This window comes from Streptomyces zhihengii (assembly GCF_016919245.1).
Taxonomy (GTDB): Bacteria; Actinomycetota; Actinomycetes; order Streptomycetales; family Streptomycetaceae; genus Streptomyces; species Streptomyces zhihengii.
The window spans coordinates 1,863,637-1,921,307 of sequence record NZ_JAFEJA010000002.1 but is presented as its reverse complement, the minus strand read 5'-3'; the positions used below and the strand labels follow the sequence as shown (position 1 = coordinate 1,921,307).

Genomic DNA, 57,671 nt, shown 5'->3' with positions numbered 1-57,671 from the left:
ACGGCGGCACGGGGTCCTTGTCGACGTGGGGCACGCGATGCAGCGGCGGGTGCTGGCAGCGCTGCTCGTCGACGCGGAACAAGGAGTGTCCGCCGACGCGCTGGTGGAACGGGTGTGGGGGGACACCGAGCCGGGGCACGGCCGCCCGAAACTGTACGGATACCTCTCCCGGCTGCGGCACGCGATGGCGGCCGACGGCACGGCCATCACCCGGGAGCGAGGCGGCGGCTACCGGCTCGCGGTCGAGCCCTCAGCGGTGGACGCACACCGCTTCCGTGAACTGTCGGACCGGGCGCGGAGGACGGGCGATGACGGGCAGTCGGAGGCGCTGTGGCGGGAAGCGCTGGCGCTGTGGCGGGGCAGTGCGTTCGCCGAGGCGGACACCCCATGGTTCAACGCGCAGCGCCAGCTCCTCGACAGCGAGCGGCTGGCCGCCCAGCTGGAGCTGGCCGATGTGCGGCTGCGCCTGGGGCAGCACGACGGAATGGTGAGCGAACTGGCCACCCGGGCGCGCTCGTATCCGCTCGACGAACGGGTGACCGGGCAACTGATCCTCGCCCTCAACCGGTGCGGACGCCAAGCCGAGGCGCTGGAGGTGTACGAGCGCGCTCGGCGGCGGCTCGCCCACGAACTGGGTGTCGACCCCGGCGCGGCGCTGCGCCGACTGCACGAACGGATCCTCGCCGGCGATCCCGAACCGGCCGAGCCCCGCTCCACCGCACCGACCGCCACCCCACAACCGACCGGCAAGAGCAGCACGGCGGTCAGACCGCCCATGGTGCGCCAACTGGTACCCCGGCTTCTCCCAGCGGACCCGTCACTCTTCGTCGGCCGGGAGAGCGAGGTGGACGAGGCCCGTCGGCTACTCGGCGCGGAGCAGCCCGGTCCGCCGACGCTACTGATCACGGGCGCCGCCGGAGTGGGCAAAACCGCCTTCGCCATACGGACCGGGCATCTGCTCGCCGCCCGCTTCCCAGACGGCCAACTCCACGCGGACCTGCGGGGCTTCGGCGACGAACCGGCCGAGCCGTTCACCGTGCTGGGCACCTTCCTCCGTGCGCTCGGCACCCCCGGCGGTGCCGTGCCCGCAGAGCTGACGGACCGCGTCCATCTCTACCGCACCCTGCTGGCCGGGCAGCGAACCCTGGTCGTCCTGGACAACGCCGCCGGTGTCCAGCAGCTGAGCGACCTCCTGCCCAGCGGGGTGCGCTGCGCCGCCATCGTCACCAGCCGCACGACCATTGCGGAACTGTCCTGCTCCAGGCTCCCGCTAGGCGTACTGGACTCCGGGACGGGGCTCGACCTGCTGCGCAAGATGCTCGGCCGGGACCGGACCGACGCGGAGTCCGGGCCGGCCCGCGCCATCGTGGACACCTGCGGCGGCCTTCCGCTGGCGGTATGGGTCGCCGGTGCGCGGCTGGCCGCCCGGCCGGGCTGGCCCCTGGCCAAGATGGCGCGCGCTCTCGCCGACGAGCAGCGCAAGCTCGACGAGCTGGCCGTCGGCCATATCGCCGTACGGGCCAGTCTCCAACTCACCTATCAGCAGCTGACCGCGGCGGCGCAGCACGCTTTGCGAATGATCGCCCTGCTACCCGAACCGAGCTTCTCCGCCTGGGCGCTGGCCGCGCTGCTCGACGCGGGGCTAGCCGAGGCGGAGGCCGTCCTCGACGACCTGGTAGAGGTGCATCTCATACAGATCGAGTCGGCGGACGCCTCCGGGATCCGCTATCAACTGCACGACCTAGTGAGGCTGTTCGGCAGGGAACGGGCCGAGCTGGACGTCCCCGAACAAGATCGCGAGGCCGCACTCACTCGACTGCTCAGTGCAAGCCTGCACCTCGCTGACCTGGCCGCGGACGCCCTCAAGGTCGACTTCCAGGGCATCTCACAGCTGGACCTGGCCACCTGGCAGCCGCCCGCGACCGAGTCCGCCCAGCTGCTCGCCGATCCACTGGCCTGGTTCACCGACGAACGCCGATTCCTCATCGACGTGACGGAGCAGGCGCTCGACGGAGCGCAGAATGTCGCACCCGCCGCCGGGCTGGCCACCGCCCTCACCACCCTCTTCCAGGTCGGCAGCCACTTCGACGACTGGGAGAGGCTCCAGAACCGGGCCCTCACAGCGGCCCTGAGCAGCGGCGACCGCCACAGCGCCGCGAAGGTCCACCGCTGCCTCGGCGAACTCACCACCATCCTCGACCGCTACCCGGAAGCACTGCACCACTTCAAGCAGGCCCTGCAGCATGCCGAGGGCCAGGAACCCACCTACCGGGCCAGTGCCACGGCGGGGCTCGCCTATGTGCACCGGCTCCTCGGCCAGTACTCCTCCGCCATCCACCATTTTGAGGAGGCCGCCCGGCTTGCCGAATCGGCCAGCAACGTCAACTGCCTCGTCTACGCGACAAACGGCCTCGGCGTCATCGACCTGGAGCAGGGCCGAGTCGATGCCGCCGTCGAACGGTTCACGAAGTGTCTGCGAGTCAGCCGGGCCGCAGGCTACCGGCCAGGGGAAGCCCAGGCCCTGCGATGCCTGGGCCAGAGCCATCGGGCACTCGGCTCCCACCCGGCCGCCGCCGACGCCTACCGGCGGGCCGCCGCGATCAGTGAGGACCTCGGCGACCGGCTCAGCGCCACACACGCCACCTGCTGGCTCGGAGACGTCATGGTCCGGCAGGGCGAGCACCGGACAGGGCGCCGCCTGCTGGCCCAGAGCCTGTGGACCTACCGGGAGTTCGGCAACCTCTGGGGCGAGGCCGCGACGCTGAACGCCCTCGCCGAGGCCCACCTCGCGGTGGGCCGCTCCGCCTCCGCCCGCAGACGCGCCGAGGCCGCCGTCAGGCTCTGGCGGCGGATCGGCTCCAGCAAGTGGCTGGCCGTCGGCCTCGACACCCTGGGCGCCGCACACGCCCTGGCCGGTGGCCATTCGGCCGCGGCCCGCGCCCGCGAGGAGGCGGACGAGGTACGGAGAGCTTGAGGCGGTGGCCTGGCGGCCTGACGGCCCCAAAGGGTGAGCCTGGCGTTGCCCCGGTCGGTCAGGGATGTGGGGATGAGCGGCTCCCTCTCACGCCGTGGAGCGTCTTCCGCTTCAAGGTGGTGGTCGTCCTGGTATGCGAACCGGGCCCGCGGCTGGCGTGGCGGCCACGTCGATGGTGGTCATGGTTCGTCTCTCGGGTACAGGGCCCGGCGCGAACGGAGCGGAATTGCCTCTGATGCAGCACTCCGCAGGTTCCAAGCAAGCGCGAATCAGCAGGTGATGAGCATCCGCTCAGCATCCTTCCGCACTGCGCAGGCGATCCACCAGCCACTCTTGCGCTTCACGATCAAGTCTCCGGCTACCGAAGCGGACGTTCCGCTCAGCGCCCTCGCCCAGCGCCACCTCGACCTGAAGAACGAGTTTACGCGAAGGTCAAAGAGCGGGGTCAGCCGACTGACGTCGAAGTGCGGCTGCGCAAGCAGATCGTCAAGCTGAAGGACTCCAGTCGCCCGGGCCGGGGACGGTTGCGGCGGTGGCCCCGGGTGCCCCGTAGACAGGGCGGGGCAGGCAGCGGGGCCCGCCGCGGCCTTTGACGAGCTCGTCGCCGTCAACGGCGGTCACGGCCACGCCGGCGTCCCTCAATCGGCGCAGGACGTCCGCCGCCATGCCGTAGCCGATGACTCTCCGATCACCGACGCAGAGGTAGTTGCACGCCTGCTGCAGCCACGACTCGTCCCGGCTGACCTCGACGACCGTGATGCCGCACGCGGCGAAGAGGCCGAACAGATCTACCGGACGGCTCCCGCACCGGTCATGCAGCGCAGCGGAGAGCACACAGGGCGGGTGGGCGACGACCACGTCCTCGGCGACCGGCAGCAGCCCCCCGTCCAGGTTCATGCGCCAGGGCGACGGCGATCACCTCGTCCGCCAGCGCCGGCACGAGCTGCCGCACACCCGTCTGTGTGGTGCGGCGTCCCTCCCGCGCGTACGGGATGACGTCGCCTCCCTCCACGTACACGTCCTCCGCCTCATGCCCGCCCTCGGCGGCCCATTCCACACGGGCAACCCCAGAGTCTCCAGCGCCCGTGACAGCACCGCCGTCTCCGGCCGCCGTAAAGGACGGGCCATCCGGGCAGGAAGGTAGAGACCAGGCGCCCAGGGAAGAGTGATGGCGGAGTCGCGGGTGAACATGAGGTTCGGGTCGCCCGCTGCGACCTCGCTCCACTCCTCCTCGTCGAGGAGCTCGCCCAGGTAGCGGACCGGGATCCCCGTGTTCTGGATCGCCTGGACGAAGGCACCGTGCTGGGTGGTAACCGCCGATGAACAGGACGACTTGACAGCAAAGTGAACGGCCACGACGCCCCGGGCCAGCTCCCCGGGCACCCGGACCACCGCACGCCCACCAGTCACGCTCCTTGCCGCCGCAGCCTCCAGCTGCCGCTCCTGTACCCGGATCCCATCGCCTCAGCTCAACCCTGGCCGCTCCCGCTCAGGAACTCTCGGGCGCCGCGGAGCCGGGTGCGCAGCCTCTGTTGGGTGGCGCGGCTGTCGAGTCGGACGTCGAGCCCACCGGGCAGTCCTGCATCAGCGCGGCGTGCGGCAGGCAGCCGAGCGGGGTCGAGCCCGTCGCGGCAGGCGATGAGCTCGCCCAGCTCGTAGCGGCTCAGGGCGTCAGGACCAGCAAGGTGGAAGACTCCGGCCGCGTCCGAGAGCGCGATCTCCCACAGGGCTGCGGCCAGATCCTCCACGTGGACGGGGCAGCGGATGTCGTCGGTGAACAAGGCGCCTTGCCGGGTGCCATCTGCCAGCGCGTGCACCAGCTGCTCGTGCTTGGAGCGGCCGTGCCCGATGATGAGCGAGGTGCGGGCGACGACCCCGTCAGGGCACAGGAGACGTACAGCGGTCTCGGCGGCCGCCTTCGCCGCCCCGTACGGCGTTAGCGGGTCAGGAAGACAGGACTCGTCGTAGCAGCCGCCGGCCGTTCCGGAGAAGACGGCGTCGCTGGAGACGTGCACCAGCCGCATGGAGCGATTCGCCGCGGCCTGGGCAAGTCGCACACCGCCTTCGGCGGTGACCGCCCAGTCCGCCCCGCCGCTCGTCGCGTTGATCAGCACGGCCGGAGCCCCCATGTCGAGGACCTCCTCCAGACGGATGGGATCGCGAAGATCAAGGTGATGCCACGTCGCCCTGCCGTCGTCACCGGGACGGGAGCGAAACGTCGCGGCCAGACGCCCGACCGTGGATGCCGCCTGTCGTACCAGCTCGGCACCCAGGAACCCGCTACCGCCGATGATCAGCACAGTCATGCCGCCTCACCTTATGGGCGACGGGTGCCGCCGCGGGGGTGCTTCGACGGAACCCGGCGCAGCAACGATTGAGCGTCGCGGAGCCCTGTGTGCGGGCCTGCTGGCGGGGGTCGTACGCACACCGGCTGGGGGTGATCTGTCGTCGGGCCCAGGTAGGGCGCTGCTGATCCACTCTCACCGAACGAAGGCGTGGAGCGGCAAATGACGTCCGGGTTCCAGCCCCGGACGTGGGCCACATCGACGCTGGTGACGAAGCATCACTTACGAGACAAGGCATGTCCTGGCCTGATCCGACGAGCAAGTCTATGAGGCCCCAGCCCGGTACGTCTCCCCGCTGGAGATCGCCCCCGCACAGCGCCGACGCTGCCGTCGACTTCACTCCCCTGGGTGCCGCCGGCGCCCGGCTGATCGCCCTGCGCCTGCCTCACGCCCCCCGCCGCTGCCAACCCGATCATCCACCCTGGAGATCAAGTACACCTCGCTCCCCCGGTCCCGGTTCACGTTCCTCGAGGCGCCCGACAGAACGTCGACACTTCGGTCCGGCCCCGCCACGGGCTCGAAGAGCGGGCCACGTCGCCACACCGTCTGGAAGGTCTCCATCAACCTGGCCGAAGATTGAGCGATACGGCGGGCGATTCCTCCCTCGGGAGAGTGGCCCTTGAGCGCGGTTCCTCTGCCGAAGTGTGAACGTTCGCTTGGATCACAGCATGAATTTTCGACGCATCACCACGCTGCTCGGCCCTGTCGCCGCGGCAGTTCTCCTGTCCCTCGCTGTTCCCGCGTCCGCTCAGGCCGCAGAGGGAAGCCTCACTATCGACGCCACCACGTACCAGGACCCGGCGGACGGCTGCCTGAACGTCGGGGGACCCCCCGCGCCGCGGCACTTCATCGCCAACGACACTGACACCCTCGTGCTTCTCTATGCCGACGCCGACTGCGAGGGCCGCCCCGTTCACGTCGTACCGCCCGGAGATGGCGACTTCACCCCGTTCGAATCCGTGCGCATCGGACTGCCCTCCTGACCCCATACCGAACGCGAAGGCGCCGACGTCGGAGGAAACACGGGCAACCGGTGTAACACCTCGTCAGCCCTGCGCAGTCGCTCGCTCCATGGATGGCCCCGGCACCTGCCGGGGCCACGCCCTATCCGGGGCCCGCGCGAGTTATTTGCGACGATGGCTACCGCCGCATGATCAGCAAGCACCTCACCATCATCGAGACCCTGTCGCCCGGCTCGCCGGATCTTCTATGGTCAGCGGGGCGGAAATGCTCCAGCGCTACCCGCGGCGGCGGTGCTGTGCAACGGCCCGTCGTACAAGCTGGTGCGTCACTGCGTTGGAGACGTGGCTTTCTGACCTGCGGGTTTGTGTCAGGCGGTGGTGTTGCGGTCGGAGACGAGGCTGGCGGCGGTCGCCTCGTAGGTGGCGGGCAGGTTCTCTCAGAGCGATGACATCGGATCCCCCGCATGTCCGGCTCGACCAGGGCCAAGGGCGCGGACCGCAGTCGCGGATCTTCACGGCCGCCCGCTTGCGCCCGCCCGCTCGATCACTCACCGCCTGGGCTGCGGCTGGAAGGCGTTCTCTTTCGGTCATGCACCACTTCCACGTCGATCCCGAGGCCGCCGCCGTGCTGGATGGCGCTGGTCTGGTGGCCGCCATCGGCCCACATTTTGGTGACACTCAGGTGAGCCACCGCCAGCTCGGTCAGGGCCTGCTTGCTGCCGAGTCACCGTGTCGCCCTCGTGCTGGTGAGAGCCCTGGCGATGGCCTGCAGGTGCAGGGCGTGGCCATGGGCGGAGGGGTGGATGCGGTCGGCGGCGAAAAGTTCCGGTTGTGTGCTGTGCCGGGGGTCTCGTAGGGGGATGGCAACGGCTCCGGCTCGTCTCACCGCTGTGGTCTGGAGGTGTTCGAGGCGTCGGCTGCGGCATGAGAGGGGGATGCGCAGGTAGTTGCGGACGGCGGGTACGTGGCCTACGTCCCAGCAGGTTCCGACCAGTACGTGCCAGCCGGCCTGGCGGAGTTGGGTGACCTGGTGGGCAAGCTTCTTCGCCGCGAGCCTGAGGGGGGTGCCGGCCACGATGTCGTTGCCGCCGACGATGATCAGGGCGACTCCCGGGGGGTGAGGGTGACGGAGGGCTCTGCGGAGCTGGTGCTTCATGAACCCGGTGGTGGTGCCGGGCCGCGCGAGGACCCGCAGACGTACGGGGCGGCTGGTGGCGTGGCTGAGGGTGGCGGCGCACTGTGCGCCGAGGGTCTCCTCGACGGTGGAGGTGCCGACGGAGGCCGCGATGGAGTCGCCCAGGACGAGCAGCGAGAGCGCGGGGCCCTCGTGGTCTCCGTAGGTGCCATCGGCAAGAGGGAACGCCGTGTGGTGTTGGGGGCGGAATCCATTGCTCACCAGCGCGCGGGCGATGAGGTCCGCGGCGATCCGCCGCGCGGCGCGGGTCAGCCGGCGGGAGTCTCGAAGGATGGGCATCAAAGCTCCTGCGCCAGGGCGGTGGGGCGCCGCTCCCGGAAACGGATGGATGTCCGGTGGAGGCGTTCGGTGTAGGTGAGAAGTTCGCCGCGGCTTCGTTCTCCCTGGGGCCCAAGGTCGGTGCGCTCGTGGATGCGTAGGGCTCTGATGAGGGGAGTGAGGACATCGTTGTGGAAGATCTCCAGGTCGTACCAGCCGGCCATGGTGATACGGGCGTTCATCTCGGCGAATCCCGGAATCGTCTGGCCGGGCATGCGGAACCCCTTCACCGCTCGCCACAGGCTGGCCATGGCCTGGTCGGGAATGAGGTCGAGGAGGGCGGCGTAGAGGTCGCGGTAGAAGACCATGTGCAGGTTCTCGTCCTGTGCCACGCGGGCGAAGAGCCGGGCGCATACGCTTTCGCCGCAGTGCAGGCCGGTGTTGCGGTGCGCGACGCGGGTGGCGAGTTCCTGGATCATCACGTAGGCGAGGCCGTGCAACGGGTCGGAGGGCAGATCGTCGGGGCGTGGCGGTGTGGACATGTACCGCATGCGGGCGCGTTCCAGTGCGATGGGGTCCACCGCGCGCGTGGTGTGGATGTAGGAGAGCATCACCGTGCTGTGCCGGTCTTCTTCGGCGGTCCAGCGGTGAAGCCATTCGTCCCAGGCGTTGTCCCGGGGGGCGTTGGCGGCGAGCCGGTGGTGGTAGACGGGGAGGTTCTCTTCGGTCAGGACGCTCAGGACGAGCGCTGACTTCGCTACGGGGCTGAGCGCCGACTGCGCGTCCTGCCAGGACGCTCCTTCGAGCGGGCCGTCGTAGTCCTGGCCGCGGCTCCAGGGGACGTACTGGTGGGGAAACCACTCCTGGGCCATCGACAGATGGCGGTCGAGCAGGTTTGCCACCACCGGTTCCAGTTCTGTGAACCAGTCTGTGGAGTGCTGCGGCACGAAGAGAACCCTTCTCAGAGTGTCGGCGGATCCGGAAAGGCCATGGCGCGGCGCCGCCTTTCCTCGTCGTTCGTGGAGCAGTGCGCGCTCCGGAGCGGGCTCGCGGTCCGGCGTCCGCGCTCATTGAGGTCGGGGCGGCACCCCCCGGTGGTTCAGGCTCGGGTGATGACGAGGGCCGCGTTCTGCCCGCCGAAGCCACTGGAGACGGAGAGCGCGGCGTCGATGCGTGTGGGGCGCGGGATTTTGGTGACGACGTCGAGGTCGATGGCGGGGCCCATGCGACCGAGGTTGGCGGTGGGCGGGATCAGCTGGTGCTGGAGGGTGAGAACGGTCAGGGCGGCTTCGATCGCGCCGGCCGCGCCCATGGAGTGTCCGATGACGCTCTTGTTGGCGGTGACCGGCGGCGGGCGGCGGAAGACCTGGTGCAGGGCCTGGGCCTCGGTCTTGTCGTTGAGTTCGGTGGCGGTGCCGTGGGCGTTGACATGACCGATGTCGTGGGGAGCCAGGTCCGCGTCTGCCAGCGCCGAGCGGATCGCCTGGGCAAGGCCGTCACCTCGGGGGTCGGGTGAGGTGTAGTGGTAGGCGTCGCAGGAGGATGCGTGGCCCGCCAGGTGGGCGAGAGCGCGGGCACCGCGGGCCCGGGCGTGGCTGGTGGTCTCCAGGACGAGGACGCCTGCGCCTTCGCCCAGGACGAAGCCGTCGCGGTCCGCGTCGAAGGGCCGTGACGCGCCGGCCGGATCGTGACAACGCCGTGAGAGGGCCTGCATCTGCCCGAATGTCACCGAGCACATGACAGAGCTCGCGCTCTCGCTGCCGCCGCTGATCACGATGTCGCAGGCGCCGCTACGCAGCAGGTCGCAAGCGACGGTCAGGGCGGTAGTGCCGGACGCGCAAGCGCTGCTGGTGGTGAAGCTGGGGCCTTTGGCTCCCAGGTCCAGGCTGACCGCACCGGCCACCATGTTCGGCACGCTGCGGGGCAGGGCGAAGGGGGAGACTTTGTCGGCGTGGCCGTCTTGGAGGCGTCTGAATTCCACGGGGTAGGTACTCAGGCTGTTCGCTCCCACGCCCAGGACCACGCCGACCCGAGGGGCGTCCCAGGCCTTGGAGTCCAGGCCTGCGTGGGTGACGGCCTCGCGTGCGGCAATGACGGCCATCTGTCCGAAGCGGTCCAGGCGCATGCATAGCCGGCCGCCCAGTCGCCGCCGCGCATCGAGCTCGGGAACGCGGCAGGAGAAGTCCACGGCGAGACCGGCGAGTTCGGGATCACTCGTAGCGGTCGGGACGCCGGTGCACATGTGCTCCCAGGTAGCCTCCGTGCCCATTCCGGCGGGCGTCACCATGCCCAAGCCGGTGACGGCGATCGGTTGGCTGCTCACAGCTGCGCACCGGGGGCGGCAGCGGGCGGCGCAACGGCCTGACCGGCTGGGGCCGATTCGGCGAGGGTGGCGAGTTCGGCGAGGGTGATGTCCTGGCGGATGTCGGCGGCGGCCAGACCGAGTCGTTCTTCGACGATCAGGGAGAGTTCGACGAGGGAGAGGCTGTCGAGGTCGAGCTGGTCCAGGGTGGCGCCAGGGGTGACGCGGTCGGCCGGGACTTCGAAGTCCTTGATGAGGCAGTCGGTGATGATCTGATAGGTCGTGGTCATCGGCAAAGCCTTCGCAGTGGGTGGAACCCGCGCAGCAGGGGCGCTGGTCGGGCACGGGAGGTTCGGTCAGCGGGAAGGTCCGGCGGCAATCGGTTCGGCGGGCTGGGCGGCGGCCCGGGGCGGGCAAACCCGTTTGGGCTCGGAGGCCGGCAGTTTGCGCCACGACAGGGCGGCGGCCAGTAGCGCCGCGCCCGCGCCGGCGATCGCTGCGGCCGCCATGCCGTGGATGAACGCCGCACCGGTCTCGTGAACCAGGACGGACCCAGTGCCTGCACCCGGGTGACCGACGCCCGTCAGCAGGTCTCGGCCGTCCTGGTCGCGGAGCAGGATCTGCGCGGCCGGATTGGCCTGGAGGCGGTCTTCGAGCCGCACGGTGAAGACGGTGGACAGGAGCGAGCCCAGGACCGCGACCCCCAGGGTGGAGCCGACCTGCCGAGTGGCATCGTTGAGGGCCGAGCCGAGGCCGGACTTCGCAGCGGGCACCGCGCTCAGCACGAGCTCGGTTCCCACCGGTGCCACCAGTCCGCTGCCCACCCCTACCAGTGCCTCAAAAGCCAGGATGTGGGCGTAGCTCGAACCGGTCTCCAAACGGGCCATGACGGCGAACCCGCCTGCGACCATCACCAGACCGGCCGTGACTGGCACGCGTGCACCGAAGCGCCTGAGCAGCGCGGGCGCGAGAGCAGCGCCGGCCGCCAGGGCGAGTGACAGCGGGATCGTACGTACGCCCGCTTCCCAGGGGCTGTGTCCGCGGACCTTCTGCAGATAGAGGGTGAGGATGAACATGGCGCCCATGCCGCAGAACGACATCGCCGCCAGAGCGACGCAGGCCGGCCCCACCGGACCTCGCTTGAAGAGCACGGGCGGAGCCATCGGCCGGGCGGTGCGCACTTCCCAAGCGGTGAACAGTCCCAGCAGCACCCCCGCCACCGCGAAGGCCCCCAGGACCGTCGTGCTGGTCCAGCCCCGGCCGGGTGCTTCGATGACCGCCCAGACCAGGACCAGAAGCCCGGCACACGACAGAGCAGCGCCGGGCCAGTCGAGTCTGCCCGGCTGCACGTCGCGGGACTCGGGAACCATCCGCAGGGCCACAGCAGCCAGGACCAGGGCGAGGGGGACGTTGATCCAGAACACGGCCCGCCACGTGGAGTGCTCCACCAGCCAGCCGCCGGCAAGAGGGCCGGCAAGCGCGCCGATGCCTGCGACTGCCGCCCAGAGCGAAATCGCACGCCGGCGATCAGCGGCGTCGGCAAAGACGTGGACGATCGTCGCCAGCGTCGCGGGCATAAACAGCGCGGCGCCCAGCCCCATGCCGCAGCGCGCGACGATCACCTGCTCCACCCCGTCGGCCCGCGCGCCGAGTACCGACGCGAGCGCGCACACGACCAGTCCGACGACGAACGCACGCCGACGGCCGTAGGTGTCACCCAAGATGCCGGTGGCCAAGACGCAACCGCCCAGGGCAAGGGCATAGCCGTCGACGATCCACTGCGTCTGGGCCATCGAAGGCCCCAGATCTTCCTGAAGTGCGGGGATCGCGACGTTCAGGACGGTGAAATCCAGCCCCAGAAGGAACAGGGCAGAGCACACCACAGCGGTGCTCGCCCAAGCCCGCCAGCGGGACACGTCGCCTGTCTCCTGCGCGTCAGGAGAGCCGGCTGGTGCGGCGGGCTGCTCCGTACAGGGGCTGGTCTGTCCGCTCACCCGGACACCGGCGCGGCCGGGGCCGACGCTCGGTCCTCATGGCCGCGGCGTTGACGGGCGGCCAGTGCCTGAGCTCGGCGCTCGACGAAAAGCCCGGCCCGGGCATCAAGGCCCTCGAGGTGAGCGGCCAGACTGTCGCGGGCCTGTTCGCCTTCGGGGCCGAGCCCTCGGAGGTCGAAGATCTTGAGGTTGCGCAGAAGCGGGATGAGGACGTCGTCGTGGTGGATGCGCAGGTCATACACGCCGGCGACAGCGATCTGGGCCGCCATCGGGGCGAAGCCCGGCATCGCGTGGCCCGGCATCCGGAACGACCGCACGTTCTCCTCCACCGCCACCAGGACCTGGTCCGGGACGATCTCAAGAGCGGAGCGCAGCACGTCGCGGTAGAAGACCATGTGCAGGTTCTCGTCCTGCGCGATCCTCACCATCAACTGTTCGCACACCGGGTCACCGCTGAAGCGGCCGGTATTGCGGTGGCTGATGCGGGTCGCGAGTTCCTGCAGCGCCACGTACGCCATCCCGCTCAGGCATCCGCCGGCGGGGGATTCGAAGCCGGTGCTGACCTGGGCCATCCGGGCCCGCTCCAGGGCGACGGGATCCACCGCACGTGTCGCGTGGAGGTAGCCGCGGATGGAGGCGGCATGCCGGTCCTCCTCGGCGGTCCACCGGTTGAGCCACTCCCCCCACGCCCCCTCGCGGGTCGAGTTCATCGCCAGGGCATGGTGATAACCGGGCAGGTTGTCCTCGGTCAGAAGGTTCACGATCAGTGCCGAGCGCGCGGCGGGGTCCAGGCGGGACTGGTCCTCCTGCCACGGCTCGCCGCCCAGCGGGCCGTCGAAGTCCCGGCCCGTGCTCCACGGCACGTACTGATGCGGAAACCACTCCCGCGCCGCAGCGATATGGCGGTCCAGCAAACCGGCCGCGACCGGCTCCAGTTCGGCAATCAGGCTTGCATCGTCCCGCTTCAATCTCGTCACGGAGCAAGATCGTTCCGCGCTTGCATTTGAGTGGCAAATCCCGTTTCACCCGTATGGCTCCATTCACCCTGTTTCGGCCTTGGCAAGCGCCGCGGCGGCAGGACACGCCGCGCAAGACAATCCTGTGCGGCTCCCAGCCCTTCCCAACAGCAAGTTCCACCACAGGTGCGCGCCTGGGCGCTCAGACTCGCCCGGCCGACAGTGCGACCCATCCGTGGCGCAGTCGCCCCGGCGGGCGGCCCAGTCCCCCCTGGGGAGCAGCCAACGCCGCCACCATGCCCGCCTCATGACCGCGGCTCCCGCGCCCGGATTCCGCCAGGCGGTCTGCGGGTCCATGTCGCATCCCCGTGGGCGGGAAGGAACCATCGGCCTCCACCGCAGTGCCGGCAGCGCTGCCTACGCTGCCACAGCCCGCCGCCTTCACCGCGCCCCGAACTGCGGCTGCATCAGCAGCGGCCTCGCTTATCCCGGCGCGAAGGGCCGTTGCACGAAGGCGGAACGGGCAGAGCGAAAGGCGAACTATGGCCCGCATATACACGATCACGACGGATACTGTCGGTGCGGGGAACGGCCCGCAGACTGAAACCGACCCCATCGAGGCGCTGGTGCAGTGGGCCAGCCTCGACCGCCCTGGGCTCCGCTACAACGTCCGCTTCGACAGTTCCCCGGGCCTCGAGCAGCCCGTGCAGAACTTGCTGTGGGACGCCGCACGGCGTCACCGTGAGCACCCGGGCGGCGAAGCACGGGTGAACGAGGCCGTGGCCGAATGGCTCCGCCACCAGGCCCGCCCGCTCTTCCCCACGGACCTCGTCGGGGGCTTCGACCCGCTGGCACTGCAACGAGCCGGCGGCGCCTGGATGCTACGGACACAGACGTCCGTACCATCCGGCGCGCTCGCTCGTCTGCTGCCCGAGGCCGGGGAACAGGTCCACCACGGCGCACGCGAGATGGGCGACGCCCTCGACGCGGCCACCACCCGCGGCGGGCCCGGACCGCGGCTGAGAGAAACGGCGCTGCGGGAGCTGCACGGCCATTGGCAGAAGCTGGCCGGCGCCGCCGCACTCGTGCCCGAGGCCGTCGCGCCAGCCCGGCAGATTCTCGACCGGCTCATCGCCTCGGAACCCGACGCCCCGCACCCACCCACGAGGGACGCACCAGACGCAGGGCTGCGGACCGCTGCCGCCCGCATCTGGTGGCTCGCGCGCGAGCACCAGCGCGATCTGGCCCAGGCACTGCGCTGCGTCGCCGACCCCTCGGGAGCAGCCAGCCACCCTGCACGTCCGCTGTTCGCCGCCCTGCCCAACTACCTAAAACAGCACCCGCGTACGGTCGACGACCTCCTCCACTGCGCCGAGGCACTGGGCAGCACCCTCGCCCAGCTCAATGAGCACGCCTCCTACCCCGAGGACGTACGGCGCCCCTTCAGCCATGCCGTCGACGCCGCAGCCCTCACCCTCGGAGTCCAGGGTGCCGCCGTCGCGGCCAACGCGGCACTGCCGCTACCAACGACCGTCACGGCATCAGTGCAGCCGCATACCCCCACCCAGCAGCAACAGCCGCAGCCACAGCGGCCCTCAGGCCAAACCCGGTAACGCAGGCACCACATTGCTGAGCACGGCCGGCACCCTACCCACAACGTCCGCCCAGCAGATGGTTCGGGAACGGGTACTTCCGCATGACGAAGCCCGCTCCGTCGACCTCAGCACCGCGGCCGCAGCAGCCCGTCAGTAACTCCAACCACCCTCGTTACACCGTTCGAATGACAGACCCTCTTCGACCGCAGCGAGATCGCGGCCATGATCGCTGGCGCCAAAGCCGGCCCCTTCGATCACCTGGGATAGGACCATCCACCGGCCGTTCAGAAGACGGGGACACTGAGAGGGCGGTTCGTGAGGCGATGTCCGTTGGGTCTAGCTCGTTCTGACTGAGAGGGCCGTCCTGGTCGCTGTCGGCTGCTGGTGAGCGACCGCGTGTCAGTGTTGCCGCATAGCATCCACGCCATGCGTGAGTTCTTCGTGGTCGGCGGACGGAAACTGTCGTATCTGGACTTCGGTGGTCCAGGTACTCCGCTTTTGGCCCTGCATGGGCACTACAACGAGGCGTCGGTGTTCGCGCCCTTGGCTGAGGCGTTGGCGCCGCGGTGGAGGGTGATCGCGCTCGATCAACGCGGGCACGGCGAGTCCGATCGTGCTCAGCGTTACGAGCGGGACGACTACGTCGCTGATGTCGCTGCCTTCCATCGGCATCTGGGCATCGGGCCGGTGGCGGTGCTGGGCCACTCGCTGGGCGGAGTGAACGCATACCAGTACGCTGCCCGGCAGCCGGATCGGGTCCGTGCGCTGATCGTCGAGGACATCGGCGCGGTGGTGGACAGTGACTGGTCATTCACCTTGCGCCTGCCCCGCCATGCGCCGTCGTGCCAGGAATTGGTGGCCGCGCTGGGCTCGACGGCTCCCTATCTGGAGTGTTCCTTCCGTCGGTCGGAGGACGGCTGGGGATTCTCGTTCGACATCGAGCACACGGTGGCGTCCCAGAAGGCACTCAATGGTGACCACTGGCAGGACTGGACGGCGGTGGCCTGCTCCACTCTGCTGATCCGTGGAACACGCAGTGATGAGCTTACGGCCGCCCATGCCAGCGAAATGATCACCCGTCGCGCCGGCAAGGCCCGTCTCGCCGAGCTTCCTTCCGGTCATGTCGTGCACCACGATGCTCCGGCCCAGTTCGCCACCGCTGTCGAGGATTTCCTGTCCGATCCGGGCTGATCCCCAGAAGAACTACACCCATGTCCGTTTCCCGGTGAGGATGGCGCAGAACTTCTGGTCGCAGGGTTTCGGTCGGCTACTGCTTCCTGGTGAAGCTGCCGGTGTCGACCTCGGTCAGGATGTCGAGCTTGACCAGGCGTTCAGCTGCGGGTGCCTTCGATGTTCTTCGGCAGCAGTTCGTGGTCGAGGGCTTCGCAGACGTCACGGGCCCTCAGCGGGCCGGCGGCCTCGTTGAATACGGCGAGGATGCGGGGGTAGTCCGGGTGCTCGGGCAGGTCCGGCGAGGCCGTCTGTGCGGGGACCCGGTCGGCGAGGGCGGTGACGGTCTTCCGGGTGATCGTCAGGTGCTCGAGGTGGGTCTCGGCCTCCCGCAGCCGGGCCTGGGGTTCACCGATCTGGGTGCGGAGGCCGTCGGCCATGACCCGGGCGGCGTCCTCATGGAGGCCGAGCGCGTCAGGCAGGGGCTGGATGTTCACAGCACCACCAGGGTCGGGTCCTCGGCGAGCCCGCTCACGGACCTCGCAGCGCAGGAGTTCGTGGATGACCTGGTCGTTCCCGTCGTCCCGCCAGGCGCCGAAGTAGTAGTACGTCGCGCTCTTGGGCGGCAGATCGTGCGGCAGGTAGGCCCACTGGCAGCCGATCCGACTCTGGTAGAGGATCGCGTTCACGATCTCCCGCATCGCGTAGGCGCCCTCATGGCCGCTGACTGATCGGTGCCGGTCCTTCCACGCCGTGATCACCGGCTCGATCAACGACCACTGCTCGCCCGATAAGTCGCTCGGGTACGGCTTGCGTTCACTCACCTGGTCAGAACTGGATCTTCAGTACCCCGCACGGCTGCGATTGTGGCGGTGAGGTGGTACGTGGGGGCGATGAGGTTGAAGCCGACCCAGCGGAGTTGGAGGGCGTTGATGACCTGGGCAGCCTGCTGGATGCCGAGACCATGTGACTCAGCATCCAGGACGCCGACGTTGTAGCCCTGTGCGTGGGCGTAGGTGGCGATGTACGCCATGCCAAGTACGGGGAGGGTGTCGTCGTTGAGGCGGGGGCGCCGGTCGTAGCCACGCAGCGGGGCGTTACAAGGAGGGCGTCGAGGGCGCGTCCCAGGTCTGCACCGGCTATCAGGTGACGTCTGCGCTCACGCTGCTGACCGGTTCAGCGAGTAGGAGGGGACTGCGGGGCGGGAGTGCACACTGCTTCCCGGGCTGCCATAACGTCATCGCCGTACTCGAAGGCCCATGCGCCGACAGCGTCGATGGGAGCCAGCAAGGTCCGGCCCAGGACGGTGAGTTGATACTCGACCCGTGACGGTGCATCGGGGCGTGCCTGACGGTCGACCAGTCCGTTGAACTGCAGGCGCCGCAGAGTCTCCGTGAGGACCTTGGAGCTGATGCCCCCGATCCGCTCCCGTAGATCGACCGGTCGCATGGGTCCATCGCGCAGCGCCCAGAGCACCACGGCGTTCCAGGTGTTGGAGAGCAGGTCGAAGGCGAGGCGGGCGCGGCAGTCGGCGAGGAAGGCGTCGGTCGTCACGTACCAAATGGTGCCCGAACCGCGCTTTAGCGTGGGTGTGAACGGTGGAACCAGGCAGGGAGAGGGAACGCGTGATGAGAATCGGTGTGCTGGGAACGGGCAACATGGCTGACGCGCTCGCCACCCACTGGGTGCGGGCCGGGCACGAGGTGATCATCGGGGGACGGGACGCACACAAGGCGAAGAGGCTCGCGATGCGTATCGGAGGCAGCGCGAAGCCTGCCAGCCTGCGCGCGGCGGCCGAGTCCGGTCAGGTGGTGTTGGCCGCGCTGCCCTTCGGGGCAGGAGTGTACGTGGCACGGGAGCTGTGCACGGCCCTGGAGGGCAAGGTGCTGCTCGACTGCTCCAACCCGGTCGGGCCGGGCTTCCGCCTGCTGACGGAAGGGGGCCCCTCGGCCGCGCAGCAACTGGCCGCGGCGGCACCGGGGGCCCACGTGGTCAAGGCTTTTAACCTTTGCCACGAGGACGTGTGGCGCATGCGGCCGCCTGTCTTCGACGGACGACCATTGGCCGTGCCGGTCTGCGGGGACGACGAGACGGCCCTCGCGCGTGTACGCGAGTTGGTGCAGGACGTGGGCTGTGAACCCGTGGCTGGCGGCGGTCTCGACCGGGCGGGACTCGTGGAAGCGACCGCAGCGTTGTTCATCGCACTGTGGGTCGGAGAGGGAGCGGACGCCCAGGCAATCGCTCCTCCGATGGCATACGCGGCCGGACCGAGCCACCAGGAATCGGAAGGCGGCACGGGGGCTTTCCGTTAGGGATTCCTATCGTGACATCAGCGGCGGAACGGCGCATCGTGTAGGCCAGCGGAGGGGCGTTCGAACGGCGGTGTGGGTGTTGCTGCAGCTGATTGCCGGTGCTCGGTTGAGTCAGGCGAGGCTGCATCAGCCCGGCACTCATGGTGTGAGGTGCCTGAGCCGGGTTTCGATTTGTGCGCGTATCGTCTGGGTTCGGTTCGGCGTTGCCACTTCGTTGAGCATGCTGAGCAGGTCGGGGGCAAGTACTGCGGCCTCGTCGGGCGGCAGCTGCATCCACGACCAGGCGGCGTTGCCGGCAGCAACCTGTGTGCGGCGCCTGCCCGGGCCGAGGGTGTCGTACCAGGTCAGCGCGAGCCAGGTCCACGAGGCAGTCGCGTGCGCGTAGTCGCCTTCGAGCACGGCTAGGTCGGCGCGGAACTGGGCGGCTTTCAGCGTCCTGGATGCGGTGTCGCCGAGTGTCGCGGCAAGGCCTTGGAGGATGGCGTCTGCGGCGGGGACGGCGGTGTCGAAGTCATGTGCTCGAGCGGCTGCCTGCGCAGCCGTCAGGCGCAGGGCGAGGTCGTCCGTAACAGGCGCGGTCGGCACAGTCGGTGTCTCAGGGACCGTGGGGGTAGTAGGGGGCTGGGTCGTTCCGTCGGGCATGACCTCGAAGTCGACGACGGAGCCGCTCCGGTCGTCCCGGACGTTGGCCAGGAGGGGGGTCCCGCTCGCGGCTGCTTCCATGTGGAGGATCCGTAGGACGACCTGGGAGGGGTCGACTCCGTCGGGGATGACCGTGGGCTCGCCGTTGATGTGGAGCCGGCCGTCGCGCGAGATGTGTACTGCGTAGGGCAGGTTGCTGTTCATGGGTGGTTGCCACCCGGGTGAGGGGTGGCGTTTTCCTTCCGTGGTTCAGAGCGAGAGGCCGCGGCTGCGGAGGTAGTCGACGGGGCTGATGTCGGATCCGTAGGCAGGTCCGGTGCGGGTTTCGAAGTGCAGGTGGGGGCCGGTGACGTTGCCGGTTGCTCCGGATACGCCGATCTGCCGGCGGGCGGTGACGGCCTGCCCTTGGGTCACGGTCATGGAGGAGAGGTGGGCGTATTGGGTGTATGTGCCGTCGGACATTTTGATGACGACCTCGTTGCCGTATGCGCCGCCCCATCCGGCCTTGACGACGGTACCCGTGCCTACCGCTTGGATGCGCGTACCGGTGGGCACGGGGAAGTCGATGCCGGTGTGACTGCCTGAGGACCAGAAGCCGCCGCCTGCCTTGTAGGGCGTGGTGATGCGGGAGTTCTCGACGGGCAGGGCCCAGGCGCCGGTGCTTTTGCCTACCGCGGTCCGGGCGGGGTCGCAGCCCGACGTGGTGGTGAGTACGGCGTTGCCCCAGCTTTTGACGACGAGCTCTCCGGAGGACTGCTCCCACTTGGCGTAGGCATCTGGAAACCCACTGCGCTGTACCGCCTGCGCGACCTTGGCCAGTGGCTTGGTCTGCCAGTTCTCGATCTTCTCGAGGCCCTTGTAGAAGGAGTTCGAGGCGTACACCGCATCGGTGACCTGCGCCGGCGTTCCCCATCCCTGCGACGGACGTTGCTGGAACAGGCCGAGGGAGTCACGGTCCCCGAAGTCGATGTTCTCCAGGGTGGATTCCTGCATCGCGGTGGCAACGCCGATGACGGCTGCACGGGGTGGAAGCCCTCGACTGCGGGCCACGTGGGTGATGATGCCGGCCCACCGCTGCTGGGAGGAGTTCCAGGAGGGGGTGGTCTGTCTCCCTTGAGGGTTGAGTGGAACGGTCACCTGCCCGCCGGGCGTAGCAGGGGGAATCGTCTGTGTGTCCGCGGCGATCTCTATCACGGTGCTGCCGCAGGCGTCGTCCCAGCCTCCTTGGTTCGGTTTTCCGGCGCCCAGCACGAGTGGGATGCACAACATCCCGGCGAACAGTGCGGCGAGGCTTCCCGCGCCGACGCGCATGCCTGTGCTCATTATCGGTCCTCAGTCGTCGATGCGCGTCCCGCCACGAGGGACGGGAACCGCATTTCCCGTGCCAAGGGGTGGGCCCGGTACGCCGGGCGTCCCAGGGCTGCGAATGCGCGTCTGCGTAGCCGGTGGAGCACGGCTAGCGTCTGCGCCGAGTAAAGACAGCAGGGAATCGACAACTCACTCGGAATTGTATGACACTGGGCGGCGAATGCGTCAACGCATACGCCAGAGAGGCAGGCTGACAGCTTCTCAATTTATAGAAGCCCTCTCAACTCTCGCTTGGTCTCTCTTGATTCCTCGCTGTCGATGACGGGATGTCCAGGTCCGCACAGCGGACTCGGGCTGGCTTCGCAGCCTGGGAGGATTCGTGCACACGACACAGCAGGTACTGGCGGCCGATATCGGCAGCCTCGTAGGGGGAATCAATCCCGACTGGGGTGTTTTCGGAGCTCTTGGGACCAAGGCCCGGATCATCGTCGCCGCGATTATGGCGGGCGCCATTCTCTTCCTTCTGGGAAGCGCGGTCGTCGGCGCCGTGCATATTCGCGTCGGGAATCAGCAGCACAACAGCATGGAGACCAAGAAGGGGCAGACCATGGTGGCCAGCTCCCTCCTCGGCCTCTTCACCGTCGCCTCCATGGCGACGCTCTTCACCATCGTCTACGGGTTTGGAATCTGATGAACGGGACTCCGAGGAAGGCGGGCACGCGCAGTCTCACCCCGCAGCCCACCCAGGTTCCGGGAGCGGACGGCCGCTCCCCCTGGCGAAGGGCGACGATCGGCGGGATCGGCTTCGCCGTCGTTCTCTTCATCGGCCTGCTCTTGATGCTGACCGGCGGGAGGAAGGACAAGGAGTCCGTCGACGCACCGACCCCGAACTCGATGGCGACCAACCAGGCGGGCGGTACAGGCCCTGGCGTCAAGGCCACGTCCGTACAGAACGGAGTGCCGGTCGGCTATCCGCAGACCCAGGAGGGTGCGGCCGCGGCCGCGGTCAACTACCAGACCGCGCGGTCGAGCCCGGGCTACTTCACGAACAAGGCGCTGCGTCACCAGGTGCTCAAGACAGTGATGACCTCGGCCGCGCTGCCGGTGCAGCAGCAGACGGACGATCAGACCGCCCAGGGTCTGATGGCCGCGCTCGGAGTGACAGCGCAGACGGCACCCGAGATGGTCATGCGCGCGGCCCCACTCGGCACCAGCGTGAGCGGCTTCTCGTCGGAGACGGCGACCGTCAAGGTCTGGATGACTGAGGTCGTCGGCGTGCCGAGCGAGAAGTCGGCCATGCCCGTCGCGGCAGCCTGGACCACCTACACCCTGATCCTGCAGTGGCAGAACGGGGACTGGAAGATCGCCACGATCAGCCATGCTGACGGCCCGACTCCCCTCGTGACCGGGGATTCGGCGCCATCGGCGACGGTCGACATGCAACAAGCGAACAGGGAGTTCGATGCTCCGCGCTACGCAGGCTGACACACTCCGCCGCCGGGCTGTGCGGGCACTGGTCCCCGCTCTGCTTGCCGCCTCCGTTGTGGTCGTCGGCCCCGCCGCTCCGCAGGCCCAGGCCTTTTCGAGCCTCTGCAACGCGCCGGGCGGCACGTACATGTGCGACAAGGCGGAGGCCGGCGCGAAATGGCTCTACGAGAACAGCGGAGCCAAGGGCGTGGTCGATGGCGTGAGTTCCGTTGTCGACTTCGCCAGCGACCCCTTCGGCTACATCGAGGGGAAGCTCCGCAACGGGACGAAGGGAATGTTCGACGCGTTCGGCGAAGAACTCACCGGCAAGGAGTCTTCCGGTCCGGCTGACGACAAGCCCGAGGACGGTAAGGACAAGCCGAGCGAGAAGGGCACGGGGGGCTAGCTGATGATGGAAATCGACTGGGGAAACCCAGGTTTCCTGCGCCTCTACGGCCTCGTATTTGCGCTCTCTGCGGCGTTCACCGCGGTGATGTGGCTCATATCGGTCGTGAAGCGGGCCGTGCGCGGAATACCGGTCGGCCAGGCCATCATGGAGAACGTCGGCTATCTGCTGATGTCCGTCGTGGTGGCAAGTTTCTCGCCCCTGGTGGTGGCTCTCACAGTCGATTTCGTCGACAGCGCAGCCGAAGAGATCCTCGGCGACTACGTCGCGGAAGTGTTCGTCGGTGGGGCGGCCGTCTTCACCGCCCTCGCCGCGCTTTCGGTGTTGATGCCGGTCGCTGGCGTCGTCATCGCCATTCCTATCGCGCTGGCGATCCTTGTAGCCGTGTTCGGCCTGTGGATCATGCTCGTGGTGCGGAATGCGCTGATCCTGATGGGCCTCATTTTCGGCCCGATCGTTTTCTCAGGACTCGTCGACAAAGACCTGTGGGGCCACACGAAGAAGTACATCGGCATCCTGGGCGGGATCATCGCCAGCAAGCTGGGCATCTACCTCGCCCTCGCACTGGCCGGAGCCCTGCTCGACGGCATCGCCGACAGCACGGACAGGATGACGATCCCGCAGGCCATCGGCACCAGCCTCACCTTCCTCGCTCTGCTGTTCATCGCCCTCTTCATGCCCTTCCAGATCGCGAAGTGGATCCCGTTCGTGGGCGATGAACTGCAGTCGATGCACCAGACCAGGCAAGAAGCCGGTCAACGTGGCCGGGCCGCCCAGGCCAAAGGGAAACAGAAGCAGAACGACATGGCGCAGCAGGCAGCCCAGAAGCAGGGCGCCAGCATGGCCGGAAGTGCCGCAACAGGACCGGCAACGGCCGCGGTTGCTCTCCAGCAGGCCGCAGACGACGTGCGCGATCAAACAAAGCAGGCCGCGATGGACGGCGCCAACAACGCGGCCGGCGACGGAGGGCAGTCAAGCGGTGGCAGCCCGCCCCTCGAAGACGGCCAGAGCAACTCCCCCAAGCAGGGTTCGGGCAGCGGCCAGAAAAGTCGCCGCGGCACCAGCAGCCGCAGCGGCGGCCCGGTGGGCGGCACCGGACGGCGGCAGGGCCGGGAGGCAGCGCCTTTCGGCCCTGCCCGTCCCTTCGCTCCCCCGCCTCCGCGCGCTGGCGGAGGCCGGCCCCCGGCACCGCCTCCACCGTCGCCGGAAGGCGGGCAGACACCGCCCACGCCGCCGTCTCCTGCCCCGCCCCCTCCCCCGCCGTCGGCGTAGCCGGCACTCCCACGCCCACAACGCTTCACGGAAGGAGTCGCGATGGACCGCCTCTTCTCGTTCCCTCGACCGCGTCCACGCGGTCTGCTGGGGCGCCGCTTCGAAATGGACGAGCAGCTGGTTCTTCTCGGTGGGATCGCCCTGTCGGTCGGGCTTCTGGCCGCGCTGCCCGGCATCCCGCTGAAGATCATCGGAACGCTGGGAGCCGGCGGAAGCTGCCTCTGGGCGACGGTGATGCCCTACAAGGGACGTACGTTCCTACGGTGGTTCGAAATCCGGCGCTCCTACCGGCGGCTGTTGCGCAACGGCAAGCTCCTGTACCGGTCGACCGCCCCGCTGGCCGGGCGGCGCCGGGACGGGACGCCTGAACCCATCGCTCAGCCCGTCGGAGTCCCCGAGGCTCTTGAATGGATCACGGCGAAGACGTCCTACGGGGACATCGCCGTACTGCTCCAGCCCACCGAGGCGATGTTCGTGGCGTGCATCGAGGTCGAAGCCGCCAAGAACTTCGGCGGGCTGGACGGCGCGGACAAGGAAGCGCTGATCGGGGCCTACGAGTACCTCCTGAAGGAGACCGCGGAGGCCGGCGGTCGTATCCAGTACGTGCAGTGGCTGGCGCGACTGCTGCCCACCGACCCCAACGCGCACGCACACGACGCGGCCGCGCGACAAGATCCCTCCGCCCCGGCATGGCTGAACGACTCCTACCACCAGCTCCTGGACACGGTCGCGGTCTACGCCGCAGACCGCAGGCTCTACCTCGCCCTCGGGATCCCCTACACCCAGGAACTGGCAGCTGAGGCACTGCAGTACCGCACCCTGCACGACGGCTACGGCGAAGTACTGGGCAAGGAAGTCGACAACTTCATCCGCGGCCTGTCAGGCGCCCAACTCCGCTGGGTGCGGAACATGGACGAGCCGGCACTGGCCTCCCTCATCCACCACAGCTACGCGCCCGACCACTGGATCAACGACACCCGCGGCATGGACCGCTCCACCTGCTGGCCCGCCGAGATGGACGCCCGCGACCCCTCGCGGATGGCAGCCCGCAGCTGGGAAGGCGCCGACCCCTGGTACACCAGCACCGCCTGGGTCAAACAGTTCCCCGTGCTGCCCGTCGGCGTGAACTTCCTCGCCCCCCTGCTGCTCTACGTCTCGGACGTGATCTGCACCGTGGGAATCACCATGCGACTGGTACCGGCAGACAAAGCCCTTGAGGACGCCATGGCCGACGTCACGAACGAGGCGGGCCAGGCCGACACGACGCCAGGGAAGATCACCGACCCCCGCGAGGAACGCGAACTCGGCGCCTCGTCGGCGACCATGCACGACCTGGCCAACGGCGCGGCCGGCATCCGGCTGACCGGATGGGTCACCGTCACAGCTCCGGACCCAGAGCTGCTGGTCCAGCACCGCAACACCGTGCGAGCCGCCGCAGTGAAGTCCCAACTGGCACTGGAGTGGTGCGACGCGGAGCAGCACCGTGCGTTCGCCAACACCCTGCCGCTGGTCACCGGACTGCTGAAGGACTGACCCGTGCTCGAACTCATCCGCTCCCAGAGCCAGACCCGGCGCCGCGCTCTGCGCACAACGACGGCCACCGCGTCCGGCCTGTATCCGGCCGTCGGCGCACCGTCCTCCGACCCACGCGGCGTCATCATCGGAAGAGAGATCTACTCCGGGAAGGCATACATCTACGACCCGTTCGTCCTCTACGACCCCAGCGCCCGCGAGCGCCTGCCCAGCGGTCACGTGCTGGTGCTGGGCAAGTCCGGCTTCGGCAAATCCAGCCTCGAAAAGTGCTACGTGCTGCGGCAGCTCCGCTTCCGGGACCGGTCCTTTTGCATCCTGGACGCCCAGGGCGAGGACGGCGTCGGCGAATGGGATTCCATCGCGCGCGCCCTCGGCGTCACGCCGGTCCGCCTGATCTACGGGGGCGAGGAAGGAGAGGGCGTCCGCCTCAACCCCCTGGACCCGCGGATCCCCTCCCAGTACCAGTTCAAGATCCTCTGCTCGATGGTGGAAATCATCGCAGGCCCCCTCACCTCCGAGAGCGAGTTCGCGCTCTCCAACGCCCACACCTCGGCCCAGGGCCGTGCCGGACGCGAGAACCGGGTGGCGGTACTGTCGGACATCCACGACGACCTGACGAACCCGGAACCCGCGATGCTCGGCAAGCGCCAGGTCGGCGCGGAGCAGATGGTGGCCTGGGGGCAGCCGGCCAGCCTCGCCATGGACCAGCTCTGCAGCCAGACCCGCGACCTGGCGGGCCTGTTCAACGGCCCCACCACCCCGGGCATCGACCTGGACGCACGACTGATCGTCTTCGACCTCACCCGCCTCCCCCGCGAGGGCGAGGCCATGCCCCTGCTGATGAGCGTCATCGGCCCCTGGCTGCGCTACGCCTGGATCCAGACCGGCGACAGCACCAAGCGCACCCTGATCGTCGAAGAGGCATGGCACATCCTCAGCCACCGCCCCGTGGCCCGGCTCTTCGAAGAGTTCGTCCGCTACGGGCGCCGGCTGGGGCTGTCCTTCTGGGCCATCCTGCACCACCTCGGCGACCTGATGGTCGATGAGGCCCCAGAGGCCGCAGCCATCCTGAAACTCACCGCCACCCGCGTGCTCTACCACATGGACAAGGCCGAGGCCGACGTGACAGCCGACTACCTCCAGCTGCCCGACTGGGCCCGCGAGGCACTCATGGACGGCGCCAGCCGGTGCTCCCCCGGCCGCGCCGTCTGGCAGGTCGGCAACCGCATGCACCTCGTCGAGCACATCCGCAGCCACACAGAGAACGCGCTGACCAACACCAACCGCAAGATGACCGAGGTCGCCGCGAACACCCAGACACCCGATGCGCCGCTCATGACCATGCGAAAGGGCGCCACCTGATGCCAACACTCCACCCGCGCCCGACCCTCCCGCGACGGGAAGCGCCCCCTCGGCCGGCCTGGCGAAGCGCCCCAGGAGGTGTCCGGTAATGGCCAAGGTCGTCACACCACACTCAGGCAGCCGCCTCCACCTCTACAAAGACGCCTGGTGGATCGCACTGTGCATAGCCGCGGTCGCGCTCACCGTCTGGGCATGGATCGCGGCGCTCCTTTCCGGGTTCCTCGCCCACAGCTCCGTGGCCCTCATCTCCTGGAACGAGACGGCCGCCGCGATCCCGCACCTGCTCACGGCCCCGCACCGGCCTCAGGACGCTTTTCCGACCGAGGCAGGTGTCGGCGGACCGTTCGCCTTCTATCCGCCCTTCCTCGTCATCGCCTTCCTCACCAGCTGGGGCGCCCGGGCCGGATGGCGCCGGTGGAGCAGCATGCGCGTCGAAGGCACCGACGGTCTGGCCACCCGTGCGCAGCTGGAAGAAGCGATGGGCGAGAGCAAGGCCCTCTCACGGCTGGGAGCCCTCCGCCCCAGCCTCACCGCAACGCGCCCGCTGCCGCATAAGGCACCCGGTGCACGAAGCCTGCTCCCCCGGAAGGGCGGCACCCTCAAGCCCCAGGTCACGGACGTGCCCGTGAGTGAGGTCGCCGTCTTCTGCGGGACTGCGATCCCGACAGGCGTGGGGCTGTACATCCCCTTCGAGGAAACCGTCCTCATCGTTGCACCGCCACGAGAGGGCAAGACCTCGCAGCTGATCATGCCGTGGATTCTCGACTTCCCCGGCTCCGTCCTGGCCACGTCCTCCAAGACGGACGTCCTCTACGCGACGGCAAAGTCCCGTGAGAAGCACGGCCCCGTCATGGTCCTGGACCCCACAGGCCTCTCGAACTGGCCCCTTCAGCTCCAGTGGAGCCTTGTCGACGGCTGCGAGGACTTCACCGTGGCCCGGAGAAGGGCCGAGACCCTCACCGGCACCGCGAAGAGCGACGAGGGAACGAAAAACGGCGGTTACTTCGTGATGAACGCCCAGCTGCTGATGACCTGCTGGCTTCACGCGGCCGCTGTCGAAGGCCTCAGTGCCATGGACATCCTCCGGTGGGCCACCGCCCCCACAGAGCGGCAGCCGGTCGACATCCTGGCCTCCCACGGCCAGGAGAACCTCGCCCGCGCCCTGGCAGCCCAGCACGCGGCCGCGCCGGAAGAGCGCTCGGCAAGCTGGCGCACCGCAGAGCAGAGCATCCTGGCGCTGTACGACACCAAAGTCGCGGCCATCTTCGGCAACTCGGCCCGCGACGAGAAGAACTTCAGCATCGCGACATGGCTCACCGAAGGCGGAACCGTGTTCCTCATCGGTGAGGAAGACGAAGGCAGCTCGCTGGCACCGATCCTGGCCGCCTTCTCCAGAGCCATCCTGGACACCGCCAAAGTGATTGCCGCACGGATGCCGAACGGCCGGCTCGATCCCCCGCTGGGCGTGCTCGGCGACGAACTCGCCAACGTCGCGCCGCTCCCCCAGATCCCGTCACTGATGTCCGTATCCGGGTCGCAGAACATCTTCATGGTGGCCGTACTGCAGAACTTGGCCCAGGCGCACGAGCGATGGGGCGACCTGGGCGTACGCAAAATGTTCGCGGCCGCCACCATCAAGGTGATCTTGGGTGGCGTCTCCGATGAACAGGAGCTCAAGACCTACAGCGCGTTGGCCGGCGAGTTCGAAGAGGACACAGAGTCGGTGTCGGACAGCGGCGACAGCACCTCCGTAAGCATCTCCACACGACGCAGGGCGGTCCTGGAGCCCGGCGACATCCGCCAGATCAAGGAGCGCGAAGGACTGGTCGTGCACCGGCGTACCCCCGTAACGCGAGTGCGCTTCGAGCGCATCCACGAAGGCCCGCGTGCCAAGGAGATCGCCGAGGCAACAAAGGCAGCACTGAAGAAGGTGAACAACCATGCGAGCTGAACCCGCCAGCACGCCCTACAACGCGCGGCGCGGCCGCGCCGAGTCAGCGAGCCACTGGCAGCCTCCAAGGGATCTGGCGTGGTCCACACATTCTGCCCACAGGCGACCGCACCGGCTGTCGCCCACACTGCGCGTTGCCCGTGCGCGGCACTCACGCAAGAAGGTGACCGATGCCTGATCCGCTCGCTCCGCTGTTCGAGGCGCTGGAGTCCATCAACAACGAACTCACCGCCTTCGCCGCTCGGCTCGCCCGCCTCGAGAACTCGGGATCGATCCCTGGCGGGTCCAGGAAAGACGGCGGTGACGCTGCAGGTGCAGTTGAGGGCCACCGGGTCGCCGGCGCCCCGGTGGTGTGGCACCGCATCGAAGACGAGGAGGTTCGGGCCGCCCTGTGGGCGGAGTTCACCTCCTGGGTGATCCAGATGGCCGACACCTACGAGCTCACCACGGAGCAGCTGCCTCACTCCTGCTGGTGGGAGCACGGTTCCGTGGTCGCCGAGCTGACCGCACTGTGGACGGGGTGGGAGTCCTCGTACGGCAACGAGGAGGACGCGGCGGCTGGACCGTACCTGTGGCACGACGCCTGGTCTCGGGCGGTGGAGCGGATCGGCCGCATGTGGCTCGGCGAGTGCACCAACGGGTACCACCAGCAGAAGTCCCGCACCATGTGGGGGACGGATCCTGCGTACCGCCAGAAGGTACTGCAAGCAGGTGCCCCCGGCGGCAGATCAGCTCCGGTACCGAAGGCCGCCTAGAGTCAATACCGGCAATGCAGGTGCGTTTCAGGCGTCTGCCGGTTGGGTTGGTGGGTGGTGCCAGCGTGACTCCGCGACGATATCGGCACTCACGCTGTCGATCGCACCGGCACCGACGTTGGTGTGCTGATCGTGGACGAGACCGGCTTCCTGAAACAGGGCCGGGCGTCAGCAGGCGTCCAGCGGCAGTACACCGGCACCGCAGGTCGCATCGAAACGGCCTCAAGGCCCTTTCATTGGGAACACCCCGGGCTGACCAATTAAAGATGGCGGCGAGGTGACATGCGGCGAGTCAGGTAGCTGTGGGAGCCATCGGAGCCGGGCAACTGCACGGCGGCCAAGGCATACCATCGCGGCCCCGCCGCGGAGTCGCGCTCGTCCCTTGGGCGGTGGCCGGGGAGACCGCCACTGGCGCGAACGGCGATCAGATTGTCACGGGGGCGCAGGCGGAGCCTGGGTGCAGGTGTCTGAGGTGACGGTCCGTGCGGGCGGCTCGTCCGGGCCGGAGTTGCTCCCCGGCTACCAGACGGATGGAAATGTAACAGGCGTTGGTCTAGACCTTGACAGGTCCAGACCATTGGATTTGAGTCTGGGCGAATCGACCACCCTCTCTCGAAGGAGTGATCACTTGTCCAGACAACGAGTATCGGCGTTCCTCGCGGCGCTGGCCGTCGCTGTGGGACTCGCTGTGATGGGTCCTATGACGGGCACCGCGTCGGCTGCCACCTGCGCGGCGGGCTGGAGCTCGACGGCCGTCTACACGGGAGGTATGACGGCTTCGCACGGCGGTCGAAACTGGCAGGCCAAGTGGTGGACGCAGGGCGAGACGCCGTCGACTACCGGGTCCGGGGTGTGGGCGGACCAGGGCTCGTGCACCGGCGGCTCCGGCGGCGGCGACGGCGGAACCACCGGCTGCGACCACCCCGCCTGGGTCGCCGGCCGCGCCTACACCGCCGGTGACATCGTGAAGTACACCAATGGCAACTACTACAAGGCCTCCCACGACAACCCGGGCTACGACCCGGTGATCAGCACCTGGTACTGGGCCCCCTACACCTGCACCGGTGGCGGCGGCGGGAACCCCGACCCCTCGGGCTTCGTGGTCTCCGAGGCGCAGTTCAACCAGATGTTCCCGAACCGGAACTCCTTCTACACCTACGCCGGTCTGGTCGCTGCCACCAAGAAGTACCCGGCCTTCGCGGGCACCGGCAGTGACACCGTGAAGAAGCAGGAAGCCGCAGCCTTCCTCGCCAACATCTCCCACGAGACGGGCGGGCTGGTCCACATCGTGGAGCAGAACACCGCCAACTACCCGCACTACTGCGACACAGCCCAGCCCTACGGCTGCCCGGCCGGCCAGGCCGCCTACTACGGCCGCGGGCCGATCCAGCTCTCCTGGAACTTCAACTACAAGGCCGCCGGCGACGCCCTCGGCATCGACCTCCTCAACAACCCTTGGCGCGTCGAGCAGGACCCGGCCGTCGCCATGATGACCGGTCTCTGGTACTGGAACACCCAGAACGGGCCCGGCACGATGACCGCCCACAACGCCATGGTCAACGGCGCCGGCTTCGGCCAGACCATTTGGGCGATCAACGGCTCCCTGGAGTGCAACGGCCGCAACCCGGCCCAGGTACAGAGTCGCGTCTCCAAGTACCAGCAGTTCACCCAGATCCTCGGCGTTCCCACCGGCGCCAATCTCACCTGCTGATCAGCTGTCCTCCCTGCGCTCACCCGGTCCGCGCGCGCCCACGAAATCGCGCGCGGACCGCCCTTGCGCACTCATCCCCGGCGCGAGGGCGTCGACTTGATTCGGGGCACCGGTTGCAGAAGCAGTCCGGCCAGCAGAAGGTCCATCATCACGGAATCCCCGGCATGCGTGGAGAGCATCGCCACAAGAGCGTCGGCGAACCCTTCGCTTCACCTCTGCTCGCGCAGAGGGGCACCCGCGCAAAAGAGGGGCACAGTCGTAGGAGTCGCGGTGACCTAGTTGTCGCAGCCGTACCGGACGACCAGCGCCGGGGAGCGGATCCGCGGACTCGTCCTTCGGTGTCGGTCACCACCACCCGAAGGCGAAGCAGGCCAGTGCTGGACCGACGACCACCGACACGAGTCCGCACCTCAGGAGCTGCCGGAAGAGCGGCTCACGGTCCTCGGGCTCGGCGGCGCCGAGAATCAGCCCACCGGTGATGCCCAGTGGATTGATGTCGACCAGGATAGAGGCGAGCGCGACCGCGAGGACCGCACCGACTGGTGAAGCATCGGCGACCACCGCAGGGATCAGCGGAACAGTCGTCGCGAAGACGGCGATGGAACTCGCGGCGAAGGATGTCACTCCGGCGATGTAGCAGAGCACCAGCAGGCTCAGCATCGGTGAGCCGTCGATCCGCAGCAGCTCACTGATCCGGGTGAAGGCGCCCAGCTCCTGCATCAACCCGACGTAGGTGAGGAGCCCGCCGATGAGCAGAACAATGTTCCACGGGATGCGCGAGATGATCTCGTTCGGATCCAGCCGGAGCACCAATTGCTGGACGACCGCCGCGGAGAGTCCCAGGTAGCCGATGTTGATGTCGAAACCGACTGACAGCACCACGACTACGAGCAGGGATCCGAGGGTGAGGACGCGGGTAGGAACCGGTGATCTGTATCCGGTCGCCCGGCTGTCCGCCGGATCTGTCGGGGCGTCGATGAGGGCGGGACCGCTCCCGGTCGGCGTCAGTCGGCCGCGTGGCATCGCCCCAGTGCGCAGTCCCGCCACGAGGCATCCGGCGCAGATGACGAGGCCCACCAGCAGCCCGCCGAGGAAGAAGGTGACCGGGGCGGAGCCGGGCAGGCTGAGCCCCATCTTCTCGCCCAGACGGTTGGCGCTCGTGCCGTAGACAGCGAGGGGCGAGAGCAGCCCGCTGATGATGCCGGTGATGCCCAGCACGGCCGCGATGAACGGAGGTATCCCGTACCGCTTGGCGAGCCCCAGCGCGATGGGAGCGACGATGGCGGTGGCCGCGGCAGGCAGGGTACCGATCGCGGTCAGAACAGCACCGATCAGGAACGGGACCAGGGCGACCAGCAACGCCCGGCCGCCCACCAGGCGGAGCATCCCATCGAGCAGCCAGTCGAGCGTTCCGTTGATCTGCGCGACCGCGAAAAGTGCCGTGATCCCGACGAGCAGGACGAAGAAGTCGCCGGGGAAGAAGGCCGTCACCTCGTCAGCGGTGCGGTCCGCGGCGAGCCCTACGAAGAAGGCGGCCGGCAGCGCCGTGAGGCCGATGTTGAACCTCGGAACGGCGGTCGCCGCGAAGAGAGCGACGAGAACGATGATGGAGACGTCGGCCATGGACATCGGTGGCTCCTGACTCAGATGACGCCGCGGCCGGCGAGGTCGTCGATGGCGGACGGGGACAGACCGAGCTCGGCGAGCACTGCGTGGGTGTGCTCGCCCAGACGCGGTGCGCTGCTGCCGAGCGTCTGGTCGAAGCCCGAGAACCGTCCGGCGGAGCCCTGCACCAGGCGGGTGCGCCCGTCGTGCTCGTCGGTCACCTCCACCACCGATCCGCGCGCTTTCACGTGAGGGTCGGCGCAGATGTCGGCGGCAGAGTTCACCGGCCCGCAGGCCACCCCTGCCTCTTCCAGCAGCTCGGTCAGCGGTGCGAGGTCGTGGTCGGCTACGAACGCGGCGACCCGGCCCTCGATCTCCGTACGGTGGGCGATCCGGGACGTCATCGTGTCGTACGCCGCGAGGTCCGGCGCGTCCATCGCGACGACGAGCCGCCGCCACATCTGCTCGGTCGACGCCGGCAGCGCCAGCCAGCGGCCGTCGCGGGTGCGGTAGAGGTTGTTCGGGCTGATGTGCGGATTCTCGTTGCCCTGGCGCTCGCGGGCCTTTCCGGTCGCGCCGTAGTCGACGATGAAGTCCTCCATCATCCGCAGCAGCGGCTCGTACAGGCCGATGTCGGCCAGCTGGGGTTCGCCGGTCAGATCGCGCTGGCGGAGCGCGAGCATCGCCGCGAAGGCCGCGTAGATGCCGGTGACCCCGTCCGCGACCGGATAGCCGGCGAACACCGGAGGACCGTCCGGGAAGCCCGTGCGATGGGTCAGCCCCGCGAAGGCCTCGGCGACGCGGGCGAATCCCGGGCGCTCGGCGTACGGGCCGGTACGCCCGTACGCGCTCACGTGCACCATGACCAGGTCGGGCCGGTGCGCGACGAGGTCCTCGAAGTCGATGGAGAACCGGCGCAGGGTGGCCGGCCGGAAGTTGGTGACCACCACGTCGGCCGTCGAGGCGAGCCGCCCCACCAGGGCCGACGCCTCGGGGTGGTGCAGGTCGACCGTGACGCTCGACTTGTTGCGCCCGACCACCGCCCAGCCGGCTGACACGCCGTCCTCCAGCGGCGGGTAGCTGCGGGCCGGATCCCCGGTCCCGGGCTGTTCGATCTTGATGACCTCGGCACCGAACTCGGCGAGGAGAGAGGAAGCGAGAGGTCCGGCGAGGACGGTCGAGATGTCCAGGACACGCACGCCATCGAGAGGTCCGGGCATGGAAAATCCTTTCACGGGCGATCGGCATCACGTCTGCACGTGACCCGCGTCACGATGTCGCGGGCCCTCCCGCTACGGGAAGACGCGAGCCTCTGGCTCCGGTGATAGACAGAGGCTCTAACCTGGCCCGATGCGAGTGGAACGTGCCCGGTACTTCCTCGCCGCACTGCGCACCGGATCCCTGCGGTCCGCAGCGGCAGACTGCGGCGTGAGCCAGCCCACCATCGGACAACAACTCACGGTGCTGGAAGTAGAGTTGGATGTCGTCCTGCTGACCCGCAGCCCGGGAGGCGTACGTGCGACACCTGCCGGAGAAGCCCTGATCGCCCCGTTCACTCGACTTGTCGCCGCCGAGGACGCCGTGCGTGAAGCCGCACTGGCCACCAACGGGACGTACCAGGGCCGGGTGTCCATCGGCGGTGGATCGGTGACCGTCGAGACCGTCGTCGCCCCGGTCGTGGGGCGGTTGCTCGCGGAGCATCCGGGACTGCGGTTCTCCGTGAGGGAGGGCCCGTCGGGCGACATCGAACGCTCGGTGCTCAGCGGGGACATTGGACCTCGGTGTGGTCACCACGCCCGACGAACCACCACCGGGCGGACTCGTCCGCCGCCCACTGATGACGGCACCGCTCGGCGTCCACACTCCGCCGGACCACCCGCTCACCCGGCGCCCTAAGGTCACCTGGAGCGATCTGCGTGACTGGCCGATCGTCACCATGAGGCCGGGCACCGTCCTGCACCAGCGGCTCAGCCGCCACCTGCCGGACGGCCTGGTGACGGTCGAGGCGATGTCGGCTCGGACGGTGCAGACCATGGTCGCGCAGGGGGCCGGAGTCGGGCTGCTCGCCCGCTTCGACACCCGCAGGCCCGAGGCCGGACTGACGTGGCTGCCGCTGGCGGACGCCCAGCCGGTCGAGATCAGCCTGGTTCAGCGCGCGGACAGTCAGCCGTCCCGGTCCGCCATCGTCGTACGGCGGCTCATCACCGTCCGAGCGGAGGAACTCTCGGCGCAGACCCGCCCGGCCTGAAAGGAGCGCCCGTCGTCCGTACGCCTGACGGCTGATGTGCTTGTTCGGGATCACCTCCTACACCGCGAGCCTCTACGGCCGCACCGCCCACCCCGAGCTCTTCACCATCGACCCGGCGCAGGCGTGAGGGAAGCACCGCCATCCCGGGAACCGCCGGCCCGGCTACACCTGTCGGCCCAGGAAATTGAGCAGCCTGGTCTGGGCGTCCGCATCGGCAGCCGGAGAGACCTTGGCGCCGAATGCCTTCGGCATCCGGATGTCCCCAACTTCCGGCTGCAGAATCTCAGTCGCCACGGCCACGGCTCCGGGATCCAGGACCTCGTTCTGGCCGGTCGCCCGCGCCAGGTCCCATCCGTGGATCAAGGTATCGGCGCAGGCCATCCGCCTCACGAATTCCTCGAACGTGATGGAACCGAACTCCTCTTCCAGAAGGACATGAGCCTTCACCGGATCACGCAGGGCGGCTTTGACCTCCTCAGAGGCCGCATCCCATGCCTGAGGCAGGTCCTCGCTCCGGGCAGGCGCGGAATAGCCCGATCTGTCCAGCCCGGCGATGGCCCGCCTGTGATTGGAGACCACGTGGGCCGCGACGTCCCAGGCCGTCCATCCGGGACACGGCGACGGATCCTCCCACCTATCCGGTGGGCAATTGCGGATCAATTCGCTAAAACGGTCAGCGATCCGCCCGTAAAGCTCCGGCACTGAAGACGCCACGGCGCCCCTCCTCTGCTGACCAGCCCAGCGACACGGCCATCCACCCGGAGGCACGGCCTGATTCACGCGTCACCAGCCGATGGCGCTTATGCCTCCACCGGCGTCCAGCCTTCCACAAAAGGTGCAGAGATGAGCGAACCGCAAACAGGGCACTGATCTCACGAACCCGCGTGCCCTATCCCTGAGCAACCCCTCCATAGCAGCAGGTTCCCCACAAGCTACCTCTGAGAATCCGCGAACCCGCTGGGTTCGATCCGCGAGGGCTGAGCGACTTCTTCGCACCGGGCGACGAGCCACGCTCTTCGCCGGTGGGGCCTTCGATGCGGTGCACGGGCACACCTGACGGGCCCCCAGCCGCCTCCAGCAACATCAGTCGTGCGGGCAATCACATGCAGCGCACTCGGGATTTCTAGGCCGCTGCGTGCTGCCGGCTGTCTACCGGATCCCGCGGTGCGAATACCTGTGCAGCTCTGCGTAGTGTTGATCACGGCAGTGAGACGGGGTTGCGGCGTGAGCCTCGTCCTGGGACTGCCGCGACTGGGATGCACGATGCACCAAAGCGGTCCTCTGCCTGCGGCGTTCCTCCTCCTGCTCTCGAAGTTCCCGCAATCGGTCGGTGTGCTCTTGGCTCTCCATGACTTCTCCTCTTGAGTAGTTGCGACCTCGGCGTCAGCGGAAGCCGGCGCTGATTGCCCGCCGGGTCTGCCGCGCATTCTGCTGGGCTTCGTCGACCGCCAAAGGGGTCTTGCTGGCGACGGACTTCGGCGGGCTGTGAGCAGCAGCTCGAGACTGCATCCCGTCTGTGAGGGCTCGGCTCGCCTGGAGAATCTGCTCCTGGCTGCCTTCCAGGAGCCGTGTCAGGTCTTCCCCCGCCGGGGGCCGAGCAATGGGGTCGCGAGGGGTCGCGAGGTTGCCGGAGTGCGGCCGCTCTACGCTCCGGTCTCGACGGGGCAACGCCGTCGGCGCCTGCTGCTCGCCGTCAGTGCGCCGTGGCTTGGCAGCCTGGGAGATGCTCGCGAGAACGGCATCGACTCCTTCCTGCGTGAAGGTGGGCTCCCAAGCTCCATCGGCGCCCTGGACGAGAAGCTTGCGTTCCTGCAGGGCATCCATCAGCGCCTGTCCCTCGTCAGGTGTCACGCCCAGGGTGTTCACAAAGAGCTGAGCAGAAGCGAAACGATTGGCAGCAGCGGAGACGGCTGCTCTCTTCAGCTGGTCGTCAGCAACCTGGATGACTTCGTCGTCCTGGGGCGTGGCTGATGGAGGTGGCTCGGTCGCTGGCGACTGTGCGGGCGCCTGCGGGGGGACGACCGGGCTGGGCTCGGGCCCTGTCAGGGCTGCTGGCAACTGGGCCGGGGTGGTCGCGAGCAGTTGGCGGGGCTCGAGCCCGTTGGGGGGACCTACGACGTCGAGGTTCTGCAGCTCGTGGAGAATTCGCTCGGCCTCGGCGTGGGTGAGGTTGAGCTCCGGAGCGCTGCTCAGCGCGAGGGGGGACACAACGGTCTCCCCTGCCACCAGGTGTAGTGCAGCCATCCGAAGCTGGGAGGACGTAACGGCGGTCTGCGTTGCCTCGGGGGTGAGCGTGTCCGGGCCGGCTATCTCCTTGGCAAGGCTGTCCTTGACCTGGTTGAAGAAGCTCGCGTCGCGGTGATAGGGATCGCGTTCGACACGACGCCGTAGAGCCTCAATGAGCTCGAGGCGGGCTGCCACGGGGTCATCCGCTCGCAGTCCGGCAACGTAGGGACTGGGTGGGAAGACCGGCTGTGTGCCCCATTCGAACCTGCCCATGTCGGCCGCCAGTTCCCTCTGGACGAGAAGGAACCGCATCTGCAGGTCGCTGCGGTCTTCAGAGCGGAGGTACTGGGCTTTGAGCTCGTCGATGACAGTTCGGTTCTCGTCGAGGAGTGCGTCCAGGTAGCGGTCGGGTGGGTCGACTTCGTAGTGCCCGAACTCCCGGTACTCATCAGGCTCGATGGCGCCGCGGATACGTTCGAGGCGCTGCTCGGCGTAGTGGAATATGGTCGCGGCGATGATGCGGCGGCCGGCGCTCTGCCATCCGAGATGGTCGTAGCGCTTCATCAGCCTGCGGGCGATCCCTGAGATCATCTCGTAGCCGCGGATCTGCAAGGACTCGATCATGCCGTGGAGGCGAATGTCGAGGACTGCCCGTTGCCCGACACGTCGCGCACGGGCGCTGATGTCACTCAGGGCGGCACCGAGCTCGGCGGCCTCGGCGAGGCCGCGGTCGTACAGGGCGCCGAGGCTGAGGGCACTGTCCATGGCAGGGTCGTCGGGGTCGTCGAGTTGGGGGTCGGTCGGTGGTTCCGGCCGTGCGGCCTCGGCTCGTTGGACCTCTCGGTTGAGTTGGTAGGCGTGGGCGAGCAGCAGGCGGGGGGTGTCGTGCTTCTGGCTGTCGTCGATACCGGATGCCTGGGCCGCGTGTTCTTCCGCCGCTCGGGTCAGGTTGCGCATGGCCGTGGCACCGGGGGTCGTGGACTGGTTCCAGGTGTCGAGGTAGCTGCCGATCTGGGCTGCGTGCCGGGCGATCAGGCTGGCGGCGAGTGAGGTGATGCGAGCGGCCTGCACGGCTGCTTGCGGGGTGCGCTCCGCCCGTGCGTTGAGTTCGTGCAGGGCTTCGGACGCACGCTGGTGGATCTCGTTGATGGTGCTCCAGCCGGGCTGGTGGAAGAAGTAGGCCTGGGCCGCGTTCGCGCCGGCCATGGCGGTCGCGAGACCGGCAAGGTCCCGGGGGCCGACAGGGGGTGGCTCCTCGAGGGCGCTGGCGCGGCGCAGGCCAATCCCGAGGTTGTGCAGGCGGGCGTGTCGCTCGAATTCCGCTTCTGTCTCCGCCGCGGTGGCTCCCTGAGGGATGGTGAGTCGGAGCATGTCTGGAGTGGTCTGGGAGAAGGCTGGAGTTGTCATCGGGTCTCCGCGTCAGAGCTGGCTCGGGCTGAGCTGGGTCGTCTGCCTGGTGCTGAGCGCGTTGGCCTGGGCCTCGTGGCGCGCACGGGGCCGGCTCGCCGGGGCAGCCTGGTCGGTCAGGTCGTCCGGCTGGCCCGCGGTTCGCGCAGCTTGCTCGGCAAGAAACTTGGTGACGACCCCGTCGATGTCTGCCCTGCGGTCGTTGAGGTCTGTCGTGCTGGCTTCCTGTGCCTCCATGGGGGGTGTGCTCGGCAGCGGCACTGCCGCAGACGGACGGGATGCGACAGGGCGGTGCGGTCGGGTCAGAAGGGCGTCGATGTCGCCGCTGTCGGCCAGGACGGTTCGCGTTGCGTCCGGCCTGTAGGGGCCGAGGACCTGCTGTGCCTCCAGCCGGTCGAGGAGGCGATCGGCCCGCTCTGCCGAGACGCCCATGGCACGCCGCAGCGTCAGCGGGGAAGCCTCCCGGCGGGCCGTGACGACCAGCGCCGCCTGGCGAAGCTGCTCAGGGGGTGCGGGGCCTTCCGGGTCGGGGCCGGCGGGGACGCCGCCGATCAAACGTTGCTGGTAAGCCCAGGCCACTCCGGTGAGCAGGTCTGCGGTGGGGTTCCAGGGGTCGCTCATCTCCCCGGTGTGGGGGTCGACGTCGCGTTCCTCGGCTACTCGGTTGCGGAGGCGGGTGATCAGCAGGTCGTGACCGGTAACGGGGTTGGGGATGGGTGGCGCACCGGCGATCAGTCCGTTGTCGGGCAGGAAGTTCGTCGAGGGTGCCTGGCCGGTAATCTGTTCGTACCGTGCGCGCCATCGGGCCCGGTTGATGATCCACTGCTCCTGCAGTTCGCCGATGGCGTGCATCGTGGTCCCGGGTGTGGCCATGCGGCGTTCCAGGTCGCGCTCGGTGTGGCTGAGGTCCTGCAAGCGGCGGTCGGCGCGGACGGCTCTCTCCGCCTGGGGCTGGCCGTTCTGTCCTCGCAGGCGAACTACGGCGCGTTCCAGCCGGTCTGCCAGCCCGCTCAAGCGGATCTTGTCCGCCACGGTCGCGAGTCCTTCCAGGGCACGCACCAGGCTGGTCTTGACCCGCCCCATGAGCCGCGCGCCATCGGATCCGCGCAGCCTGCGGGCCGCCGGCACGCAGGAGTCCATCTGAGCGACGAGGTCGGTGATCCGTTCATAGACCGTTCCGGGCAGGCCGATGGAGAAGGGACGCAGGACCGCCATGGCTTCGTGTGCGCTGTGGTGGGCGAGGGTGAGGTCGGCTGCGACCGGCGGTTCCGCCGCCGTCGGTTCGCTGAAGGGGAGGTCGGCCGCTTCCTGACGGAGCTGCCTCAAGACGTCCGCTTCCTGGGCAAGGCCCTCGCTGACGTCATCCCAGCTGGGCTGGGCTACGACGGGTATCTGCGCCCACCTGCCGTCGTTGCCCAGCGCCCAGGTGTGACCGCCGGTCGCCAGGTGGTCCAAGGCCAAGTCCGGATACCCGGCGGTGTAGACGTCTACGGCCTGTCGGGCGCGGCGCCGCGTCTCGCGGGTGCGGCCTTCGGCTGATGCGGCGATGGTGTCGAGGAGGGCGGCGAAACCGGCGGCGTTCGGGGTGTGCGGGAGGGAGCGGGGCAGGATCGTGCGCACGGCTTCGCGCCAGGTGCGGCTCAGCGGCGCGCCGATGCCACCGGCGGCGACTGCGGCGCGCCATTCGACAGCGGCAAGGAATTCCGTCGGGGTCATGGCCGTGAAGCGGCCGTAGGACAGGCGCACGGAGTCGCTGCCGAGCCACACCACGATGCTGGGGTCTTCGGTCCGCTGGTCGGCGCCTGACGTGGCCAGGGGAACCCCGTGCAGGCTGCCGAGAGGCAGCGGCTTGGCGAGGTGTCCCGGGCTCTCGTCCTCGGTCGCGTGGTGGCCGAGGCGGTCGTAGACGGCTACGTGGAGGCTGTAGGCGGCGGCGGTGCGGTCGGTGGTCTCGGTCAGGGTGGCGGAGGGTTCGGGGCCCTGGAGGCTCATGGTGAATGCTGCGGGCCCAACAGTCCGCGTGGCGGAAGCGGGTACGGCGGCGGCGGGCCTGTTGGTGCCGGCAGGCCACTGGCCGGTCCCGGTTGCTCCGGCGGTCGAGGCCGAGCCGCGGGCCGTCGGTGTGGTCGGCTGGTGTAGGGCGGAGAGGATGGCGGAGCTGCGCGACAGGACGTACTGGTCGTCCGCGAAGTAGGCGTCGGGGTCGGCGGCCAGCAGGTCGAGTGCCTGCTCGTAGACGGCGTTGTGGTGGTCGTCGTCGTGGGTGCCGGGGCCGAGCAGGACGGCGGTGGCAATCAGGTGACCGGGCAGTTGCCAAGACTGATGAAGCCGTTTCGCCCAGGTGAGAGCTGCCCGCTGGAGTTCGTGGTCATCTCGAGGCGCGCGGTGCTGCGCATCGGCGTGGATGAGGTGGGCCGCCAAGGCGGCTGCCGCACGACTGCGGGCGTTGAAGGCGCCTGCCGCGAACGTGTGATGGGCGCGTTCCGTGGCGTCGGCGAAGTCCATCAGCTGGGCTTCGACAGCCGCATCGAGGAGAGGCTGCCGCTGTTCCAGAGCGCGGAGGACCGGCTCGGCCCCGCCGGTGCCAGCCATGACACCCGCTTCCCACAGATCGGCGGCGTCCTTCGCGTCCGCGGCCCGAGTAACCTCGGTCGTTCCCGGCGTCGTCAGCAGGAGGTCCCAGTTGTTGAGGAGGACGCGCTGGCCGGAGGCGTCGTTGTCGCTGAACAGCAGGTGAGTGTGCGGCGTCCCGTCCTGGATTCCGCGCAGAGCGCTCAGCTGGGCCTCGGTCAGGGCGGTACCCATGGGTGCGCCGGCGACAGGCCGCTGCTCCAGCGGGCGGGTTTCGGCCGCTCGCGCCGTCGCGATGACGTCCAGGTAGCCCTCCACGCCGACCCGCGGTCCGATGCTCGCCTGAAGTGCCTCCGCTTGGGCCGGGTGGTAGAGGCCGAACACGAGCTCGCCCTTGTGGAAGATCGCGGTCTCCCGGGTGTTGAGGTACTTCGGGCCGCCTCGGTCCCTGGACTGGCTTTCGGTCTCGCCGGGCCGGTCGATACGGCGGCCGCCGAACCCGACGATCTCCCCAACCTGGTTATGGATGGGAAACATGATCCGGTCGGCGAACGCGTCGTAGAGGGTCTCTTTGCTTGAGCGTTTGGCCAGCCCGGACTCTACGATGTCGTCCTCGGAGAATCCGGCGCGCAACAGCTCCCGTGCCAATACGTCCCACCGGCCGGCGTTCCGGTCCGACGGCGCATACCCGACACCCCACGTTGCCTGAATCTCAGGAGGGAGCTGCCGTCCCTGAATTCCAGCGGCCACGTCGCCTTCATGCAGGTAGGTCCGGGCGAGCTCGGCGTTCGGGTCCGTCCGCAGGCGGGCGGCGAAGATCCGTGCGGCTTCCGCGGTGACGGCGATCAGCCGTGCGCGCGGTACAGCCGCGTCGACGGCGCTGGTGGCGGAGCCATTCGCGGGCAGGAGGGTCTGGCCCGTGTGCGCATGCTGCACCTCGACACGAAGCCGGTCCAGGCTTCGGTCGGGCTGGCGCGTTATCGCGGCGTGCAGGGCCTGCTCCAAGCCCGCCGACAGGTAGTGGTCTCGGCCGGAATCACCGGTTGCCTCCACGGTGACGAGCACATGGTCGGGCGCCGCCATCGTTGCGGTGACTTCCCGGCTGGAGCCCAGGGACGCGAGCGCCTGGCGGGCGAGGCCGGCAAGCCGGTCGGCGGCTCCGAGCTCCTCCTGCCGCACCGGAACAGCCGCCGGGGCGGCAACCGCAGGAGGCCGTGGGACAGCGACCGGAGCCCGTGGGGCGGTGATGAGCTGGTGCTCGTCACCCTCGGCAGAGCGAGCGACCGAACGCGTGACTGTCGTCGGACCGCCAGCTACGCGGGCCATCGACTGTGGCCGACGCGACGGATCAGGGTCAGGCTCAGACGTGGTCATCGGCGCTGTGCCTTTCCCGGACAGTGGCAGGGACCCGGCGGCGGGCATCAGCTCGACCGGCGTCTGGGCAGACTCCGGCTGAACAGCGTCGGCGGCCGGCGACATGGGATCCGGGGGGACGCTGGACAGAGGCGCCGGGGTTTCTGCAGCCACCGGCCCAGGCGCCTCCTGAACGCCTCCCATGCCCTGCTCGTAGTCGAGCAGCGGCCTGGCGCCATCGTCGTCAGCGGCCATCCACACGGTCATCGCGGCCATGAACCGGGCGGGCTCCAACGCCGCGAGCTCCTCGGCCGAGATGTGCACGGTACGTGCGTCAGCGCCCGTGCTTTGGCCGAGCAGCAGAGCCCTCAGTCCGGGGAGCGTTGCGTCAGCTGGTTCGGTGACCATCACGTAGACGGGTCGGCCGTCGAGGTAGGCGAGCTCGCCGCTCGTTCCAGGCGGGGAGCGGACCAGCTCCACCGCGCGCGCATGCAGGTGCGGTGCTGCTTCGGCGTGGCTGAAGAACACACCTGCTCCGGCGGGAAGCTCGAGCGCTGGCAGACCCACCTCGTCGCCTTCATCCACAGTCACGTCCTCCTCCACCGTCTCTGCTCCCACCTCCCCTGTGTCCGCGGGTCCCGTGGACTGCTCCTTGATCTGGTCGGCGCGGTGTTCGAGGTACTGCCCAACCTCCATCTCCCCGGCGGCAGTGGCCTGCCTGAAGCCGATGAACTGACCTTCGAAGGCGACGACGTGCAGCTCTCGAAGGCGAGCGAGGTCCGTGGTCCGGGTCGCCTGACCCACGACGATCTTGGACATGGTCAGCTGAGTGCACCGGATGTGGTGCCGAAGTTGCTCGGCCAAGGCAGCGTGCGCCTCTCCACGCCCCTCTGCGGAGCGGGCTGCGACATCGAGAGCCAAGAGCGCAGTCAGCGCAGGGAGTGCCACTCCCCTGGTGGTGAGCAGTGCGTCTGCCGCCGCTGCTGCTGCGGCTTCCTCGGTGAGCCAGTCCCTGTGCTCGTCAAGGGAGGCAAGGAGTGCCTCGTACGCTCCCTCGTAGACCGCCTGGTTGGCGTACGCCCCGACTTCGCCAAGAGACCGCACTACCGCATCCGCGTCGAGAGGGCCGGCGTCCGCCTGCTCAGCCGCCTCCGGTGCCGTCAGCTCTGCTGCTGAGCCCTCGACGCTGTCCGTCTGGACGGCATGGGGCGGTGAGGGCTTGGCCGCTGCTGCAGGTTCCCCGATGGGGCTCTGCCGATCCTCATCACCTGTCGGCGCTGCCGCCTCCCGCGAGGTGTCGTCCCTCACGGGCTCAGGACCACCGGGCGCTTCAGGGCGCGCCTCATCGCGCTGCACTCCCACGTCGTCTTGGGCTTCGAATCCTGATCGGGATGGGGCTTGAGCCTGCCGGCGAGAACCAGGCGTGGTTACGGCAGGAGGGAGACTGGTGCCGTCGAACCGAGCGCTCTCTTCGACGGCATCTCCTCCCGGGGAGGCGGTCCCCAGGTCGTCACGAGCGGCTGGCGCGGCCGGCTGCGCCATCGGAGTCTCAACAGGGCCCTCGGGCCCGTTCTGCGGCGCGGTGTAGGTTCCTTCTCCGACTCGCTCTCCATCAGGCTCCACCAGGTCGAAGAGTGCTTCAGGGTCCTTCCCACTGGGTGCGGCTACGTCCGGCGTTGCAGTCTCCGCCGAGCTGAGGTGCCCGACGGTGACTGCCCTGTCGGCATCCGTGTCAGGGCTGACGTCCCGTTCGGGATCATCCGCCAGGACTTCGGGGGAAGAGACGGCAGCGGTCGGCTTCGCCGCCTGATGGGCGGAGTGGTCGCGCACGAGAGCCAGCATCTGCGGCCACTTTCTCTCGTATCGCTCGGTGGTGACTCCCACCAGCTGTCCCTCGTGGCGTACCTCGAGACTGCCCGCACGAGTCGCTGCCTCGTAGCGGACCTCATAGACGTCGCCTTCACCACTCGTGAGCTCCCAGGACCCGTCCGGCCGGTACACGAGGTACTCGTCTTTTCCCACAGCGGGCAGAAGCCAAAGGCCGGAGGCGTAGTAGTCCTGTTGTGCCTCGGCGCGGTGGTTGCCCGTCTGCGCCCGTGTCCAGTGCGCGGAGATGTACTCGGCCGCCCCTTTCAGTGTGGTGGCCAATCCCAGTGCCCAGACCTGTCCCTCCTCGTCCTGGCCGTCGGCGAACCCATGGGCGTAGTGGACGCGGTAGGTCGTGTGGTCCGGGATGCCGTTTCTGACTTTGCCCTGGCAGTCCCCGGTAACGGAGTACGTGCCCTCGTGGCCTCCGGCGACCGTGGCCGTCCATGTGTAGGAGAACTGGTGGAAGCGGCCGGCTGGGACGGGATCCTGTGTGAGGGTCACATCGGAGGAGCCGCCGAGCGGGTCGGGCGCAACAGACGGATGCGTCCCAGGAAGTGTCACCGGCATCGTCTTCGCAGTTGAGGGCGCTGCGGGAGGACGGGGAGCTTCGCTGGGCTGCTCGGGAGCAGCGGGTGCCGGTGCGCTCGTCGCCGACTGCGAATCGGCAGCGGGCACTTCCGGCCTCCCATCTCGGGTCGGCTCGGCGCTCTCCGAGAGGAGAGCGCGTTGACCGTCTTCCCGGGGAGAGGTGAGCGCTGCTGTCTCCTCTGTGCGGGGCGGCACATCTGCGCCGGGCCAGTGCGCGACGTACTGGTCGATTCGCTCGGAGAGGCGACGGATCCACGTGTTCGCCTCCTCTGCCCGAGGGTCACCCTCGATCGAGGCGGCGTACCGTTCCGCGAGCGCGCGGGCGGCCCTGAGGTCCGTGGCGGCTCCACCACGGTCCTGGCCCACCTTCTGCTCGGCTGCGGTCAGTCGGTTGCCGATCCCGGCCAGGTCCCTCGGTTTGATGCCGGGCTTCCACAGACGCGTCACCACCGCATCAAGGTCTCTGTAGGCAACGACGGCGAGCGCGAAGACTGCGTCGGCGTGCTCGGACTCGGACAGGCGTTGCGGTCGCCGATCCTCGGGCCACCTCATCGCCCACCGCTCCAGAGGGGGCAGCCTTCGTGCCACGCCTTTGTTCTCGTCGCTGCTACGCCAAGGCCGCCGTGACGCCTTCAACCGCGCCTCGTAGGCCGCGGTGTCATCCGCGTGGAGGCCGTCGGGGTACAGGTCCGCAAGGAACAGGGCCTGATCGCCCTGAACCGTGGGACGAACCTCGCCCTCAGAGGACTCACCCCCGGGCAGCGTCAGGAAGGAAGCCTCCTTGAGGAGCTGCACTCGCGCATTGCTTACTCGTCTGCCGGCCCCGCCCCCTGTTGGGCGCTGCCGGAAGACTCCGTCGCCGTCCACGATGAGCCGGCCGTCGACTGCTATGCGCATGACGTCGGCAAGCTGGCGAGACCACCCGAGCGGTGGCACGACCATGCTCGCGTGGACCCTGACGAGCTCCAGCCTCTCGCGGTTGTCGGCGTCCATCCCGGTCTCGGCCCGGAGCTCGGTCTCGACGCGGACGTCGATGTCAGCCCGAAGAGCCGTCATGTCGCCGGCAACGCGGACGGCCTCCCAAAGTTCTTTGCTGCCGCCGCCTTCGCTGTCCCACACCTCGACTGCGCCAGGATCGGTGAAGGCCGCGGCGCTCGGAGACTTGTCGCGGCGGTCTCGCGCCTGGTGCTCCGCTTTGGATTCATCAGCATTCTGTGCAGCCGGTGCCGGATCCCCGCGAGCATCGCCGTCCGTGCCATCCGGTCGGCCATTCATCGGGGCACGGCGCGCCTCCCCCGGCCGCCAGGAACGAGTAGCGGTCGCTTGCACCTCCTGAGGTGCGGCAGCGTCATCTGCCGGATGTCCTTCCGGGCCGGCGAGAACGCGCGCAGCCACTTGCGGTCGCTGTGGCTTGGCCTTCCCGGGCAAGCCAAGGCCAGACGGGAGACCGGCTGCTGCCCTCCACGCAGCGGGAATCGACTCGAATGCTGCTGGGGCCTCCTCCTCCCATGCCTGAACCAGCTGCAGCTCCTGAGCACCTTCTGCTGCTGGGACCTCGCGGAAGCCGTCCGCAGTCCGCACCGACGGGAGGCTGCCCGTCTGAGCGGCAGACCCCGGCAGTCCCGAGGGGAGTCGGTCGAATCCGGTCCACGGAAGAGTTGCCTCGGCGAGGGCCGGAGGAGCTTCCTCTGCGTTCCATGCAGAGGCCCACTGCGCCGGCTGCGTCTCGCTGCCTGCCTCGCGCCCGCTGCGGCCTGCGGCATCTGCAGGGGCGGCCTCCGACTCCGCGCCTCCGCTCTCCAGGACGGTGCCCGGCGTCCGGGGCGTGTCGACCGGGCCGAGGGCCGACGGCAGGCCGTCAGCCACCCAGCCGCCGATCGTTTCCTCCGGTGATGCGGACGGCGCTTCATTCGGGGTGAACGTGGCATGGGCCGAGTGGAGGGCGGAAGTGACGTCCACGGCCTCCCAGATGGGCACCACCCCCACGGTGCCGGAAGCCGAGCCCGAGGTGGCAAGGGCATCGGTTTCAGTGACGCCCGAGGCGGGGCTCGGGAGGCTCGCAGGACCGGCATCGCCCATGGCCGGAGGAACATCTGCCAGCAGCCAGGCCCGCGTGGAGGGAGCGTTGCCGAGTGCCGCCGGAGCCTCATCTGCCCAGGCGGTTGCCCCGCTTCCGCTGTGCTCCTGGCCTTCTTCGGGCGACGCACCCCCGGTGCCCGGCTCCGGATCCAAGAGCCCGGACGTGAGGTGAACACCGTCCCACGTAGCGGGGAGGTGCAGAGGACGCGGCGGTTCATCCACGGACGTCCAGCCTGCCGTCTGCTCGGCGCCGTCGCTTGCTGTGGCAGCAGGGTCGGCCAGGCCGGAGGTCAGCCTGTGGCCGCCCCAGCCGGTAGCAGGCTCGCCCCATGCCGGGGGATCACCGTCAGTCTGCTCCCAGGGCCCGGCAGACTCACCGGGGTAGCCCTCCTCGCGGTCAGTGGTCACGTCGTCACCTCAATGGTCGCGGGCGGCGGCTGCTCACCGTCATCCCGAACTGGGCAGATAGCGCTCCGACGCTACGAAGCAGTGGCGATGGCCAGATGCGGATCCGTGCTGCCTCCCGCCGTGCGGGAGGCAGCGCCCGTTTTCCAGCCGCAGGGTCCCTCAGCGGGGACCGGCTTCAGGTCGTCGTCCTTCCCACGGTGGCGGTCTGCCGCAGGTACTCGCGTGCCGCTTCTCCTGCGTGACGGTCGGCGCGCACCGTGGGTGGCCCCGCCTGCCGAGCCTGAGCTCCGGCCCGCAGCTGCTTGAGGATGTCGAGCGACTGCAACGCGGCCTGGACGTGTGCTTCTCCGTAGCGCTGCACCCCTGCGGCCACATTGTCGCTGGACGTGTTGAGCAGCTCGTCCCGTGTGAACCGGGCCACGGGGGCGCTGGGGTCGAACCCGAAGGCCACGACCTGCCCATGTTCAGGGTCTGGCGCCACGGCCGTGTACAGACGAAGCGCGCCGCCCATGGTTCCGTGCAGGACGGGCTGCCCGTTCCGAGCGTCGGGGTTGTCCAGGAGCTGCAAGAAGTCCTCTCTCAGACGCTCTGGAGCCACCTGGCCAGGCCCGACCGGCATGGCGGCGCCGGGTCGGCGCGACAGGACGGCGCCCAAGACCTGGTCCCCCGTGGCGCCCTCAAGGTCGGCGCGTGTGAACTGCGCAGCGGCTCGCGGTGCCTGGGGGTCGAATCCGAACTGCAGCACGCGGCCGTTCGTGGGGCTGGTTTTGACGCCGACGTACAGCGGCATGCCGTCGATGGAGGTGAGTTCAGTCGGCGTCGAGGGCGCGTTCGCGTCGTCCAGCACGGCGATCAGGTCCAGCCTCAACGCCTCGCCGTGTTCCACGTCGGCCCGCTCATCCGGTGCCGTGTCGCGCACCGGCTCCGACGCCTCGGACACTTCGGAGGCCTCGGTCGGGCCCCGGTGAACGACGCTGGGCAGGGGCCGCGGAACGGGGGGCGCCGAGCTCGCGGGCTGCGGTGCGAGGGCGGCTCGAGCAGAGAGCCGGTAGACCGTCTCAGGCAGTTCGAACGCGGTGACCAGAACCCTTGTCGGCGCCGGGCTGACGCCCCCAACGGTCACCAGGGTGGCGTCGAGGAGGTAGACCCGTTCCCCTCCGCCGTGGGGGTGCTGGTGCGTCGCCCTTACCCGACCCCGGACACGCGTAGCTCCAGCGGACGGCTCCCCCACGGGCCCTGCGGGGGCCGCAGGGCTGAGGCCGTCGTCCACGTCGAACTCGATGACGTCGTCGTCACGGACCCAAGCCCGGTCCAGGCGCATGCCGATCGGCTGCTCCGCGGAGTCCCGAACAATCGCGCCCCCCGGGTGCTCGACGGGAAGGTTCCGCGGGACGTGCCAGGTGCCGTCCTCCAATGTGATCAATGCTGTGCCGTAGTCGGTCTGCGTCGCGGCAAGGATCTCTCGGGGCCCGTCGTTGGTGGAGAGCCAGGCCCAGTCCCCCGCCTTCAGCTGGTCAGCCCACTGGTGGTCGCTGTCGGGCTCGGGCGCGCGGTCGGTCCGGGCCTCGAACAGCTGCCACATGGCGTCGCTGGGAGACCCGGGACGTCCGTGTTCGCGGTCGAGCAATGCCCGCTCACGCAGCAACTGGTGTCCCATATGGACGATGCCTGCACTGGTCAGCTGCTGGGCGAGAGCGGGGTCGCTCCAGTCGACCGGTGCGCCAGTGCTGTCGGTGAGACCGCTGACCCGCTCGGCGAAGACGTGGGCCTGCTCCAGCGTCGGCAGGGATTGAAGAGGCTGCGGTGTGAGGGCCAAGCCGTCGCGCACGCGGCGGGTCAGATAAAGGTCGGGCAGTACGCCGGTGAAGCTGAGTCCACTGCCGGCCGGGATCACCTCGAAGGTCTCGCCGCTGCGGCGGATCGCGAACTGCCCGTCAGCGGTGAGCTCGACCAGTTCCCGGTCCTTGGCCAACCTGCGCAGCTCGCTGCGACGCGCCCCGGCGATACCCTTGAGGGTCGCCGGCCCCACGAAGTGGGAACGTACCTGGCCCACGCTGCTGAAGCGCTGCCCGGCGCTGCGGCGCCTGCCCTCATCGGCAAGGTCCCGTGGTGCGGCAACCAGGACGTGGCTGGTGGAGCGGACGTTGTCCAGGTGTTCGCCGGTGTCGGCATCCAGCACTTTCAACCATCCGATGCTGGCGCCCTTCTCGTCGTCGGACTCCTCGACGCGTACGCGCACCGCGGTCTTAAGGGGCAGCCGGTTGGCGCGGGGCCCCGCGCCCTGGTGGGGGTTGTTGACCTCTCCCTTCCACCAGAAGGATCCGTCAGGTCCGGAAACCTCGGCAATCTTCTTGACGATCGTGCGGAAGAAGGCGTCGTCCGCCGGCATGGCCGCGTCCCGCTCGGCGGGGCTGGGCGCGGTCTCGGCGGGTGCGGGAAGGCTGAGGGCTTCCACTTGCTGCCCTGTCCGCTTCTCGTAGGCCTGTGCGTACCGTCCGTCGGTCTCGTCGAGGCCGCGTTGAACGAGTGCGTGGAGTATGGCGCTGACCAGGTCGTTGCCATGCCAGTCGCGGAACTGCAGGGCGCGCGAGACAGTCGGCGGTTGGTCCCAGAGGAAAGGGCGGCCCTGCTCGTCGCGGATGCTCTCCAGGGCGGCCGCGATCTCGTTCGCGCGTTCGCGGCTGTGGATCCTGCTGCCCCAGGGCCCACCGACCCCGGTGAGGCGATCGGGCGCTCTTACCTCATAGTGCTCCGCACCGATCGTGAGGATGGCGAGCCGGCCCCCGGCGCTGAGATGCGTTCCTGCGTGCTCCGTGCCGTGCTTGTGGCAGAACTCCGTCTGCTTGCGCTGGCCGAGTTGGTCGGCAGCCTTCGGGTCGAGGCGCACGCTGCGCAGGTGGGCTTTCAACAGCATGTTGGGGCTTGCGTCCGATCCGTCCTCGGCTGTAACGAGGAAACGCGGTGCTGGTACCGCCGGAGCCTTCTTGGGCTTCCGCGCTTGCCGAGCCGGAGTCTGGTCAGGGATCTGGGCCTGCGCGGCAAGGTGGCGTGCAAGGGCAACGGCTGCGCCTTGTGGGCTGTCGTGGAGGGTGCCGTCGGCGGTGCGGGCTCCGGCGGGGAGGAAGCGGTATCCGTCGGCGTCGAGGGTCACCGTGCCCAGCGGCGTGCCGTCGCGCGAGACGTCGTGTGTGCCGGTCAGGTCGACCGGTTCCAGGGTGAGGTCGGCGAGTTCGTCACTGAAGGCGTCCCAGTCGCCGGCCTTGGCGGCGTCCGCTTCCTTGTCGCGTCGCTGCGCGAGTTCGGCCCGGATCTCGTCGCGCTGCTGGACAGCGCGGACGCTCAGCCTGGTGTTTCTGCCGGCGGTGTGTGCGTCGAGCCACGCGTTGAGGGCGTTGGCCCGTTCCTCCAGCTCTTCGACCAGCATGCTCTGCACCGGCCGGGAGATGAGCGGCGGCCGCGACACCGGCTGCGCGGGCGTGCTCGGTGCCGCACTCTGCACGACCGCGTTCTGGGCTTCTGCGCCCGGCTGCTTCGGCTGGTCCAGCAGCGTGGCCAGTCGAGTGCCGTCGCGCCAGGCCAGAACGTCTTCAAGGCCGTGGAAGCGGCCACGGCTGTCGCGGACATTGTGCTGGTTGCTTACGGCGACCTGGTCCCATTCCCCGGTGCGTAGCAGAATTTCGACGCGGCGGTCTGACTGGGGCTGGAGGTCGATGGGGGCCCACCGGGTGGAGCGCTGGGCGTAGGGGAGCTTGCGGAGCCGGGCCAGTAGCTCAGCCGGCACGTCGAGTGCTTGGGCTGTCTGCTCCGCCGCCGGCGCGGGAGTGGCGGTCGCGCTGCTTGCTGGGGCCGCAGAGACGTCGCGGGCCGCTGTCGCGCGGCGCAGGCGCGTGTCGGCGGCGTCCTGGCCCTCGACTGTGCCGCCTTCGACAGGCGTCTCGAGGCGCCCGTTGAAGGTGGCCGGCTCACCCAGGGTTCCGGAGACGTACACGCTCTGGCCGGCCTCCACGAGGTCGGCTCCGGCGGGGTTCCACAGCGTGACGATCCGCTGGGTGCCGTCGCGCAGCTCGACCTTGACCCACTGGCTGTGGTCGTGGACCACCTTGGCGGTGACCTGGCCGAGAGTGGCAGGGAGAACCTCTCCGCGGCGACGATCCCCGGCTGCGGCCGGGCGCTGGTCGGGGGCGTCGACCCGTAGTTCCGGCGCCAGGGCCAGGGCATCGCGCATGTTCTCGGCGTCGGCCCTGACATCGTAGGCGCACTCCAGTGCCTGGCCGTCCTTGTGGACCCACACCACTTCCCGGGTGGCAGCGTCAAGGACGGCCCACCGGCGGCCGCCGACCTCAGGCCGGGCTTCGACCTTGAACACCGGGGCAGCCGGCGCCGACACGGTTGCGGACTCACCTCCGGGCTGCTCCGCCGCTGGGGAGCTCGCCGGAGCCTGGGCCTCGTGAGGGGCGCCGCTGTTCTGGGGCGGGCCGGACGTCGCCGGTGCGGCGAAGAACGGCGTTCCCGTGCGCATGCTGGTCACGTGCGTGCCCGTGTCCGCGTCCTTCACGTCGACAACGCCACGCTGCCCGATCTCGATGCGGACGAGGATCGGCTTCTTGAGTGCCTTCTCGCGGCCGGCTCCCCGCCCTCCCCACCACAGCGTGCCGTCCGCGGTGGCCAGTTTCTGGGCTTCCACGGCCTTGAGGACCTGGAAGGCGCCCGGGGCCGGAGGAGCACCGGTCGGGGCGCCAGCGTCGCTGGCCGGAGCGGGCGTGGCGACAAGAGTTGGGGCAGCAGGAGCCTGTGTCGTCGCTGGCTGCGGTGCCACTCCCGTGCGGGCGGCGTAGACCTCGTCAGCCAGCGCACGCAGTTCTTCGACGTAGGCAAGCGAGCCCAGGTCCAGCTCTCTCATGCCGCGAGTGGCGGTGACGTAGGCCAGACGCAGTTCCTCGTCCGAGGGCAGGACGGTGGGCTGTCCGGGCTCAAGACTGGCCTTGGGGCCGCGGAAGTCGGTGCCGACCTGGACGAGCCCCCACTCCAGACCCTTGGACTTGTGGGCGGTGGCCACGATGAGATCGGCGTCGGTCGCGTCCTCGGTGAGCTGGCCGACCATCTCGATCAGTGTGTCGGCGCCGTGCTCGTCGACCAGCCGAACGAAGACCTCAAGCTGCTTGGCGCTGTCGTGCTTGTCGACGTACTGCCGCACCTGCTTCCACGAGCGGAAGGGAACGAGTTCGGGGTGCTTGCGGGTGCGGCCCTTCTCCTGGAGCTCCTTGGCGCCTTCTGCCATCCGCTTCAGTTCGTCGCCGCCGCCGACCATGTGAACCGTGCGGCCCTCTTCCAGCGCGGCCAGCACGGCGGAGACCACGCCGGCGTTGCTGCGTCCCAGTACCGCCTCGGGGGTTGCTATCGGACCGATGGCCGTACTGGTGCCGTCGTTGCCCTCCATGAGATACGGGGCGCGGAGCAGCTTGAGGAAGATGTTAGCGATGTCAGCGACTTCCGGGCCGAACCGCCAGGACTTGTTGAGGGGCAGTTCGATGTCGGCGGGCCAGTCTTCGAGTGCGTTCTCGGCGCCGCGGAAGGCGTAGATCGACTGGTTGGGGTCGCCGACGATGACGACCTGGGCGGGCGGCCCCGATGTGGGGCGCATGTTGTCCAGGACGACCTTGCGCAGGACGGGGTTGATGTCCTGGGCCTCGTCGAAGATGACCGTGTCGGCGTGGATCCTTGGGCGGGACAGAGCCCAGATTTTCAGGTAGTCGTCGTGGTGGAAATGCAGAGCCCGGGACGCAGGGTTGATCTTGTCCTGCCAGGCGTCCCGTGCGTGTTCGAGGACCGCGCGCCGCAGTGCCTGTGGCCGGGCTGCCTGGTCCACCAGGGGGTGCTCGGGGTCAGGGACGTGGATCAGGTCGATGGCTGCGGAGTCGCTGTTGCGGAAATTCCCGATCGTTTCCTTGATCAGGACGACGATGTCCTCCGCCGTCAGGTCCTCGCCCCGGTCCGCCGCTGGGACGGGCTGCACGCCGAGGATGTCGGCCCACTCGGCATTCGCGTTGGTGCCGGTTCCCCCGTCCTGCTGGCCTTCGGTGACTTTGTCGGCCAGGTCGGTGACCATCAGGTCGCGGGCGGCCAGAGAGTGTGCCGTGGAGACGCTGACGTGTCGAAGCCCGGCGAACTTCAGCCTTGCGTCTGCCGCGTTGGCGGAGTTGAAAGCGAGGTAGGTGATGCGCCGGTTCGGCATTCGTCGGGCCAGGGCGACCATGGTGCTGGTCTTCCCGGTACCGGCGAGAGCTTGCACGGCGACGTTGAGGCCGTCCTGTGCCGCGTCGATGATGGCCCGCTGCTGTTCGGTCAGCGGGAAGTTCTCGCGGTCGCGTGCCTTCTGCTCGTACTCGGCCCGCAGCTCAGGGGTGAGTGCCTGGCCGATGCGGTTGCGGATCTGCCGCCACTGCTCGTCCAGCGTTGCGATGAAGGCGTTGGCCTGCTTCTCGAGGTTGGAAGCGAAGACCGCTGCCTTGGGGTGGGGGCGGCGCCAGTCGTCCTTGTTGGAATCCCAGCGCCCGTCGCTCGTCGCCGGCACGAAGCTGAAGTGCTTGGACTTCAGCCATTCGCGCAGTGTGGCGTCCTCCTCGCCCGGTCCCACCCCGGTGACGAGAACGTGTGTCCGCTCGCGAGAGACCGTCAACCGTGTCGAGGGGCGAGGGTTGGACGCCTCCCACCGTCCCTGGGCCTCGGTGTCGGCGACGGGCACGCCGAGGGGCGATGCCGGTACGGCTGGGGTAGCAGCTGCGGGCGCCGCCGAAGCCTCGCCGGTCGGGGCCGGGCCGGCAGTGTCGGCTTCGGGCGATGCGGTCGGGACGGCGGCTGTGCGCCGGTTCTCGTGCGCATCGCGTGCGGCATGGGCATAGGCCGAGACGGCTTCCTTCCAGGTGGCTCCTCTTCCTTCGACGTCTCCGTTGTGAGCGCGGAACCCGTCGCCCGCTCGCGTCAGCGTGCACAGGGTGGATCTGCCGGAGGTCTGGTGCTGGAAGACTGCCCAGCCACCGCTGGCCAGGGGCTCGCGCTCGTAGGTGCGCGGTCGGCCCTGTGCGTCGGGCCCGGCATGATGAACGTCGTGATCCAGCGATCGGCGAACCGTGCCAGCCTCAAGTTGTGAGGGGAGCTCGTGCTCCTCCAGCTCGGCGACTTCCGGCGTAGGCACCTCACGTATTTCCCGACTGAGGTAGTCCTCGCCGGGGGACGGAGCGGGCCGAATCTCCTGCTGGATAAACGTGGGCCGGGGCGCGTCTTCGAATAGGGCCTCCCATGAGGGGGATGTGACGGTGGCCCGCCACCGGCCCCGCAGCTCCTCCCCCGCGCTTGTGGCCGCGGTCAGGGCCCGGGTCGCGTCCTGCGGAAGATCCCTTCGCGGCCACGCCCCGCTCACCGCCGCCACGGCGGCCGTGAGCCGCTCGATGGCATGGTGAAAGCCATTGGGCTCGTCCATCGACGCGGCGGTATACGCGGCGAAGGCATCACGCAGCTCGGCCTCCACGCCCCCGTCGTCGCTGCGCTGCCGGAAAAAGGCGGTCCTGGTCAGCTCTCGGACCGCGTTGCCGAGGGCGCGCCGAGGCGCGCTGATCTGCCGCCGCCTCGTGAACGCCGGCCAGACAGCATCCTCGTCGGCATCCGAACCAGGTACGGCAGCCGGCTCCGGCCGAGGCTGCTCCGGTTCGTCGTTGCCGCCCGGCGCGGGAGGCCGGGTCTGGTCGTTCCCGCCGCTTCCGCCGGCATCTGGAGCGCCGGCGGCGGCATCCTGCGCAGCTCCCTTGCCCGCCGGGCCCGCGTTCTGCCCGGTACCGGGCGTGGGGGCTGTCGTACGGACGACGGTGGGCACGGCGGCCCGGGCGGTCGCCAAGTCGGTGCCTTCCGGGGCGGCACCGTCGGGAGTTTGGATGAGTGCGGCGTAGCGGTCCCAGACACTGCGACCGTCCGGGTCCGACCCGGTGCGAGCAAGTTCGAGGCGCGCGGACTCGGTCTGGCCGCTGCCGTAGTCGTGGAGCAATTCGCGCAAGGTGGCCGCGCGGGCCCGGATGAGCCGATCCGCGCCCGGCCCGTACAAGGCGGCAACCTGTTGGTTGGCGTCGCTGGACTGGCCGACGTAGCCGTTCTGCAGCCAGGTCAGGATGTGGTGGATCCGGGTGGCGTTGACAGCCTCGCGACGTGCGGAGAATCCGAGGGCCCCGGGCGGGTTGGTGTCCAGAGGATGCGTCGCGTCCACGGCAGCCAGCTCGTCCCATATTCCCTGGAGCTCAGTGATGTCGAAGCGGGCGGGGTGACGGTCGTGGACAAGCGTCAGCAGGTCGGTGAGCTGCGCGTGCAGTGGGCGCATCGCCGCGGCCACGGTGTGCAGCCGGACGGATGCCGGGCGGGCGGCCGCGGCAGGCGTGAACGTGCCGATGGGGACGGCCCCCTCCGGGCGGGTCACAACGAAACGGGCGCCCTCCAGGCGCTCGGTGGTGTAGCCCGCCTGCTGCAGGTGGTCCTCCTTACCGCGAACGATCACCGCGGTGGTGGTGTTGCCACCGGCAAAGTGCCGCTCGGTGGCTGGCCTCACGTCGAAGGTCTGGGTGGGGTCCAAGCGGCGGCGGTGGGCTTCCAGAATGCTGCGTACTTCCGAGGCGAGCTGCCACTGCTCTGCCTGCCGGCCGCGGGGAAGGTCCACGACTAGGTGAAGGGACTCCCCGCGGCTCGAACCCGGGTAGCCGCCCTGCGTCGACTGGACCGACCAGCCGAGGGATTCCAGCTGCCCGGTGCGCCGGGCGCGCCAGCCGTCGGCATCCATGGGCGTGCGGGTGAGGAGGATCGCCGTGGTGCCGTCAACGCGGCTTTCAAGCTGGTAACCGCCGCCTCCCCATGCGGCGGGCTCCATCACCCGGTCCAAGGCCCGGGAGATCACCCGCTCGGCGTCGGTGACGGAGCCACCTGGTGCTGTCGACGGGGAAGGCGGGCACAGCGGCACGTCTTCCCCTCGGAGGAACAGGCGGGCCCGGGCATCGGAGTCGGCGCCGGAGGCCACCCAGTCGGCCGCCATGCTCTGCGCGGAGGCGTGCAGGTCGGCGATGGCCTCTTGATCAGTTGCGGGCAGGTCCGCCCGGTAGGCCTGCTCGGCCAGGTGACGGGTGGCGCGGGCCAGGGTCAGGGAGCCTCGGTACGCGCGGGAGCGCTGCTTGAGCGCGTCGTCGGCCAGGAAGTCCGCCGCCTGGCGCACCACGACTGCGCCGAGTTCGTCCAGGTGAGGGCTCGACAGGCGCTCCCGCACTGCGGGAAGGGCGAGCACGTGGGCCACCTGGGCCATGAGCGGGGTGCGGCGGTTCCGGAAGGCCGTGATCGACTTGCGGACCGCGCCCTGGGGGAACTCGGCGGCCAGGGCTGCCGTGATGGCACTGGGCCGTGCCGCGCGGATCTTGTCCCACGTGGCCGCGAGGATGCCGTCGCCCAGCCCCGGGCCGGTGCGAGCGATCACGGCCTGCAGCAGTGCGAGTTGATCGTCGCCCATGCCGTCCTGCCAGACGGAGCCAGCGAGCCAGGCTCGGAAAGCGCGCTGGGACTCTGCGGGTTCGGCACCGGACTCGGCATGCGCCATCAGCTGCGGATCCGCCTCGGCGCGCCGCTGGAGTTTCAGCACGGCCAGGCGCAGAGCCGGTTCGGAGTCGCGGGCCGCCTCAGCCAGGATTGCCGCGTGACTGCGGGCGGCGTGAGCTGCCGCCGCGAAACTCTCACTGCGGCCGCCGCGGTGACGGCGGGCTTCCACAGCTTCGCGGAGCTCTTCGGCGAAGGCGTGCAGGGCGATGTGGTCGCTGTAGACGATGCCGCGGTCCTGGGCGTCGAGCAGGGCGGCCAGAACCACCGGGGCCAGGCCGATGCGGTGGGGCCCGTCGTCCCCAGCGACTGCCTGGCGGACGACTTGAAGGAGTTCGCTCTGCGCCCTCTCAGCCTGCGGGTAAGCAGCGGCCGTGGGGGCTTGCGCAATGGTCGCCGTCCCCTGTGGAACGCGTGAGGGGGCTTGCTGCCCTTCGTCGATGGACCATGCCAGGTGGCGGGCGATCCGGTCGGTGTGGTGGCGCGCGGCGTCGTGCAGATTCCGTGCCCAGTCAGCCCGGCTGCCGCTGCTGGCCTCGGCAAGGGCTTCGGCCGCGTCGGCGACAAGCCTGTGCCGGTGCAGCTCGCCGGCGAACTCACCGACTCCGTGGTGACCGTCGCGGAGGCGTAACGCATCCACCAGCCGGCGGGTCTGCTCAACCGGCGCGGTGTCAGGATGAGGAAGGTGCTGCAGCAGGTAGGCGAGGGCGGTGATCTGCTGCTGATCGCGCAGGAATGCGGTCTCGGAGTACTGCCTGCCGGATCGGGCGTGGGGAAGGTGCGGCAGGACTGTGCTGCTGAAACTGTCGGCGGAACTCGCCAGCAGGGTCAGCGCGTGGTGGGCCGGTACGGCAGCGTGCCGGGCGCTGGGCCGTCCGAGAGCGTCCTCCAACTCCTGCCGCACCCGGCGGGCGGCGTCGGCAAGACGCTCTGCGCTGACGGCCTGTTCCTGCCAGCCGTCGTAGCCGCCGCCGATGTCGGAGAGCCGCTCCTCGACCGTCTGGAACTGCTGCCGGTTCGGGAAGTGGCCCCGCAGATGCGACAGAGTGCCTGCCCGAAGCACCTCCAGCGCCGCTGCGGCAGCGCTGGTCTCCGCGTCAGTGGCGAGCGGTCCACTGAGGGCGCCGTCGACAGCCTTGGCGAGCTCTTGGAGCGTCGGCCCGAGGGGAATGGGGCGGGGCAGAGTCATTGACTCGCTCTCACCGACGGGCTCCAGAGCAAGCCTGTGATCGTCA

At 69.1% G+C, this 57,671-nt stretch carries 34 protein-coding genes and 2 pseudogenes (2 of these 36 only partly in view); 17 read left to right on the top strand and 19 right to left on the bottom strand.

Features of this window, described 5'->3' with window-relative positions; genetic code table 11:
* Window positions 1–2,974, top strand: the 3' portion of a protein-coding gene (locus JE024_RS35905) for an AfsR/SARP family transcriptional regulator (RefSeq protein WP_205378028.1). 38 nt of this gene lie to the left of the window's left edge; only the last 2,974 of its 3,012 coding nucleotides appear in the window; its start codon lies beyond the left edge, outside the window; its stop codon occupies window positions 2,972–2,974.
* Window positions 2,975–3,460: 486 nt separating this feature from the next.
* Here the strand turns inward: JE024_RS35905 and JE024_RS35900 are convergent, their stop codons facing one another.
* Window positions 3,461–3,871 (bottom strand): arginine deiminase family protein, encoded by a 411-nt coding sequence (locus JE024_RS35900; RefSeq protein WP_205378027.1) that lies wholly within the window; start codon window positions 3,869–3,871, stop codon window positions 3,461–3,463.
* 572 nt (window positions 3,872–4,443) lie between these two features.
* A complete protein-coding gene (locus JE024_RS35895; protein WP_205378026.1) occupies window positions 4,444–5,280 on the bottom strand; it encodes an SDR family oxidoreductase in 837 nt (278 codons plus the stop codon).
* Between the two features lie 707 nt (window positions 5,281–5,987).
* Between JE024_RS35895 and JE024_RS35890 the strand changes: the two genes are divergently transcribed.
* Window positions 5,988–6,302, top strand: a complete 315-nt coding sequence (locus JE024_RS35890; protein ID WP_205378025.1) for a hypothetical protein — start codon at window positions 5,988–5,990, stop codon at window positions 6,300–6,302.
* A gap of 703 nt (window positions 6,303–7,005) precedes the next feature.
* Here the strand turns inward: JE024_RS35890 and JE024_RS35885 are convergent.
* The 6 genes from JE024_RS35885 to JE024_RS35860 all read right to left on the bottom strand — a co-directional run bounded on the left by JE024_RS35885 (window position 7,006) and on the right by JE024_RS35860 (window position 13,007).
* The gene (locus JE024_RS35885; protein WP_205378024.1) at window positions 7,006–7,755 is read right to left on the bottom strand and encodes an SGNH/GDSL hydrolase family protein; all 750 of its coding nucleotides are present in this window, start codon (window positions 7,753–7,755) and stop codon (window positions 7,006–7,008) included.
* Window positions 7,755–8,681: an acyl-ACP desaturase gene (locus JE024_RS35880; protein WP_244883437.1), complete on the bottom strand. Its 927-nt coding sequence runs from the start codon at window positions 8,679–8,681 to the stop codon at window positions 7,755–7,757. Before JE024_RS35880 ends, JE024_RS35885 begins: the two co-directional genes overlap by 1 nt.
* Window positions 8,682–8,833: 152 nt before the next feature.
* The gene (locus tag JE024_RS35875) at window positions 8,834–10,057 is read right to left on the bottom strand and encodes a beta-ketoacyl-[acyl-carrier-protein] synthase family protein (RefSeq protein WP_205378023.1); all 1,224 of its coding nucleotides are present in this window, start codon (window positions 10,055–10,057) and stop codon (window positions 8,834–8,836) included.
* Window positions 10,054–10,326: an acyl carrier protein gene (locus JE024_RS35870; protein ID WP_205378022.1), complete on the bottom strand. Its 273-nt coding sequence runs from the start codon at window positions 10,324–10,326 to the stop codon at window positions 10,054–10,056. The genes JE024_RS35875 and JE024_RS35870 overlap by 4 nt, the downstream gene beginning before the upstream one ends.
* 66 nt (window positions 10,327–10,392) lie before the next feature.
* On the bottom strand, window positions 10,393–11,952 hold the full coding sequence (locus JE024_RS35865) for an MFS transporter (protein ID WP_205378021.1): 1,560 nt from the start codon (window positions 11,950–11,952) through the stop codon (window positions 10,393–10,395).
* A gap of 74 nt (window positions 11,953–12,026) precedes the next feature.
* Window positions 12,027–13,007, bottom strand: coding sequence for an acyl-ACP desaturase (locus tag JE024_RS35860; protein WP_205378020.1), 981 nt, complete (start codon window positions 13,005–13,007; stop codon window positions 12,027–12,029).
* A gap of 521 nt (window positions 13,008–13,528) precedes the next feature.
* On the opposite strand from JE024_RS35860, the gene JE024_RS35855 reads away from it, so the two are divergent.
* Entirely contained in the window at window positions 13,529–14,599 is a 1,071-nt protein-coding gene (locus JE024_RS35855; RefSeq protein ID WP_205378019.1) for a hypothetical protein, read from the top strand.
* 408 nt (window positions 14,600–15,007) lie between these two features.
* Complete coding sequence (locus JE024_RS35850) at window positions 15,008–15,772, top strand: alpha/beta fold hydrolase (protein ID WP_205378018.1); 765 nt, start codon at window positions 15,008–15,010, stop codon at window positions 15,770–15,772.
* A gap of 485 nt (window positions 15,773–16,257) precedes the next feature.
* Here the strand turns inward: JE024_RS35850 and JE024_RS42190 are convergent.
* The 3 genes and pseudogenes from JE024_RS42190 to JE024_RS35830 all read right to left on the bottom strand — a co-directional run.
* A pseudogene (locus JE024_RS42190) lies at window positions 16,258–16,575 on the bottom strand (transposase); the annotation flags it as partial.
* Window positions 16,572–16,784, bottom strand: a complete 213-nt coding sequence (locus JE024_RS35835) for a hypothetical protein (protein ID WP_205378017.1) — start codon at window positions 16,782–16,784, stop codon at window positions 16,572–16,574. The gene JE024_RS35835 and the pseudogene JE024_RS42190, both read right to left, overlap by 4 nt.
* 143 nt (window positions 16,785–16,927) lie before the next feature.
* Window positions 16,928–17,305, bottom strand: coding sequence for a winged helix-turn-helix transcriptional regulator (locus JE024_RS35830; RefSeq protein ID WP_205378016.1), 378 nt, complete (start codon window positions 17,303–17,305; stop codon window positions 16,928–16,930).
* Between the two features lie 74 nt (window positions 17,306–17,379).
* Here JE024_RS35830 and JE024_RS35825 point away from each other — a divergent pair, with 74 nt between their 5' ends.
* Window positions 17,380–18,063 (top strand): NADPH-dependent F420 reductase, encoded by a 684-nt coding sequence (locus JE024_RS35825; protein ID WP_205378015.1) that lies wholly within the window; start codon window positions 17,380–17,382, stop codon window positions 18,061–18,063.
* A 138-nt stretch (window positions 18,064–18,201) separates the two neighbouring features.
* Here JE024_RS35825 and JE024_RS35820 read toward each other — a convergent pair whose 3' ends face one another.
* Together JE024_RS35820 and JE024_RS35815 are read right to left on the bottom strand one after the other, a co-directional pair.
* Complete coding sequence (locus tag JE024_RS35820; RefSeq protein WP_205378014.1) at window positions 18,202–18,909, bottom strand: hypothetical protein; 708 nt, start codon at window positions 18,907–18,909, stop codon at window positions 18,202–18,204.
* Window positions 18,910–18,954: 45 nt separating this feature from the next.
* The gene (locus JE024_RS35815; RefSeq protein ID WP_205378013.1) at window positions 18,955–20,028 is read right to left on the bottom strand and encodes a M23 family metallopeptidase; all 1,074 of its coding nucleotides are present in this window, start codon (window positions 20,026–20,028) and stop codon (window positions 18,955–18,957) included.
* Window positions 20,029–20,392: 364 nt separating this feature from the next.
* Here JE024_RS35815 and JE024_RS35810 point away from each other — a divergent pair, with 364 nt between their 5' ends.
* From JE024_RS35810 to JE024_RS35765, 10 genes and pseudogenes are all read left to right on the top strand, one after another.
* Window positions 20,393–20,704: a DUF8827 family protein gene (locus JE024_RS35810; RefSeq protein ID WP_244883433.1), complete on the top strand. Its 312-nt coding sequence runs from the start codon at window positions 20,393–20,395 to the stop codon at window positions 20,702–20,704.
* The gene (locus JE024_RS35805; RefSeq protein ID WP_205378012.1) at window positions 20,704–21,498 is read left to right on the top strand and encodes a DUF8175 domain-containg protein; all 795 of its coding nucleotides are present in this window, start codon (window positions 20,704–20,706) and stop codon (window positions 21,496–21,498) included. The genes JE024_RS35810 and JE024_RS35805 overlap by 1 nt, the downstream gene beginning before the upstream one ends.
* Before the next feature lie 19 nt (window positions 21,499–21,517).
* Window positions 21,518–21,886, top strand: coding sequence for a hypothetical protein (locus JE024_RS35800; RefSeq protein WP_205378011.1), 369 nt, complete (start codon window positions 21,518–21,520; stop codon window positions 21,884–21,886).
* 3 nt (window positions 21,887–21,889) lie between these two features.
* A complete protein-coding gene (locus tag JE024_RS35795) occupies window positions 21,890–23,158 on the top strand; it encodes a hypothetical protein (protein ID WP_244883431.1) in 1,269 nt (422 codons plus the stop codon).
* Between the two features lie 42 nt (window positions 23,159–23,200).
* Window positions 23,201–24,691, top strand: coding sequence for an SCO6880 family protein (locus JE024_RS35790; RefSeq protein ID WP_205378010.1), 1,491 nt, complete (start codon window positions 23,201–23,203; stop codon window positions 24,689–24,691).
* A gap of 3 nt (window positions 24,692–24,694) precedes the next feature.
* Complete coding sequence (locus JE024_RS35785) at window positions 24,695–26,053, top strand: putative type IV secretion/conjugal transfer ATPase (protein WP_205378009.1); 1,359 nt, start codon at window positions 24,695–24,697, stop codon at window positions 26,051–26,053.
* Window positions 26,054–26,141: 88 nt separating this feature from the next.
* Window positions 26,142–28,004, top strand: a complete 1,863-nt coding sequence (locus JE024_RS35780) for a type IV secretory system conjugative DNA transfer family protein (RefSeq protein ID WP_205378008.1) — start codon at window positions 26,142–26,144, stop codon at window positions 28,002–28,004.
* 170 nt (window positions 28,005–28,174) lie between these two features.
* Window positions 28,175–28,759 (top strand): hypothetical protein, encoded by a 585-nt coding sequence (locus JE024_RS35775; protein ID WP_205378007.1) that lies wholly within the window; start codon window positions 28,175–28,177, stop codon window positions 28,757–28,759.
* A gap of 102 nt (window positions 28,760–28,861) precedes the next feature.
* A pseudogene (locus tag JE024_RS42430) lies at window positions 28,862–29,023 on the top strand (transposase); the annotation flags it as partial.
* 427 nt (window positions 29,024–29,450) lie between these two features.
* Window positions 29,451–30,470, top strand: a complete 1,020-nt coding sequence (locus JE024_RS35765) for a glycoside hydrolase family 19 protein (protein ID WP_205378547.1) — start codon at window positions 29,451–29,453, stop codon at window positions 30,468–30,470.
* Between the two features lie 345 nt (window positions 30,471–30,815).
* Here the strand turns inward: JE024_RS35765 and JE024_RS35760 are convergent, their stop codons facing one another.
* Both JE024_RS35760 and JE024_RS35755 read right to left on the bottom strand, forming a co-directional pair.
* On the bottom strand, window positions 30,816–32,099 hold the full coding sequence (locus JE024_RS35760) for an SLC13 family permease (RefSeq protein WP_205378006.1): 1,284 nt from the start codon (window positions 32,097–32,099) through the stop codon (window positions 30,816–30,818).
* A gap of 14 nt (window positions 32,100–32,113) precedes the next feature.
* Entirely contained in the window at window positions 32,114–33,295 is a 1,182-nt protein-coding gene (locus JE024_RS35755) for a CaiB/BaiF CoA transferase family protein (protein ID WP_205378005.1), read from the bottom strand.
* Between the two features lie 130 nt (window positions 33,296–33,425).
* On the opposite strand from JE024_RS35755, the gene JE024_RS42425 reads away from it, so the two are divergent.
* Together JE024_RS42425 and JE024_RS35745 are read left to right on the top strand one after the other, a co-directional pair.
* Window positions 33,426–33,971, top strand: a complete 546-nt coding sequence (locus tag JE024_RS42425) for a LysR family transcriptional regulator (protein WP_205378004.1) — start codon at window positions 33,426–33,428, stop codon at window positions 33,969–33,971.
* The gene (locus JE024_RS35745) at window positions 33,859–34,323 is read left to right on the top strand and encodes a LysR substrate-binding domain-containing protein (RefSeq protein ID WP_205378003.1); all 465 of its coding nucleotides are present in this window, start codon (window positions 33,859–33,861) and stop codon (window positions 34,321–34,323) included. Before JE024_RS42425 ends, JE024_RS35745 begins: the two co-directional genes overlap by 113 nt.
* A gap of 162 nt (window positions 34,324–34,485) precedes the next feature.
* Here the strand turns inward: JE024_RS35745 and JE024_RS35740 are convergent, their stop codons facing one another.
* From JE024_RS35740 to JE024_RS35725, 4 genes are all read right to left on the bottom strand, one after another.
* Complete coding sequence (locus JE024_RS35740) at window positions 34,486–35,037, bottom strand: TIGR03086 family metal-binding protein (RefSeq protein ID WP_244883427.1); 552 nt, start codon at window positions 35,035–35,037, stop codon at window positions 34,486–34,488.
* A 669-nt stretch (window positions 35,038–35,706) separates the two neighbouring features.
* The gene (locus JE024_RS35735; RefSeq protein WP_205378002.1) at window positions 35,707–37,920 is read right to left on the bottom strand and encodes a hypothetical protein; all 2,214 of its coding nucleotides are present in this window, start codon (window positions 37,918–37,920) and stop codon (window positions 35,707–35,709) included.
* Window positions 37,921–37,968: 48 nt separating this feature from the next.
* Window positions 37,969–45,612: a DNA primase gene (locus JE024_RS35730; RefSeq protein WP_205378001.1), complete on the bottom strand. Its 7,644-nt coding sequence runs from the start codon at window positions 45,610–45,612 to the stop codon at window positions 37,969–37,971.
* Between the two features lie 1,387 nt (window positions 45,613–46,999).
* Window positions 47,000–57,671, bottom strand: the 3' portion of a protein-coding gene (locus JE024_RS35725; protein ID WP_205378000.1) for a UvrD-helicase domain-containing protein. 1,622 nt of this gene lie beyond the right edge of the window; the window shows 10,672 of its 12,294 coding nt (coding positions 1,623–12,294); the start codon falls outside the window, past its right edge; its stop codon occupies window positions 47,000–47,002.

What these genes read in the sequence shown, in the direction of transcription:
- JE024_RS35775 (WP_205378007.1), top strand. Translation starts at nt 28,175, where the DNA reads ATGCCTGATCCGCTCGCTCCGCTGTTCGAGGCGCTGGAGTCCATCAAC.
- JE024_RS35730 (WP_205378001.1), bottom strand. Translation starts at nt 45,612, where the DNA reads ATGAATGGCCGACCGGATGGCACGGACGGCGATGCTCGCGGGGATCCG.
- JE024_RS35890 (WP_205378025.1), top strand. Translation starts at nt 5,988, where the DNA reads ATGAATTTTCGACGCATCACCACGCTGCTCGGCCCTGTCGCCGCGGCA.
- JE024_RS35755 (WP_205378005.1), bottom strand. Translation starts at nt 33,295, where the DNA reads ATGCCCGGACCTCTCGATGGCGTGCGTGTCCTGGACATCTCGACCGTC.
- JE024_RS35780 (WP_205378008.1), top strand. Translation starts at nt 26,142, where the DNA reads ATGGCCAAGGTCGTCACACCACACTCAGGCAGCCGCCTCCACCTCTAC.
- JE024_RS35765 (WP_205378547.1), top strand. Translation starts at nt 29,451, where the DNA reads ATGGGTCCTATGACGGGCACCGCGTCGGCTGCCACCTGCGCGGCGGGC.
- JE024_RS35885 (WP_205378024.1), bottom strand. Translation starts at nt 7,755, where the DNA reads ATGCCCATCCTTCGAGACTCCCGCCGGCTGACCCGCGCCGCGCGGCGG.
- JE024_RS35900 (WP_205378027.1), bottom strand. Translation starts at nt 3,871, where the DNA reads ATGAACCTGGACGGGGGGCTGCTGCCGGTCGCCGAGGACGTGGTCGTC.
- JE024_RS42425 (WP_205378004.1), top strand. Translation starts at nt 33,426, where the DNA reads ATGCGAGTGGAACGTGCCCGGTACTTCCTCGCCGCACTGCGCACCGGA.
- JE024_RS35805 (WP_205378012.1), top strand. Translation starts at nt 20,704, where the DNA reads ATGAACGGGACTCCGAGGAAGGCGGGCACGCGCAGTCTCACCCCGCAG.
- JE024_RS35815 (WP_205378013.1), bottom strand. Translation starts at nt 20,028, where the DNA reads ATGAGCACAGGCATGCGCGTCGGCGCGGGAAGCCTCGCCGCACTGTTC.
- JE024_RS35760 (WP_205378006.1), bottom strand. Translation starts at nt 32,099, where the DNA reads ATGTCCATGGCCGACGTCTCCATCATCGTTCTCGTCGCTCTCTTCGCG.
- JE024_RS35870 (WP_205378022.1), bottom strand. Translation starts at nt 10,326, where the DNA reads ATGACCACGACCTATCAGATCATCACCGACTGCCTCATCAAGGACTTC.
- JE024_RS35835 (WP_205378017.1), bottom strand. Translation starts at nt 16,784, where the DNA reads ATGGCGTACATCGCCACCTACGCCCACGCACAGGGCTACAACGTCGGC.
- JE024_RS35895 (WP_205378026.1), bottom strand. Translation starts at nt 5,280, where the DNA reads ATGACTGTGCTGATCATCGGCGGTAGCGGGTTCCTGGGTGCCGAGCTG.
- JE024_RS35850 (WP_205378018.1), top strand. Translation starts at nt 15,008, where the DNA reads ATGCGTGAGTTCTTCGTGGTCGGCGGACGGAAACTGTCGTATCTGGAC.
- JE024_RS35735 (WP_205378002.1), bottom strand. Translation starts at nt 37,920, where the DNA reads ATGCTCCGACTCACCATCCCTCAGGGAGCCACCGCGGCGGAGACAGAA.
- JE024_RS35825 (WP_205378015.1), top strand. Translation starts at nt 17,380, where the DNA reads ATGAGAATCGGTGTGCTGGGAACGGGCAACATGGCTGACGCGCTCGCC.
- JE024_RS35855 (WP_205378019.1), top strand. Translation starts at nt 13,529, where the DNA reads ATGGCCCGCATATACACGATCACGACGGATACTGTCGGTGCGGGGAAC.
- JE024_RS35795 (WP_244883431.1), top strand. Translation starts at nt 21,890, where the DNA reads ATGATGGAAATCGACTGGGGAAACCCAGGTTTCCTGCGCCTCTACGGC.
- JE024_RS35820 (WP_205378014.1), bottom strand. Translation starts at nt 18,909, where the DNA reads ATGAACAGCAACCTGCCCTACGCAGTACACATCTCGCGCGACGGCCGG.
- JE024_RS35790 (WP_205378010.1), top strand. Translation starts at nt 23,201, where the DNA reads ATGGACCGCCTCTTCTCGTTCCCTCGACCGCGTCCACGCGGTCTGCTG.